The 57,482-nt window shown below is 71.5% G+C and carries 54 protein-coding genes (2 of these 54 only partly in view); 5 read left to right on the top strand and 49 right to left on the bottom strand.

The window, feature by feature from the left end; all coding sequences use genetic code 11:
• From coaBC to pyrR, 12 genes are all read right to left on the bottom strand, one after another.
• On the bottom strand, positions 1-132 hold the 5' end (the start) of the coding sequence (coaBC, locus tag ACIP67_RS12070) for a bifunctional phosphopantothenoylcysteine decarboxylase/phosphopantothenate--cysteine ligase CoaBC (protein ID WP_401690937.1). The gene continues 1,071 nt to the left of window position 1, outside the view; only the first 132 of its 1,203 coding nucleotides appear in the window; the start codon lies at positions 130-132; its stop codon lies off the left edge, out of view.
• 121 nt (positions 133-253) lie between these two features.
• Positions 254-526 carry a DNA-directed RNA polymerase subunit omega gene (gene rpoZ / locus ACIP67_RS12065; RefSeq protein ID WP_003977348.1) on the bottom strand — a complete coding sequence of 91 codons (273 nt, stop codon included), beginning with the start codon at positions 524-526 and terminating at the stop codon, positions 254-256.
• Between the two features lie 51 nt (positions 527-577).
• On the bottom strand, positions 578-1,171 hold the full coding sequence (gene gmk / locus ACIP67_RS12060; protein ID WP_401690935.1) for a guanylate kinase: 594 nt from the start codon (positions 1,169-1,171) through the stop codon (positions 578-580).
• 60 nt (positions 1,172-1,231) lie between these two features.
• Positions 1,232-1,555 (bottom strand): integration host factor, encoded by a 324-nt coding sequence (locus ACIP67_RS12055; RefSeq protein ID WP_130444535.1) that lies wholly within the window; start codon positions 1,553-1,555, stop codon positions 1,232-1,234.
• Positions 1,556-1,833: 278 nt separating this feature from the next.
• Entirely contained in the window at positions 1,834-2,676 is an 843-nt protein-coding gene (pyrF, locus tag ACIP67_RS12050; protein ID WP_401690934.1) for an orotidine-5'-phosphate decarboxylase, read from the bottom strand.
• Complete coding sequence (locus ACIP67_RS12045) at positions 2,673-3,779, bottom strand: quinone-dependent dihydroorotate dehydrogenase (protein WP_401691001.1); 1,107 nt, start codon at positions 3,777-3,779, stop codon at positions 2,673-2,675. Before ACIP67_RS12045 ends, pyrF begins: the two co-directional genes overlap by 4 nt.
• Before the next feature lie 87 nt (positions 3,780-3,866).
• Entirely contained in the window at positions 3,867-7,175 is a 3,309-nt protein-coding gene (gene carB, locus ACIP67_RS12040; RefSeq protein ID WP_401690932.1) for a carbamoyl-phosphate synthase large subunit, read from the bottom strand.
• Positions 7,168-8,310, bottom strand: a complete 1,143-nt coding sequence (gene carA, locus ACIP67_RS12035; RefSeq protein WP_401690930.1) for a glutamine-hydrolyzing carbamoyl-phosphate synthase small subunit — start codon at positions 8,308-8,310, stop codon at positions 7,168-7,170. Before carA ends, carB begins: the two co-directional genes overlap by 8 nt.
• Positions 8,307-8,939 carry a hypothetical protein gene (locus tag ACIP67_RS12030; RefSeq protein ID WP_401690928.1) on the bottom strand — a complete coding sequence of 211 codons (633 nt, stop codon included), beginning with the start codon at positions 8,937-8,939 and terminating at the stop codon, positions 8,307-8,309. The genes carA and ACIP67_RS12030 overlap by 4 nt, the downstream gene beginning before the upstream one ends.
• Entirely contained in the window at positions 8,936-10,222 is a 1,287-nt protein-coding gene (locus tag ACIP67_RS12025) for a dihydroorotase (protein WP_401690927.1), read from the bottom strand. Before ACIP67_RS12025 ends, ACIP67_RS12030 begins: the two co-directional genes overlap by 4 nt.
• 6 nt (positions 10,223-10,228) lie before the next feature.
• On the bottom strand, positions 10,229-11,218 hold the full coding sequence (locus tag ACIP67_RS12020; protein WP_401690925.1) for an aspartate carbamoyltransferase catalytic subunit: 990 nt from the start codon (positions 11,216-11,218) through the stop codon (positions 10,229-10,231).
• 82 nt (positions 11,219-11,300) lie between these two features.
• Complete coding sequence (gene pyrR, locus ACIP67_RS12015) at positions 11,301-11,894, bottom strand: bifunctional pyr operon transcriptional regulator/uracil phosphoribosyltransferase PyrR (RefSeq protein WP_401690924.1); 594 nt, start codon at positions 11,892-11,894, stop codon at positions 11,301-11,303.
• A gap of 251 nt (positions 11,895-12,145) precedes the next feature.
• Here pyrR and bldD point away from each other — a divergent pair, with 251 nt between their 5' ends.
• Entirely contained in the window at positions 12,146-12,646 is a 501-nt protein-coding gene (gene bldD, locus ACIP67_RS12010; protein ID WP_385067049.1) for a transcriptional regulator BldD, read from the top strand.
• A gap of 197 nt (positions 12,647-12,843) precedes the next feature.
• Here the strand turns inward: bldD and nusB are convergent, their stop codons facing one another.
• The 18 genes from nusB to ACIP67_RS11920 form a co-directional block, all read right to left on the bottom strand.
• Positions 12,844-13,278, bottom strand: a complete 435-nt coding sequence (gene nusB, locus ACIP67_RS12005) for a transcription antitermination factor NusB (protein ID WP_401690922.1) — start codon at positions 13,276-13,278, stop codon at positions 12,844-12,846.
• A gap of 2 nt (positions 13,279-13,280) precedes the next feature.
• Positions 13,281-13,847, bottom strand: a complete 567-nt coding sequence (gene efp, locus ACIP67_RS12000) for an elongation factor P (RefSeq protein WP_020117452.1) — start codon at positions 13,845-13,847, stop codon at positions 13,281-13,283.
• Between the two features lie 57 nt (positions 13,848-13,904).
• Positions 13,905-15,011, bottom strand: a complete 1,107-nt coding sequence (locus ACIP67_RS11995) for an aminopeptidase P family protein (RefSeq protein ID WP_401690921.1) — start codon at positions 15,009-15,011, stop codon at positions 13,905-13,907.
• Positions 15,012-15,087: 76 nt separating this feature from the next.
• Complete coding sequence (locus ACIP67_RS11990) at positions 15,088-15,999, bottom strand: Pro-rich N-terminal domain-containing protein (protein WP_401690919.1); 912 nt, start codon at positions 15,997-15,999, stop codon at positions 15,088-15,090.
• Positions 16,000-16,256: 257 nt separating this feature from the next.
• A complete protein-coding gene (gene aroB / locus ACIP67_RS11985) occupies positions 16,257-17,348 on the bottom strand; it encodes a 3-dehydroquinate synthase (RefSeq protein ID WP_401690917.1) in 1,092 nt (363 codons plus the stop codon).
• A complete protein-coding gene (locus ACIP67_RS11980; RefSeq protein ID WP_401690915.1) occupies positions 17,345-17,860 on the bottom strand; it encodes a shikimate kinase in 516 nt (171 codons plus the stop codon). The genes aroB and ACIP67_RS11980 overlap by 4 nt, the downstream gene beginning before the upstream one ends.
• Positions 17,857-19,041, bottom strand: coding sequence for a chorismate synthase (aroC, locus tag ACIP67_RS11975; RefSeq protein ID WP_401690913.1), 1,185 nt, complete (start codon positions 19,039-19,041; stop codon positions 17,857-17,859). Before aroC ends, ACIP67_RS11980 begins: the two co-directional genes overlap by 4 nt.
• A 289-nt stretch (positions 19,042-19,330) precedes the next feature.
• On the bottom strand, positions 19,331-20,182 hold the full coding sequence (locus ACIP67_RS11970; protein WP_401690912.1) for a shikimate dehydrogenase: 852 nt from the start codon (positions 20,180-20,182) through the stop codon (positions 19,331-19,333).
• Between the two features lie 4 nt (positions 20,183-20,186).
• Entirely contained in the window at positions 20,187-21,983 is a 1,797-nt protein-coding gene (gene mltG / locus ACIP67_RS11965) for an endolytic transglycosylase MltG (RefSeq protein ID WP_401690910.1), read from the bottom strand.
• A 123-nt stretch (positions 21,984-22,106) separates the two neighbouring features.
• The gene (gene ruvX, locus ACIP67_RS11960; protein WP_401690908.1) at positions 22,107-22,571 is read right to left on the bottom strand and encodes a Holliday junction resolvase RuvX; all 465 of its coding nucleotides are present in this window, start codon (positions 22,569-22,571) and stop codon (positions 22,107-22,109) included.
• A 35-nt stretch (positions 22,572-22,606) separates the two neighbouring features.
• Positions 22,607-25,279: an alanine--tRNA ligase gene (gene alaS / locus ACIP67_RS11955; RefSeq protein WP_401690907.1), complete on the bottom strand. Its 2,673-nt coding sequence runs from the start codon at positions 25,277-25,279 to the stop codon at positions 22,607-22,609.
• Positions 25,279-25,647 carry a hypothetical protein gene (locus ACIP67_RS11950; RefSeq protein ID WP_401690905.1) on the bottom strand — a complete coding sequence of 123 codons (369 nt, stop codon included), beginning with the start codon at positions 25,645-25,647 and terminating at the stop codon, positions 25,279-25,281. Before ACIP67_RS11950 ends, alaS begins: the two co-directional genes overlap by 1 nt.
• 6 nt (positions 25,648-25,653) lie before the next feature.
• A complete protein-coding gene (locus ACIP67_RS11945; RefSeq protein WP_401690903.1) occupies positions 25,654-26,100 on the bottom strand; it encodes a DUF948 domain-containing protein in 447 nt (148 codons plus the stop codon).
• Positions 26,101-26,312: 212 nt separating this feature from the next.
• Positions 26,313-26,927: a 30S ribosomal protein S4 gene (gene rpsD, locus ACIP67_RS11940; RefSeq protein ID WP_129796831.1), complete on the bottom strand. Its 615-nt coding sequence runs from the start codon at positions 26,925-26,927 to the stop codon at positions 26,313-26,315.
• Positions 26,928-27,226: 299 nt separating this feature from the next.
• A complete protein-coding gene (locus tag ACIP67_RS11935; RefSeq protein ID WP_401690901.1) occupies positions 27,227-28,582 on the bottom strand; it encodes a replication-associated recombination protein A in 1,356 nt (451 codons plus the stop codon).
• A 62-nt stretch (positions 28,583-28,644) separates the two neighbouring features.
• A complete protein-coding gene (locus ACIP67_RS11930) occupies positions 28,645-29,304 on the bottom strand; it encodes a vitamin K epoxide reductase family protein (RefSeq protein ID WP_401690899.1) in 660 nt (219 codons plus the stop codon).
• 186 nt (positions 29,305-29,490) lie between these two features.
• On the bottom strand, positions 29,491-30,753 hold the full coding sequence (hisS, locus tag ACIP67_RS11925) for a histidine--tRNA ligase (RefSeq protein WP_401690897.1): 1,263 nt from the start codon (positions 30,751-30,753) through the stop codon (positions 29,491-29,493).
• A 13-nt stretch (positions 30,754-30,766) separates the two neighbouring features.
• Positions 30,767-31,477, bottom strand: a complete 711-nt coding sequence (locus ACIP67_RS11920) for an MBL fold metallo-hydrolase (protein WP_401690895.1) — start codon at positions 31,475-31,477, stop codon at positions 30,767-30,769.
• A gap of 179 nt (positions 31,478-31,656) precedes the next feature.
• Here ACIP67_RS11920 and ACIP67_RS11915 point away from each other — a divergent pair, with 179 nt between their 5' ends.
• Both ACIP67_RS11915 and ACIP67_RS11910 read left to right on the top strand, forming a co-directional pair.
• Positions 31,657-32,472: a peptidylprolyl isomerase gene (locus tag ACIP67_RS11915; RefSeq protein ID WP_401690893.1), complete on the top strand. Its 816-nt coding sequence runs from the start codon at positions 31,657-31,659 to the stop codon at positions 32,470-32,472.
• A 143-nt stretch (positions 32,473-32,615) separates the two neighbouring features.
• Positions 32,616-33,845 carry a DUF349 domain-containing protein gene (locus ACIP67_RS11910; RefSeq protein ID WP_389519620.1) on the top strand — a complete coding sequence of 410 codons (1,230 nt, stop codon included), beginning with the start codon at positions 32,616-32,618 and terminating at the stop codon, positions 33,843-33,845.
• Positions 33,846-33,990: 145 nt separating this feature from the next.
• Here the strand turns inward: ACIP67_RS11910 and ACIP67_RS11905 are convergent, their stop codons facing one another.
• The 18 genes from ACIP67_RS11905 to pgsA all read right to left on the bottom strand — a co-directional run bounded on the left by ACIP67_RS11905 (position 33,991) and on the right by pgsA (position 52,853).
• Positions 33,991-35,133: a caspase family protein gene (locus ACIP67_RS11905; protein ID WP_401690891.1), complete on the bottom strand. Its 1,143-nt coding sequence runs from the start codon at positions 35,131-35,133 to the stop codon at positions 33,991-33,993.
• Positions 35,117-35,542, bottom strand: coding sequence for a hypothetical protein (locus ACIP67_RS11900; protein ID WP_401690890.1), 426 nt, complete (start codon positions 35,540-35,542; stop codon positions 35,117-35,119). Before ACIP67_RS11900 ends, ACIP67_RS11905 begins: the two co-directional genes overlap by 17 nt.
• Entirely contained in the window at positions 35,535-36,893 is a 1,359-nt protein-coding gene (locus tag ACIP67_RS11895; protein WP_401690888.1) for a protein kinase, read from the bottom strand. Before ACIP67_RS11895 ends, ACIP67_RS11900 begins: the two co-directional genes overlap by 8 nt.
• A 39-nt stretch (positions 36,894-36,932) precedes the next feature.
• A complete protein-coding gene (locus ACIP67_RS11890) occupies positions 36,933-39,464 on the bottom strand; it encodes a RelA/SpoT family protein (RefSeq protein ID WP_401690886.1) in 2,532 nt (843 codons plus the stop codon).
• A 230-nt stretch (positions 39,465-39,694) separates the two neighbouring features.
• Positions 39,695-40,234 (bottom strand): adenine phosphoribosyltransferase, encoded by a 540-nt coding sequence (locus tag ACIP67_RS11885; RefSeq protein ID WP_401690884.1) that lies wholly within the window; start codon positions 40,232-40,234, stop codon positions 39,695-39,697.
• Entirely contained in the window at positions 40,231-41,343 is a 1,113-nt protein-coding gene (gene secF, locus ACIP67_RS11880; protein WP_401690882.1) for a protein translocase subunit SecF, read from the bottom strand. The genes ACIP67_RS11885 and secF overlap by 4 nt, the downstream gene beginning before the upstream one ends.
• A gap of 3 nt (positions 41,344-41,346) precedes the next feature.
• On the bottom strand, positions 41,347-43,140 hold the full coding sequence (secD, locus tag ACIP67_RS11875) for a protein translocase subunit SecD (RefSeq protein WP_401690880.1): 1,794 nt from the start codon (positions 43,138-43,140) through the stop codon (positions 41,347-41,349).
• A gap of 137 nt (positions 43,141-43,277) precedes the next feature.
• The gene (yajC, locus tag ACIP67_RS11870) at positions 43,278-43,784 is read right to left on the bottom strand and encodes a preprotein translocase subunit YajC (RefSeq protein ID WP_401690878.1); all 507 of its coding nucleotides are present in this window, start codon (positions 43,782-43,784) and stop codon (positions 43,278-43,280) included.
• 243 nt (positions 43,785-44,027) lie between these two features.
• Positions 44,028-45,101, bottom strand: coding sequence for a Holliday junction branch migration DNA helicase RuvB (gene ruvB, locus ACIP67_RS11865; protein WP_401690876.1), 1,074 nt, complete (start codon positions 45,099-45,101; stop codon positions 44,028-44,030).
• Positions 45,102-45,154: 53 nt separating this feature from the next.
• On the bottom strand, positions 45,155-45,760 hold the full coding sequence (ruvA, locus tag ACIP67_RS11860) for a Holliday junction branch migration protein RuvA (RefSeq protein ID WP_401690874.1): 606 nt from the start codon (positions 45,758-45,760) through the stop codon (positions 45,155-45,157).
• Complete coding sequence (gene ruvC / locus ACIP67_RS11855; RefSeq protein WP_401690872.1) at positions 45,757-46,305, bottom strand: crossover junction endodeoxyribonuclease RuvC; 549 nt, start codon at positions 46,303-46,305, stop codon at positions 45,757-45,759. Before ruvC ends, ruvA begins: the two co-directional genes overlap by 4 nt.
• Before the next feature lie 145 nt (positions 46,306-46,450).
• Positions 46,451-47,203, bottom strand: coding sequence for a YebC/PmpR family DNA-binding transcriptional regulator (locus ACIP67_RS11850; protein WP_389519644.1), 753 nt, complete (start codon positions 47,201-47,203; stop codon positions 46,451-46,453).
• 74 nt (positions 47,204-47,277) lie between these two features.
• Positions 47,278-47,889, bottom strand: a complete 612-nt coding sequence (pdxT, locus tag ACIP67_RS11845; protein ID WP_401690870.1) for a pyridoxal 5'-phosphate synthase glutaminase subunit PdxT — start codon at positions 47,887-47,889, stop codon at positions 47,278-47,280.
• Positions 47,890-47,896: 7 nt separating this feature from the next.
• On the bottom strand, positions 47,897-48,802 hold the full coding sequence (pdxS, locus tag ACIP67_RS11840; RefSeq protein WP_401690869.1) for a pyridoxal 5'-phosphate synthase lyase subunit PdxS: 906 nt from the start codon (positions 48,800-48,802) through the stop codon (positions 47,897-47,899).
• A 226-nt stretch (positions 48,803-49,028) separates the two neighbouring features.
• Positions 49,029-49,571: a hypothetical protein gene (locus ACIP67_RS11835; protein WP_401690867.1), complete on the bottom strand. Its 543-nt coding sequence runs from the start codon at positions 49,569-49,571 to the stop codon at positions 49,029-49,031.
• 434 nt (positions 49,572-50,005) lie between these two features.
• Positions 50,006-51,193: a glycosyltransferase family 4 protein gene (locus tag ACIP67_RS11830; protein WP_401690866.1), complete on the bottom strand. Its 1,188-nt coding sequence runs from the start codon at positions 51,191-51,193 to the stop codon at positions 50,006-50,008.
• Entirely contained in the window at positions 51,190-52,125 is a 936-nt protein-coding gene (locus ACIP67_RS11825) for a phosphatidylinositol mannoside acyltransferase (RefSeq protein WP_401690864.1), read from the bottom strand. Before ACIP67_RS11825 ends, ACIP67_RS11830 begins: the two co-directional genes overlap by 4 nt.
• Positions 52,122-52,853 carry a phosphatidylinositol phosphate synthase gene (gene pgsA, locus ACIP67_RS11820; RefSeq protein ID WP_401690862.1) on the bottom strand — a complete coding sequence of 244 codons (732 nt, stop codon included), beginning with the start codon at positions 52,851-52,853 and terminating at the stop codon, positions 52,122-52,124. Before pgsA ends, ACIP67_RS11825 begins: the two co-directional genes overlap by 4 nt.
• 292 nt (positions 52,854-53,145) lie before the next feature.
• Between pgsA and ACIP67_RS11815 the strand changes: the two genes are divergently transcribed.
• Positions 53,146-55,341 (top strand): elongation factor G-like protein EF-G2, encoded by a 2,196-nt coding sequence (locus ACIP67_RS11815; protein WP_401690860.1) that lies wholly within the window; start codon positions 53,146-53,148, stop codon positions 55,339-55,341.
• Between the two features lie 215 nt (positions 55,342-55,556).
• Positions 55,557-57,209, top strand: a complete 1,653-nt coding sequence (locus ACIP67_RS11810; protein WP_401690858.1) for a hypothetical protein — start codon at positions 55,557-55,559, stop codon at positions 57,207-57,209.
• 200 nt (positions 57,210-57,409) lie between these two features.
• Here ACIP67_RS11810 and ACIP67_RS11805 read toward each other — a convergent pair whose 3' ends face one another.
• On the bottom strand, positions 57,410-57,482 hold the 3' portion of the coding sequence (locus ACIP67_RS11805) for an HIT family protein (protein WP_401690856.1). The gene runs 491 nt beyond the window's last position; the window shows 73 of its 564 coding nt (coding positions 492-564); its start codon lies off the right edge, out of view; it ends in the stop codon at positions 57,410-57,412.

Below are 57,482 nucleotides of genomic sequence, written 5' to 3'. Positions count from 1 at the left end.
GAAGTGCAGGGCGGAGGCGGTGGGGACGACCCGTACGTCATGGCCGGACTCCGTCAGCCTGCGCAGCAGCTCGCACGCCTTGTAGGCGGCGATGCCACCACTGACTCCCAGAACGACCTTCGGCTTGTCCACCGTCTCTCCCCGGACCTCGGATGGGGCACGCCGCGGCTCCGGCGTACCGGTTCATCACACACCACAGGCCCGACAGTCGCGCTGCCGGGCCTGTGGAACAACCAACTGCGAGCTGGAAGGACTACTGGGCCGGGCCCTCGATGGCCTCGGACGTCAGCAGCCCCGCGTTGATCTCGCGGAGGGCGATCGAGAGCGGCTTCTCGTGGACGTGGGTGTCGACGAGCGGACCGACGTACTCGAGGAGGCCCTCGCCGAGCTGCGAGTAGTACGCGTTGATCTGGCGGGCCCGCTTGGCCGCGTAGATCACGAGGCTGTACTTCGAGTCGGTGGCCTCGAGGAGCTCGTCGATCGGCGGGTTGATGATGCCCTCGGGCGCGGAGATGGAAGAGGACACGCTCTACCTTCCGATGGATGGAAAAGGATCAGTCTGAAGGATCAGGCTCGATCACACAACGTCTGTCAAGGCTAGCAGCTCACGCGCCACGTCCTCGACGGAGGTGTTGACCAGGGTCTCGTCGAACTCCGGCTCCGCCGCCAGCTCGACCTTCGCCGCCTCCAGACGGCGCTCGATCACCTCGGGCGGCTCGGTGCCCCGCCCGGTGAGCCTGCGCACCAGCTCCTCCCAGGAGGGCGGAGCCAGGAACACCAGCTGGGCCTCCGGCATGGACTCGCGGACCTGCCGGGCGCCCTGGAGGTCGATCTCCAGCAGGACGGGCTCGCCGGCCTCCAGACGCTCCAGCACGGCGGCTCGCGGAGTGCCGTAGCGGTTGCCGGCGAACTCGGCCCACTCCAGCAGCTCACCGTTGGCGATCAGCTTGTCCATCTCGTCGTCGGCGACGAAGAAGTAGTGGACACCGTGCTTCTCTCCGGGGCGGGGCTTGCGGGTCGTCGCCGACACCGAGAGCCAGACCTCGGGGTGTTCCTTGCGCATATGGGCGACGACCGTGCTCTTGCCGACCCCGGAGGGGCCGGAGAGCACGGTCAGCCGCGGACGTGCGTCCGGGGGTTCGGGGGTCGCCCCCCGGAGTGTTACAGCCATGCAGCGATTATTCCAGTTGTCCCGCGGTGCCCGGGACCCGCTGCCCGGAGCACCTCGGACTCACTTGGCGGTCTCGCCGAACTCACGCTCCAGAGACGCGATCTGGTTGGAGCCGAGGCCGCGCACCCGGCGGCTCTCGGAGATGCCGAGTCGCTCCATGATCTGCTTGGCGCGGACCTTGCCCACGCCCGGCAGGGACTCGAGCAGGGCGGAGACCTTCATCTTGCCGATGACGTCGTTCTCCTGGCCCTGCTTGATGACCTCGTGAAGGGAGGCGCCGGAGTGCTTCAGTCGATTCTTGACCTCGGCCCGCTCCCGGCGAGCCGCGGCGGCCTTTTCGAGCGCGGCTGCGCGCTGTTCGGGGGTAAGGGGCGGAAGAGCCACGCCTACGTCACCTCGGATGTCGAACTGTCGGATACGGACCGGTGAGGAACCTAGTCGCCCCACACCTGGGGAGCCACGAGCAACACGCTTGCCCGTTCACTCTCCGTCGGAGACTAGCGGCCAACTCCGCCAGAGTCAGCGAGAACAGAGGAAAAGTCCTGGTCAGCCTCCGTCAGGCCGGACATTGAGGACATAATGCCCCGGATTTGAGAATGTATCCAGACTCAGAACCGGCCCCGGCCGCCCGGCCGAATCCCCGGTCGGGCGGCCGTCGGCGATCAGACGGCCGCCAGGGCGGTCCTGACCTCGTCGGCGAACCGGTCCGCGGCGTCACGCAGAGCGACCGCGTCGGGACCGTGGCGCAACACTCCGCGGCTCACGTTCGGCACCACATTGCGCACCGCTGCCCCGAAGACCCGGGGCAGATCCGCCGCGGTCGCCCCCTGCGCCCCGATGCCGGGCGCGAGGAGCGGGCCGTTGACGGCGAGGTCGTACGAGGACAGGTCACCGACCGTGGCGCCGACGACCGCCCCGAAGGAGCCGAGCGGCTCCTCCCCCTCGTTCTCGGCGGCCAGGTGCCCCAGCATCGTCGCGCCGACACTGCGGCCGTCCGCGCGCACCGCGTGCTGGACCTCGCCGCCCTCGGGGTTCGACGTCAGCGCCAGCACGAACAGACCGGTGCCGCTCTCGCGCGCGAGGGCGACGGCGGGGCTCAGGGAGCCGTAGCCGAGGTAGGGCGAGACGGTGAGGGCGTCGGAGAACAGCGGGGCGCCCTCGCGCAGGTAGGCCTCGGCGTACCCGGCCATGGTCGAGCCGATGTCGCCGCGCTTGGCGTCCATCACGACCAGGGTCCCGGCCGAGCGCGCCTCCTGGACGACCCGCTCCAGGACGGCGACGCCGCGCGAGCCGAAGCGTTCGAAGAAGGCGCTCTGCGGCTTCATGACGGCGACCCGGTCGGCCAGCGCCTCGACGACGGTGCGGCCGAACCGCTCCAGCCCGGCGACGTCGTCACCGAGCCCCCACTCGGCGAGCAGGGACGCGTGCGGGTCGATCCCGACGCAGAGCGGTCCGCGCTCGTCCATGGCCCGGCGCAGGCGCGCGCCGAAGGGTTCCAGGGTCATCGCGTGCTCCTCACGTCGGCGCCGACCGCGTCGGCCAGCGTGGCGTACGGGCTCTGGCGCAGCCGTGCCGCGAGCCCCTGGTGGACGGCGCGGCCCCAGAAGGGCCCCTCATAGATGAAGGCGCTGTAGCCCTGGACGAGGGTGGCGCCGGCGAGGATGCGCTGCCAGGCGTCCTCGGCGTTCTCGACGCCGCCGACGCCCACCAGGGTGACGCGGTCGCCCACGCGCGCGTAGAGGCGGCGCAGCACCTCCAGGGAGCGCGTCTTGAGCGGGGCGCCGGACAGCCCGCCCGTCTCCTTCACCAGCGAGGGGTCGGACGTCAGACCGAGCCCGTCCCGCGCGATGGTGGTGTTCGTGGCGATGATCCCGTCCAGGCCGAGTTCGACGGCCAGGTCGGCGACCGCGTCCACGTCCTCGTCGGCGAGGTCCGGCGCGATCTTCACCAGCAGCGGGACCCGGCGGTTGACGACCGTGCGGTCGGCGGCCTCGCGGACGGCGCCGAGCAGGGGCCGCAGCGCCTCGGTCGCCTGGAGATTGCGCAGACCGGGTGTGTTCGGCGAGGAGACGTTCACGACCAGGTAGTCGGCGTACGGCGCGAGCCGCTCGGTCGACTTCACGTAGTCGGCGACGGCCTCGGCCTCCGGGACGGCCTTGGTCTTGCCGATGTTGACGCCGACGACGGTCTTGAAGACGGGCTCGCGGGACGCCAGGCGGGCGGCGACGGCCAGCGAGCCCTCGTTGTTGAAGCCCATGCGGTTGATCAGCGCCCGGTCGTCGACGAGGCGGAATAGCCGCTTCTTGGGGTTGCCCGGCTGCGCCTCCCCCGTCACCGTGCCGATCTCGACGTGGTCGAAGCCCAGCATGGACATCCCGTCGATCGCGACGGCGTTCTTGTCGAAGCCGGCGGCGAGCCCGAAGGGGCCGTGCATGCGCAGCCCGAAGGCCTCGGTGCGCAGTTCCCGGTGGCGCGGGGCCAGCACGGCGGCGGCGAAGACGCGCAGCACGGGGACGCGGACGGCCAGGCGGATCCAGCGGAAGGCCAGGTGATGGGCCTTCTCCGGGTCCATCCGCCGGAAGACCAGGTGGAAGAAGAGCTTGTACATCTGAGAAGTCCTAAGGGTCTTCACGAGGACACCGGTCCTCATGAAGAGGGGGACACCGTTTCCGGTGTCCCCCTCGTCGGCTGCTGGCTAGTCGCGGGCCGCGGTCAGGTGTTCCGCGTGTTCCTGGAGCGAGCGGACGCCCACGTCACCGTGGTTGAGGGCGTCGATGCCCTGGACGGCGGCGGCGAGCGCCTGGACCGTCGTCAGGCAGGGCACGGACCGTGCCACGGCCGCCGTGCGGATCTCGTAGCCGTCGAGGCGGCCGCCGGTGCCGTACGGGGTGTTGACGATGAGGTCGACCTCGCCGTCGTGGATCAGCTGGACGATGGTCTTCTCGCCGTTCGGGCCGGTGCCCTCGGACTGCTTGCGCACGACCGTGGCGTTGATGCCGTTGCGGCGCAGGACCTCGGCGGTGCCGGAGGTGGCGAGCAGCTCGAAGCCGTGGCCGACGAGCTCGCGCGCCGGGAAGATCATCGAGCGCTTGTCGCGGTTGGCGACCGAGATGAACGCGCGGCCCTTGGTGGGCAGCGGGCCGTAGGCGCCCGCCTGCGACTTGGCGTACGCCGTGCCGAAGACGGAGTCGATGCCCATGACCTCGCCGGTGGAGCGCATCTCCGGGCCGAGCACGGTGTCGACGCCGCGTCCGGAGGTGTCCCGGAAGCGGCTCCAGGGCATCACGGCCTCCTTCACCGAGATCGGCGCGTCCAGCGGCAGTTCGCCGCCGTCGCCGTTGGCCGGGAGCAGGCCCTCGCTCCGCAGCTCGGCGACGGTCGCGCCGAGCGAGATGCGGGCGGCGGCCTTCGCCAGCGGCACCGCCGTCGCCTTCGAGGTGAAGGGCACCGTGCGGGACGCGCGCGGGTTGGCCTCCAGGACGTAGAGGATGTCGCCGGCCATCGCGAACTGGATGTTGATCAGGCCGCGGACGCCGACGCCCTTGGCGATGGCCTCCGTGGAGGCGCGCAGCCGCTTGATGTCGAAGCCGCCGAGGGTGATCGGGGGCAGGGCGCACGCCGAGTCGCCGGAGTGGATGCCGGCCTCCTCGATGTGCTCCATGACACCGCCGAGGTACAGCTCCTCGCCGTCGTAGAGGGCGTCGACGTCGATCTCGATGGCGTCGTCGAGGAAGCGGTCGACGAGGACCGGCCGGGTGGGGCTGATCTCGGTCGACTCGGCGATGTAGGCGGACAGCCGGGTCTCGTCGTAGACGATCTCCATGCCGCGGCCGCCGAGGACGTACGACGGCCGGACGAGGACCGGGTAGCCGATCTCGTCGGCGATGGCCTTGGCCTCGGTGAAGGTGGTGGCCGTGCCGTGCTTCGGGGCGGGCAGGCCCGCCTCGGCGAGCACCCGCCCGAAGGCGCCCCGGTCCTCGGCCGCGTGGATCGCCTCGGGCGGGGTGCCGACGATCGGCACGCCGTTGTCCTTCAGCGCCTGCGCCAGGCCCAGCGGGGTCTGGCCGCCGAGCTGGACGACGACGCCCGCGATCGGGCCGGCCTGGGCCTCCGCGTGGACGATCTCCAGCACGTCCTCGAGCGTCAGCGGCTCGAAGTACAGGCGGTCGGAGGTGTCGTAGTCCGTGGAGACGGTCTCCGGGTTGCAGTTGACCATCACGGTCTCGTACCCGGCGTCGGACAGCGCGAAGGAGGCGTGGACGCACGAGTAGTCGAACTCGATGCCCTGGCCGATGCGGTTGGGGCCGGAGCCCAGGATGATGACGGCCGGCTTCTCGCGCGGCGCGACCTCGCTCTCCTCGTCGTAGGAGGAGTAGAAGTACGGCGTCTTCGCGGCGAACTCGGCGGCGCAGGTGTCGACCGTCTTGTAGACCGGCCGGATGCCCAGCGCGTGCCGCACCTCGCGCACGACGTCCTCGCGCAGCCCGCGGATCTCGGCGATCTGCTGGTCGGAGAAGCCGTGCCGCTTGGCCTCGGCGAGCAGCTCGGAGGTGAGCTCCGGCGCCTCCCCGAGGTCGTCCGCGATCTCCTTGATCAGGAACAGCTGGTCGACGAACCAGGGGTCGATCTTCGTGTACTCGAAGACCTCCTCGGGGGTGGCGCCCGCGCGGATCGCCTGCATGACGGTGTTGATCCGGCCGTCGGTGGGACGCACGGCCTCGCGCAGCAGCTCCTCCTTGTCACCGGTCTCGCCGACGAAGGTGAACTGGCTGCCCTTCTTCTCCAGCGAGCGCAGCGCCTTCTGGAAGGCCTCGGTGAAGTTGCGGCCGATGGCCATGGCCTCGCCGACCGACTTCATGGTCGTCGTCAGCGTGGAGTCGGCGCTCGGGAACTTCTCGAAGGCGAAGCGGGGGGCCTTCACGACCACGTAGTCGAGCGTCGGCTCGAAGGAGGCCGGGGTCTCCTGCGTGATGTCGTTCGGGATCTCGTCGAGGGTGTAGCCGACGGCGAGCTTGGCCGCGATCTTGGCGATGGGGAAGCCGGTCGCCTTGGAGGCCAGCGCCGAGGAGCGGGACACGCGCGGGTTCATCTCGATGACGATCACACGACCGTCCTCGGGGTTCACCGCGAACTGGATGTTGCAGCCGCCGGTGTCGACGCCGACCTCGCGGATGACGGCGATGCCGATGTCGCGCAGGATCTGGTACTCGCGGTCGGTCAGCGTCATCGAGGGCGCGACGGTGATCGAGTCGCCGGTGTGCACGCCCATGGGGTCGAAGTTCTCGATGGAGCAGACGACCACGACGTTGTCGTGCTTGTCGCGCATCAGCTCCAGCTCGTACTCCTTCCAGCCGAGGATGGACTCCTCCAGGAGCACCTCGGTGGTCGGGGAGAGCGTGAGGCCCTGGCCGGCGATGCGGCGCAGCTCCTCCTCGTCGTGGGCGAAGCCGGAGCCGGCGCCGCCCATGGTGAAGGAGGGGCGGACGACGACCGGGTAGCCGCCGAGGGTGTCGACGCCGGCGAGGACGTCGTCCATGGAGTGGCAGATGACCGAGCGGGCGGACTCGCCGTGCCCGATCTTCTTGCGGACCTCCTCGACGACCAGCTTGAACTGGTCGCGGTCCTCGCCCTTGTGGATGGCCTCGACGTTGGCGCCGATCAGTTCCACGCCGTACTTCTCCAGGACGCCGTTCTCGTCCAGCGAGATGGCGGTGTTCAGGGCCGTCTGGCCGCCCAGCGTGGGCAGCAGGGCGTCGGGGCGCTCCTTGGCGATGATCTTCTCGACGAACTCCGGGGTGATCGGCTCGACATAGGTGGCGTCGGCGATCTCCGGGTCGGTCATGATCGTCGCCGGGTTGGAGTTGACCAGGACGACCCGGAGCCCCTCGGCGCGCAGGACGCGGCACGCCTGGGTGCCGGAGTAGTCGAACTCGGCGGCCTGGCCGATGACGATCGGGCCGGAGCCGATGACCAGGACGGACTGGATATCGGTGCGCTTAGGCACGCTGGCCCTCCATCAGGGATACGAAGCGGTCGAACAGGTAGGCGGCGTCGTGCGGACCGGCGGCCGCTTCGGGGTGGTACTGGACGGAGAAGGCCGGCTGGTCGAGCAGCTGGAGCCCCTCCACGACGTCGTCGTTGAGGCAGACGTGGGAGACCTCGGCGCGGCCGAACTTCGTCTCGCTGACCCGGTCGAGCGGCGCGTCGACGGCGAAGCCGTGGTTGTGCGCGGTGACCTCGACCTTGCCGGTGGTGCGGTCCTGGACCGGCTGGTTGATGCCGCGGTGGCCGTACTTCAGCTTGTAGGTGCCGAAGCCGAGGGCGCGGCCGAGGATCTGGTTGCCGAAGCAGATGCCGAACAGGGGCGTCCGGCGCTCCAGCACCTCGCTCATCAGCGCGACCGGTCCCTCGGCGGTGGCCGGGTCGCCGGGGCCGTTGGAGAAGAACACGCCGTCGGGGTTGACGGCGTAGACCTCGTCGGCGGAGGCCGTCGCGGGCAGCACGTGCACCTCGATGCCGCGCTCGGCCATGCGGTGCGGGGTCATGCCCTTGATGCCGAGGTCGATCGCGGCGACCGTGAAGCGCTTCTCGCCGACCGCGGGGACGACGTACGCCTCCTGGGTGGCGACCTCCTCGTAGAGGCTGGCGCCCTTCATGTGCGGCTGGGCCTGCACCCGCGCCACGAGGTCCGCGTCGGGGGCGAGGGCCTGGCCGGAGAAGATCCCGGCCCGCATGGAGCCGCGCTCGCGCAGGTGGCGGGTGAGGGCGCGGGTGTCGATGCCGGAGATGCCGACCACGTCCTGCCGGACCAGTTCGTCGTCGAGCGACCGCTGGGAGCGCCAGTTCGAGGGCACGCGCGCGGGGTCGCGCACGACGTAGCCGGAGACCCAGATGCGCCGGGACTCGTCGTCCTCGTCGTTCCAGCCGGTGTTGCCGATCTGCGGGGCGGTCGCGACCACGATCTGCCGGTCGTACGACGGGTCGGTGAGGGTCTCCTGGTAGCCGGTCATGCCGGTGGAGAACACCGCTTCGCCGAAGGTCTCCCCCACGGCCCCGTAGGCGCGGCCGCGGAAGACACGGCCGTCCTCCAGGACGAGTACGGCGGGAGCCTTGGCGGTTCCCCTGGTGGAGGTCGTCATCGCGCGCCTTCCGTTTCCGTCTGAGTTTCCGTCTTTTTGATCATTGCGTTGATGGTGTCGACCCACTCGTTGTGCTCGGCGGCGGTGTCGGAGCGGAATCCGGAGTCGATCAGTTTGCCGCCGTGCGCCCAGGTCACCACGAGCAGTCCGCCCTCGGTGAGGACCTTGCCGGCGATGCCCTTGCCGAGCACGGCCTCGCGCAGCGCACCGGCCGGGACGAAGAAGTCGGTCGCGCCGGGGCGTACGACGTCCAGTCCCGCGTCCGTCAGGGTGAGCTCCACCCGGCTGCGGGTGCCCAGGCCGTGCGCCACGATGCGGTCGAGCCACTGCCCGGCGGTGGTGGAGCCGTGGTAGCGACCGCTCATGCTCAGTCTCGCCGGGCCGGGGTCGTCCGGCATTCCAGGCAGGGGCGGCTTGCCGCCTCCGTCGAGGGTGGTGGCGGGCGACGGGCGGGTGGGCAGGGCGGGGAGGTCGCCCTGGAGCGTGCCGCGCCACTTCCAGCCCTCGCGCATCAGCCAGTACACGAGCGCGACGAACAGGGCGAGGCCGACGACCCAGCCGATCCGGGCGGCCCAGTCGGTCACTTCGGCCGATTCCTTCTCGGCCGCGAGCAGGATTACAGGTGTCACGTGAGTTTCCCGTCGACGAGCGTGGCCTTGCCCCGGAGCCACGTGTGCGTCACACGGCCCGGCAGCTCACGCCCCTCGTACGGGGTGTTCCGGCTGCGCGAGGCGAAGCCCGCGGGGTCCACCGACCCACGGTATGCCGTGTCGACGAGCGTGAGGTTGGCGGGCTCACCAGCCGAGACGGGACGCCCGTGGCCCTTCGCCTGCCCGATCCGGGCCGGCGTGGCGGACATGCGGTCGGCGACCCCGGCCCAGTCGAGGAGCCCGGTCTCCACCATCGTCTCCTGGACCACCGACAGCGCGGTCTCCAGGCCGACCATGCCCATGGCGGCCGCGGCCCACTCGCAGTCCTTGTCCTCGTGCGGGTGCGGGGCGTGGTCGGTGGCGACGATGTCGATCGTGCCGTCGGCGAGCGCCTCGCGCAGGGCGTGCACGTCGCGCTCGGTGCGCAGCGGCGGGTTGACCTTGTAGACCGGGTTGTAGGTGCGCACCAGCTCGTCGGTGAGGAGCAGGTGGTGCGGGGTGACCTCGGCGGTGACCCGGATGCCGCGGGACTTCGCCCAGCGCACGATCTCGACCGAGCCCGCGGTGGACAGGTGGCAGATGTGGACGCGGGAGCCGACGTGCTCGGCGAGCAGGACGTCCCGGGCGATGATCGATTCCTCGGCCACCGCGGGCCAGCCGCCCAGGCCCAGCTCGGAGGAGACGACGCCCTCGTTCATCTGGGCGCCCTCGGTCAGCCGGGGCTCCTGCGCGTGCTGGGCGACGACGCCGTCGAAGGCCTTCACGTACTCCAGCGCCCGCCGCATGATCACCGCGTCGTGGACGCACTTGCCGTCGTCGGAGAAGACGGTGACGCCGGCCGCCGACTCGTGCATGGCGCCCAGTTCGGCGAGCTTGCTGCCCTCCAGGCCGACGGTGACGGCGCCGATGGGCTGCACGTCGCAGTAACCGTGCTCCCGGCCGAGCCGGTAGACCTGCTCGACGACACCGGCCGTGTCGGCCACGGGGAAGGTGTTGGCCATGGCGAACACGGCCGTGTAACCGCCGGAGGCGGCCGCCCGGGTGCCGGTCAGGACGGTCTCGGAGTCCTCGCGGCCCGGCTCGCGCAGATGGGTGTGCAGGTCGACCAGGCCGGGCAGCAGCACCTTGCCGTCGGCCTCGACGACCTGGGCGCCGTCGGCGGACAGCCCGGCACCGACGGCCTCGATGATCTCTCCGTCGATCAGGACGTCCTGCGGCTCGCCACCGAGCACCTTCGCACCACGGATCAGGATCTTGCTCATGGTCGCTTACTTCTCCTCGGTGGGACCGGTGGTACGGGTGGGGCGGACGGCGGGTTCGTTCCCGCCCAGGAGCAGGTAGAGGACGGCCATGCGGACGGCCACGCCGTTGGCGACCTGCTCGACGACGGTGCAGCGGTCGGAGTCGGCGACCTCGGCGGTGATCTCCATGCCGCGGACCATCGGCCCGGGGTGCATCACGATGGCGTGCTCGGGCATCCGCGCCATCCGGTCGCCGTCGAGGCCGTAGCGGCGCGAGTACTCGCGCTCGGTCGGGAAGAACGCGGCGTTCATCCGCTCGCGCTGCACGCGCAGCATCATCACCGCGTCGGACTTGGCCAGCGTGCTGTCGAGATCGTACGAGACCGCGCAGGGCCAGGTCTCGACGCCGACCGGCACCAGGGTGGGCGGGGCGACGAGGGTGACCTCGGCGCCGAGGGTGTGCAGCAGATCGACGTTGGAGCGGGCGACCCGGCTGTGCAGGACGTCCCCGACGATGGTGATGCGCCGGCCGGACAGGTCCTGGCCGATCCCGGCGTCCCGTCCGACGAGCCGGCGGCGCATGGTGAAGGCGTCGAGCAGGGCCTGGGTGGGGTGCTGGTGGGTGCCGTCGCCGGCGTTGATGACGGCGGCGTCGATCCAGCCGGAGTTGGCCAGGCGGTAGGGGGCTCCGGAGGCGCCGTGCCGGATGACGACGGCGTCGACGCCCATCGCCTCCAGCGTCTGGGCGGTGTCCTTCAGGGACTCGCCCTTGGAGACGCTGGACCCCTTGGCGGAGAAGTTGATCACGTCCGCGGACAGCCGCTTCTCGGCTGCCTCGAAGGAGATCCGGGTGCGCGTGGAGTCCTCGAAGAAGAGGTTGACGACCGTGCGGCCGCGCAGGGTCGGCAGTTTCTTGATGGGCCGGTCGGCGACCCGGGCCATCTCCTCCGCGGTGTCGAGGACGTGGACGGCGTCGTCGCGGGTGAGGTCGGCGGCCGAGATGAGATGACGCTGCATCTGTCAGGCTCCGTAAGACTTTCGGGAGTTTTCGGGCATGCGGGTGCACAGGGGCACGCACGCGTGGGCGTACGCCGGACCGCTAGTGCTGCGCGCCCGGGGTGGCCTGCTTCGTACCGAGCAGCACGGTGTCGCGACCGTCCTCCTCGGCGAGCTGGACCTTGACCGTCTCCCGCAGCGACGTGGGGAGGTTCTTGCCGACGTAGTCGGCGCGGATGGGCAGTTCGCGGTGGCCTCTGTCGACCAGGACCGCGAGCTGCACCGCGCGCGGGCGCCCGATGTCGTTCAGGGCGTCGAGGGCGGCGCGGATGGTGCGGCCGGAGAAGAGCACGTCGTCGACGAGGACGACCAGCTTGCCGTCGAGGCCGTCACCGGGGATCTCGGTGCGGGCCAGCGCACGCGGCGGGTGCAGGCGCAGGTCGTCGCGGTACATGGTGATGTCGAGGGAGCCGACCGGGACGGCCCGGTCGGTGATCTGCTCCAGCTTGCCGGCCAGCCTGCGGGCGAGGAAGACGCCCCTGGTGGGGATGCCGAGGAGCACCACGTCGTCGGCGCCCTTGGCGCGTTCGACGATCTCGTGGGCGATGCGGGTCAGCACCCGCGCGATGTCGGGGGCCTCGAGCACGGGCCGAGCGTCGGAGCGCTGCGACTCGGGCCGGGTGTCCTGCTTGTCCATAAGAAACGGACCTCCTTCTCCGCCTCACGGGACGGACCTTAAAGGACGTCGGAATTGCGCCATCTACGGTATCAGGCCGGATCGACACCCCTGATCACCCCCCTGGCGCAACCAGCCATCGATACCACGGAAGAGTCGGGGTGGACCATTCGGCTTGACGCAGAAGAATCACGCTGCGTAACCTCACAGTGAGTTACCAACCGCGCGGCAGGGAACAACGCCGGCCGCGTCGACCCAGTGCCGGGAGCCATATGTCCAGCGAATACGCCAAACAGCTCGGGGCCAAGCTCCGGGCGATCCGCACCCAGCAGGGCCTTTCCCTCCACGGTGTCGAGGAGAAGTCCCAGGGACGCTGGAAGGCGGTCGTGGTCGGTTCGTACGAGCGCGGCGACCGTGCCGTGACCGTACAGCGTCTTGCGGAACTGGCCGACTTCTACGGCGTCCCGGTCCAGGAACTGCTGCCGGGCACGACCCCGGGCGGCGCGGCCGAGCCCCCGCCGAAGCTCGTCCTGGACCTGGAGCGGCTGGCCCACGTGCCGGTCGAGAAGGCCGGTCCCCTCCAGCGGTACGCGGCGACGATCCAGTCGCAGCGCGGTGACTACAACGGCAAGGTGCTCTCGATCCGCCAGGACGACCTGCGCACGCTCGCCGTCATCTACGACCAGTCGCCGTCGGTCCTGACCGAGCAGCTGATCAGCTGGGGCGTCCTGGACGCGGACGCGCGTCGCGCGGTCACCCACGAGGAGAACTGAGCGCCGGGCGTCTCAGCAGAAACGTGCCGCCGGGGTGGCCGGAACTTTACGGTTCCGGCCACCCCGGCGTTGTGCGTGCAGCCGGGAGCTCTCCGTCCCGGGTACGCGGCCCGGCGTGGGGCTCCCGGCCGCACGGACGCCGGAAGGGCCCGCGGACGGGATGTCCGCGGGCCCTTTCGGTAGCGGGCCGTACCGCGCTACACCTCGTCGCGCCGCAGCGAGGGCTTGAGCTCCTTGAGCCGGCCGAGCAGGCCGTTGACGAACGAGGGCGACTCGTCCGTGGAGAACTCCTTCGCCAGCTGCACCATCTCGTCGAGGACGACGGCATCCGGAGTCTCGTCCACCCAGATCAGCTCGTGGGCGCCGAGCCGCAGGATGTTGCGGTCGACGACCGGCATCCGGTCCAGCGTCCAGCCCACCGAGTACTGGGCGATCAGCTCGTCGATGCGCTTCGCGTGCTCCGCGTAGCCCTCGACCAGTTGCATCGTGTACTCGCTCACCGGCGGCTGCCGGGTGTCGGCCCGGGAGAGCCGGATCCAGTCCGCGAGGACCGTCAGGACGTCGGCGCCGCGCTGGTCGCCCTCGAAGAGGATCTGGAAGGCGCGCTTGCGGGCCGTGTTGCGGGCGGCCACGGTTAGCTGTTCACCCGGCCGAGGTAGTCGCTGGTGCGGGTGTCGACCTTGATCTTCTCACCGGTGGTGATGAAGAGCGGGACCTGGATCTGGTGACCGGTCTCCAGCGTGGCGGGCTTGGTGCCACCGGTGGAGCGGTCGCCCTGGAGGCCGGGCTCGGTCTCCTGGACGACGAGCTCGACGGCGGCCGGGAGCTCGACGAAGAGCACCTCGCCCTCGTGCTGCGCGACGGTGGCCGTGAAGCCCTCGATCAGGAAGTTGGCGGCGTCGCCCACGGCCTTGCGGTCGACCATGAGCTGGTCGTAGGTCTCCATGTCCATGAAGACGAAGTACTCGCCGTCCATGTACGAGAACTGCATGTCGCGCTTGTCGACAGTGGCCGTCTCGACCTTGACGCCGGCGTTGAAGGTCTTGTCGACCACCTTGCCGGACAGCACGTTCTTGAGCTTGGTGCGCACGAATGCGGGGCCCTTGCCGGGCTTGACGTGCTGGAACTCGACGACGGACCAGAGCTGGCCGCCTTCGAGCTTGAGCACCAGGCCGTTCTTGAGGTCGTTCGTGGAAGCCACGGTTGCGGAATCTCCTGGACTGACGTGGACGACCCGGGGCGGGCGCACAGCTCGAGGCTAGAGCGCGAGCAGCTCCTTGGTCGTGATGGTGAGTAGCTCGGGTCCGCCGTCCGCCTCGGGGCGCACGACGAGCGTGTCATCGATCCGGACACCGCCCCGGCCCGGGAGGTGGACCCCCGGTTCGACGGTGACCGGCACGCAAGCGTCCAGTTTACCCATGGCCGCGGGGGCCAGCTGCGGGTCCTCGTCGATTTCGAGTCCGACACCGTGCCCGGTCATCACCGGCAGGCCTTCCGCGTACCCCGCGGCGTCCAGCACCTGGCGCGCGGCACGGTCCACGTCACGGTAGGCGACGCCGGGCGCGAGGCTCTCGCGGCCGGCCCGCTGGGCGGCGAAGACGAGGTCGTACAGCTCGACCTGCCAGTCCGCCGGGGAGGTGCCGATGACGAAGGTGCGGCCGATCTCGCAGCGGTAGCCCCGGTAGGTCGCGCCCAGGCAGACGGAGAGGAAGTCGCCCTCCTCCACCCGCCGGTCGGTGGGCCGGTGGCCGCGCCGGCCGGAGTGCGGGCCGGTGCCCACGGAGGTGGGGAACGCGGGCCCGTCGGCGCCGTGGTCGACGAGACGGCGTTCCAGTTCGAGGGCGAGGTGGCGTTCGGTGCGGCCGACGAGGATGGACTCGAGCAGTTCTCCGAGGGCCTGGTCGGCGATCTCGGCGCCGATGCGCAGGCAGGAGATCTCCTCCTCGTCCTTGACGACCCGGAGCTGTTCGACCGCGCCCCCGAGGTCGGCGAGGCGCAGCCGGGGGGCGACCGACCGGAGGGCGCGGTGGCGCGCCACCGTGAGGTGGTGCTCCTCGGCGGCGAGGGAGTCGGCACCCTGCTCCGCGCAGACGCCCGCGGCGGCCACCGCGGGGTCACCGCCGGCTCTGGGGAGGGTGTGCACCCTCAGTGCTTCGTCGGGCCGGCCGTCGCCCGGCCGGTCCTCGACCGGGCCCGAGCAGACGAGCAGGTCCTCGCGTTCGCCCAGCAGCAGGACGGCGCTGCGGGGCGCGGCGCCCGTGAGGTACCGGACGTTGGCGGGACGGGTGACGAGCGCTGCCGCGTTGCCGGACGCGTTGCAGCGCTCCCGAAGGCGGGTTCGGCGGGACGCGTAGACCTCTGACATGAGTCGAGCGTAGGAGCGGTGACCGGATTGTGCCGGTTGGGAGCCGCCGAGTGGGGTGCCGGGGGCGTGGTTCCGGTCACCACTTGGGCGGGCTGGCGATCGCCCGCGCCAGGACGTCGTCCAGGATCCGCGCCGTCGAGGGGACGTCCAGCTGGGAGTTGTCGATGATCGGCAGGCCGGAGCCGTACCAGCCGGCCATACGGCCGTGGATGCGAGCGACCTCCTCGTCGGTGAGGCGGCGGTTGCCGGAGCGTTCGGCGTTGCGCTCCAGGACGACCTCGAGGCCGGGCAGGAGCACGACCGGGAGCAGGCCGGGGCCCACGTGGCGCTTCCAGCCGCCGAGGCCGACGGCCGGGCGGTCGGGGAAGATCGCGTCGTCGAGGATGCAGGAGATGCCGTTGGCCAGGAAGTTGCGGGCGGCGAAGCCGCAGGTGCGGCGGGCCAGGCGGTACTGGGCCTCGGAGTTGTCGTTCCAGCCGCGCTGCGGGTCGGCGAAGCCGGAGCGGACCCATTCGCGCACGTCGTCGAGGCTGATGTGGGCGGTGGGCGCCCGGCGGTGGTCGGCCCAGAACTTGGCGACGCTCGTCTTCCCGGCGCCCGCGGGGCCGATCAGCAGCACCGCGAGGGTGGTGGCCGTCGGGTCGGGTCCGGTCGCGGCGGGGGGCGAGCTGGGCATGGGCACGGGGCCGCCGGGGGGCAGCGGGACGTGTCCGGTGGTGTCGGGGACCGGCGGGGCGGGGGCGTGCTGCGGGGCCGGCGGATGGGGCACGGGGGGCACCGGCGGCTGGGGTGCGGGCGGGACCGGGCCCGCGGGGGGCGCACCGGTGAAGTGCGGTGCCGGGTGCGGTGGAGGCACGGGGGCGTTCTGCTGGGGGGTGCCGCCGGGCCGGTGCGGTCCCGGGTGCTGTGCGGCCGGTGACCAGCCGTCGGCCGGTCCGTGCCCCGGCTGGTGGGGCGGCGGCAGCGGAGAACCCACTGCGTGCTGCATCCGGTGCCACTCCGTCTCGTTCTTCTCGGGCTCGGTTCGCCTCCGGAGCGCCACGGCCCCTTCGGCTCGCTCGCCGTGGGCGATGGACGCCGGCCGCGGGGGCGCTGACCCCCGCCGGCACTGAACGGTACCGCCCCCGGCCGCCGTTTGGTGAAACGGCCGGGGGCGGTCCGAAGTGCCCGGCGGGGAAAGCGGATCGGGCGGAGGGAAGGTCCGCGGACTCGGAGGGGTGCGAAGCCCGCGGACCCGGAGGTTTCCTAGTCGCCCACTTCGCCGTACGCGGCGAGCAGGACCGCCGGGTCCGGGCCCTCCAGGACGGTCGGCTTGGCCAGGCCGTCGAGGACGATGAAGCGCAGGAGGTCGCCGCGGGACTTCTTGTCGACCTTCATGGTCTCCAGCAGCTTGGGCCACTGGTCGTAGCGGTAGCTCAGGGGCAGCCCGACCGATTCCAGGACCGTGCGGTGGCGGTCGGCGGTGGCGTCGTCCAGCCGGCCGGCCAGGCGGCCGAGCTCGGCGGCGAAGTGCATGCCGACCGAGACGGCGGCGCCGTGGCGCCACTTGTACCGCTCGTTCTTCTCGATGGCGTGGGCCAGGGTGTGGCCGTAGTTGAGGATCTCCCGCAGGCCCGACTCCTTCAGGTCGGAGGAGACGACGTCCGCCTTGACCTGGATGGACCGCCGGATCAGCTCGGCGGTGTGCGGGCCGGCCGGGGTGCGGGCGGCCTCGGGGTCGGACTCGATGAGGTCGAGGATCACCGGGTCGGCGATGAAGCCGGCCTTGATGATCTCCGCGAGCCCGGAGACGTAGTCGTTGACCGGGAGGGAGTCCAGCGCGGCCAGGTCGCACAGCACACCGGCCGGGGGGTGGAAGGAACCGACGAGGTTCTTGCCCTCGGCGGTGTTGATGCCGGTCTTGCCGCCGACGGCGGCGTCGACCATGGCCAGCACCGTCGTCGGGACGGCGATCCAGCGCACCCCGCGCAGCCAGGTCGCGGCCACGAAGCCGGCCAGGTCGGTCGTCGAGCCGCCGCCGACGCCCACCACGACGTCGGTGCGCGTGAACCCGGACTGGCCGAGTGCCTTCCAGCAGTAGGCGGCGACCTCGGCGGTCTTCGCCTCCTCGGCGTTGGGCACCTGGATGGCGACGGCCTCGTAGCCCTGCTCGGCCAGGTCGGCGCGGAGCGCGTCACCGGTCTCGGCGAGCGCCTCCGGGTGGATGACCGCGACCCGCCGGGCGCGGTCCCCGATCAGCCCGCCGAGCTCACCGAGGAGCCGGCGGCCGATGAGCACCTCGTACGGATCGGAGCCGGCGCTGCCGCCGACGTGGATCCGGGTCACTTCCTCACTCATGCTTCCTTCAACTCCAAGGCGTCCAGGGCGGCTCGGGTGACCTCGTCGGGGGTGCGGCCGTCCGTCGGCACGACGGCCGTGGCGACCTCTTCGTAGAGGTGCCGCCGCGCCTCCATCAGCTCGCGCCACTGCCGGCGGGGGTTGACCGCGAGCAGCGGCCGGGCCGCGTTGAGGCCGGTGCGCCGCACGGCTTCCTCGACGTCCATCGACAGGTAGACCACCCGCAGCCCGGACAGCAGGGCGCGAGTGTCCGCGTCCAGGACCGAGCCGCCGCCGAGCGCCAGGACGCCGTCGTGCTCGGCGAGCGCCCGGTGCACGGCGGCCTTCTCGACGGCGCGGAAGGCGGGCTCGCCCTCCTCGACGAAGATGTCGGCGATGGTGCGGCCCTGCTCGGCGACGATGTCGTCGTCGGTGTCCCGGTAGGTGACCTGGAGCTGTTCGGCGAGTTGCTGCCCGACGGTGGACTTGCCGACGCCCATCGGCCCGACCAGGACGACCAGCGGCCCGCTCATCGGACGGGGAGGTGGTCGAGGTAGGAGCGCACGTTGCGGCGGGTCTCGGCGACGCTGTCGCCGCCGAACTTCTCCGCGACGGCGTCCGCGAGGACCAGCGCCACCATCGCCTCCGCGACGATCCCGGCCGCCGGCACCGCGCACACGTCCGAGCGCTGGTGATGGGCCTGCGTCGCCTCACCGGTGGCCACATCCACCGTCTGCAGGGCCCGCGGCACGGTCGCGATCGGCTTCATCGCCGCCCGCACCCGCAGCAGCTCACCGGTGGTCAGACCACCCTCGGTGCCGCCCGCACGGCCGGTGGCGCGGCGGATGCCCTCCGGCGTGTTCACGATCTCGTCGTGCGCCTTCGAACCCGGCACCCGGGCCAGCCCGAAACCGTCACCGATCTCCACGCCCTTGATCGCCTGGATGCCCATCAGGGCGCCCGCCAGCCGCGCGTCCAGCTTGCGGTCCCAGTGCACGTGCGAGCCCAGCCCCACCGGCACCCCGTACGCCAGGACCTCGACGACGCCGCCGAGGGTGTCGCCGTCCTTGTGGGCCTGGTCGATCTCGGCGACCATCGCCTTCGAGGCGTCCGCGTCCAGGCAGCGCACCGGGTCCGCGTCCAGCCGCTCGACATCGGCCGGGGTCGGGTAGACCCCGTACGGCGCCTTCGCGGCCGCCAGCTCCACCACATGGGAGACGATCTCGATACCGGCCGTCTCCTTCAGGTACGACCGGGCGACCGCGCCGAGCGCGACGCGGGCGGCCGTCTCGCGCGCGGAGGCGCGCTCCAGGATCGGGCGGGCCTCGTCGAAGCCGTACTTCTGCATGCCGGCCAGGTCGGCGTGGCCCGGCCGCGGGCGGGTCAGCGGCGCGTTGCGCGCGGAACCCGCCAGAACCTCCGGGTCGACCGGGTCGGCCGCCATGACCTGCTCCCACTTCGGCCACTCGGTGTTGCCCACCATGACGGCGACCGGGGAGCCGAGGGTGAGGCCGTGGCGGACGCCGCCGAGGAAGGTGACCTCGTCCTGCTCGAACTTCATCCGGGCACCGCGCCCATAGCCGAGCCGGCGCCTCGCCAGATGGTCCGCGACCATCTCCGTGGTGATCGGCACGCCGGCCGGAAGGCCCTCCAGCGTCGCCACGAGTGCGGGACCGTGGGACTCCCCCGCGGTCAGCCAGCGCAACCTGCTCAACGGTGCTCCTCAGTGCTCGCGCCTGGTACTGCCCTGCGTACGCGTGTCCTCGCGTACGGCAACGGCGTGACCGGGTGCGCGACCCAGGTCCGCCACCTCCGATCCTCCCACGTCCACGGCCCCGAACCGGCCGCCGGTCCATCAGGCGGACGCCGTGGGGTACGGAGCGGGGCTCGGCGCGAGACGGAGGGCCGCCCGCGTACGGATCCGTACGCGGGCGGCCCTCCGCCTCGTGGTCATCGCCGCAGTGGGCGGCGCCGCAGAGCCCTGCCCTGCGGACGGACGGCGCCTAGCGTGCGGCGAGCGCGTGTTCGCCCGCTTTCCGCATGGCGTCCACGGGGGCCGGTCCGCGCCCGGTCATCTGCTCCACCTGGAGCACCGCCTGGTGCACCAGCAGGTCGAGTCCGCTGACGACGGCGCCGCCGAACATGGACCAGCGGGCGGCCAGCTCGGTCGGCCAGGGCTCGTACAGCACGTCGAAGAGGGTGGCGGGCCGCTCCGGCACCGAGGCGGCGAGGGCGTCCGTCGTCCCGGCGGGCGTCGTCGCGACGACCAGCGGGAAGCGCAGCGCCTCGGCCGCGTCCGCCCAGTCCGCCGTACGGACCTCGACGTCGAGGCGTTCGCCCCACTCCCGCATCTCGGCGGCGCGGGCCTCGCTGCGTACGTACGCGACGACCTCGCCGGTGCAGACCCGGGCCAGGGCGGCCAGCGCCGAGGAGGCGGTGGCGCCGGCGCCGAGGATCGCCGCCGAGTCGACCTGCTCGACCCCGTGCTCGCGCAGCGCCGCCACCATGCCGGGGATGTCGGTGTTGTCGCCTACGCGACGGCCGTCCTCGGTGAACACGAGGGTGTTGACCGTCTCGACGGAGGCCGCCGTCTCGCTGATCTCGTCGAGCAGCGGGATCACCGCGCGCTTGAGCGGCATGGTCAGCGACAGCCCGGCCCACTCGGGGCCGAGTCCGTCGACGAAGGCGGGCAGGGCGGCCTCGTCGACGTCGAAGCGGTCGTACGTCCAGTCCGGGAGCTCCATCACCTGGTACGCGGCGCGGTGCAGCACCGGGGAGAGGGAGTGGGCGATGGGGCTGCCGAGCACCGCTGCCCGGTGGCGGTGGACGTGCTGCGTCCTGGCTGTGTCACTCATGGCCTCAGTTACCGGCACTCTCGTTGAACTTGCTCTTGAGCTCCTGGAACTGCGCGTAGGTCTTCGCGAATTCCGTGTTGTTCTCGCCGTCGGTCGCGACGAAGTAGATCCAGCCGTCGCCCGTCGGATTCAGCGTCGCCGTGAGGGCGTTGGCGCCCGGGTTTCCGATCGGTCCCGGCGGCAGGCCCTTCTGGGTGTAGGTGTTGTACGGGTCCTGGTTGCTGTTGATCTCGGACTCGCTGATGTGGATGTTGCTCTCGTTCTTCAGGTAGTTGAAGGACGAGTCGAACTGGAGCAACTGGTTGGTCTCGGTGTTCGTCGGCTTGAGCCGGTTGTAGACGACCTCCGCCATCTTGCGGTAGTCGTCGTCCGTCTTGCCCTCGGCCTGGACGAGGCTGGCGACCGTGATGACCTGGAGCGGGTTCTCCAGGTCGAGCGCCGCCGCCTTGGCCTCCAGGTCGTACTTGCCGTAGGCCTCGTTGGCCCGCTGGACCATCTCCTCCAGCACCGCCGCGGGCTTCATGCCCTTGGCCGCCGGATAGGTGCCCGGGTAGAGGAAGCCCTCCAGCGGGTCCTTGATGTCGCTGTCGCTGTTGGCCCAGCTGGGCAGACCGAGAGCGTTGAACTGCTTCTCGGCGACACCGCGGGTGGTGCCGGAGGAAAGGCCGAGTTTCGTGTCGATCGCCTTGTAGACCTGGTAGGTGCGCTGGCCGGGTGTGACGATCACATTGGCCTGGCTCTTCGGGTCCAGCATCATGTCGACGGCGCTCTGCGCGGACATCTCCTTCTCGAGGATGTACGCGCCGGCCTGGATCTGGGACCCGTCGGGATCGCTCGTGAACGCGGACACGAAGGCGTCGACGCTCTTGACGACGCCCGCCTCCTTCAGCAGACGGCCGATCTCCGCACCGCCCGCACCCTTGGGCACCTCGACGCTCACGGTCTGGCTGTTGCCGTCGCCCGCGTAATCCGGGGCCACGCCGTAACGATTCTGATAGAACTGGTAACCGAAATAGCTCACCCCGACGATTCCGCCGCCGAACACCAGTACGACGACGAGACAGGCGCATCCATTGCGGCGCTTCTTGCCCTTGGCGCTCTTGCCGCCGCGGCCGCGACGATCCCCGCGGCCCTCCGGCTCGTCGTCCTCGTCGTCGGCGCCGCCGGCGAAGAAGGCGTGTTCCCCCTGGTCGGGGCCCGGGTCCCAGTCGGGCCGCTGCTCCCCGGCCTCCGCTTCCGGTGCCGCCTCCGGTTCCGGCTCGGTCCGTCTCCGGCCGGGTGGTTCCGGTGGTGGGTAGGCGTCCGGGGTGCCGTAGAAGTCGGGCTGCTCGGCACCGTAGGCGGCGGCCTGCTGCCCGTACGGGTCACCGGGGTCTGCGGCGTAGGGGACGTGCGCGTGCGTGCCGGTGGCGTCCCAGCCGCCCTCCTGGTACCCCTGTCCGGGCCCTGGCGGCCCCGGGTGGCCCTGGTGCTCCGGGTGTCCCGGGTGACCCTGATGGGCGTACTGCTGGTAGTGCTGCTGGTCGTAGGACTGCTGGTACTGCTGTCCGTCGTAGGCCTGCTGATCGTATTGCTGCTGGTCGTACTGCTGCTGCCCGTACTCCTGCGGTCCGTTCGTCTGGCCGTGGTCCCACTGGCCGTACGCCGTCTGCTGCGGCTCCTGGGGGTAGTGCTGCGGCTGGCCGCCGTAGGCAGGCTGATGGCCGACGTGGGCCTGCTGCCCTTCCCATCCGCCGTCCCCGTACAACGGGTCCTCCGGATGCCACGGTTCGGAGCCTGGGCCCCGGCCATACTCAGTCATCGATCCCCTAGAGCCGCGAGGCGGCGGTTCGCGCGGCCTGCGGGACCCGCCACCGTTCCGCCTCTTCTTGTGCGGCAGCTGTTCGAACACCGCCGCATCGCGCGGAACGTTACCGTATCGCGATCAGACGACCACTTCGACGCCCTCGCCGGGTGCGCTGCCTGACACCCGTTCGGATTCCAGCGCCTGTTGGAGGATGATCACGGCGGCTGCCTGGTCGATGACGGACCGCCCCTTCTTGGATTTCACGCCCGAGGCGCGCAGTCCCTGGCTGGCCGTCACGGTCGTCATCCGCTCGTCGACGAGCCGGACCGGGACCGGTGCGATGCCCCGGGCCAGCTCCCGGGCGAAGCCGCGGACCTTGACGGCCGCCGGTCCCTCGCCCCCCTTGAGGGAGCGGGGGAGCCCGACGACGACCTCGATCGGCTCGTACTCCTCGACCAGCTGCCGCAGCCGGCGGTGCGCCGCCGGGAGGTCCCGGCCGGGGACCGTCTCGACCGGCGTGGCGAGGATCCCGTCGGGGTCGCACGAGGCGACCCCGATACGGGCGTCCCCGACGTCGAGCGCGAGGCGACGGCCGCGGCGCATGCCCCGGCCGTCCCCGCTCGTCCGTGCCCCGGCGTTCACTTGGCCGTGTCCGCCACGAGCCGTTCGACGGCGTCGACGGCCTCGCCGACGGCGGCCGGGTTCTGGCCACCGCCCTGGGCGACGTCCGGCTTGCCGCCACCGCCGCCGCCGAGGGTCTTGGCGGCCGTACGGACCAGCTCGCCGGCCTTGAGGCCGCGCTCACGGGCGGCCTCGTTCGTGGCGATGACCGTCAGCGGCTTGCCGTTCGCCACCGCGAACAGGGCCACGACGACGGCCCGGCCGCCCTGGATGCGGCCGCGGACGTCGAGCACCAGCTTGCGCAGGTCGTCGGCGGTGGTGCCGTCCGGGACCTGTCCGGTGACCAGGGCGACGCCCCGCACGTCCTGGGCGGACGCGGCGAGACCGGCGGCGGCCTGGAGCACCTTCTCGGCGCGGAACTTCTCGATCTCCTTCTCGGCGTCCTTCAGCTTGCCGAGCATGGCGGAGACCTTCTCCGGGAGCTCCTCCGGACGGCCCTTGATCAGCTCCTGGAGCTGGGCGACGACCGTGTGCTCGCGGGCGAGGAAGTGGTAGGCGTCGACACCGACGAGGGCCTCGATACGGCGCACGCCCGAGCCGATGGACGACTCGCCCAGCAGCTTCACCAGGCCCAGCTGGGAGGTGTTGTGCACGTGCGTGCCGCCGCACAGCTCCTTGGAGAAGTCGCCGATGGTCACCACGCGGACGCGATCGCCGTACTTCTCGCCGAACTCGGCGATGGCGCCCTGCTTCTTGGCCTCGTCGATGCCCATGACGTCGGCGCGGACGTCCAGGTCGCGGGCGAGCACCTCGTTGATCTTCTGCTCGACGTCGGTCATCACGGCCGTCGGAACGGCGGACGGCGAGCCGAAGTCGAAGCGGAAGCGACCCGGCTGGTTCTCGGAACCGGCCTGGGCGGCCGTCGGGCCGAGCGCGTCGCGCAGGGCCTGGTGGGTGAGGTGGGTGGCCGAGTGGGCGCGGGCGATGGCCGTGCGGCGGCGGGAGTCGATCGAGGCGTGGGCGGTGGCGCCGACGGTGACCTCGCCGACCTGGACGACGCCCTTGTGGACGTAGACGCCCGGGACCGGCTTCTGGCAGTCGCGGATCTCGATGACGGCACCCGTGTCGACCTTGATGCGGCCGGTGTCGCCGATCTGGCCGCCGCCCTCGGCGTAGAACGGGGTGCGGTCGAGGACGATCTCGACCTCGTCGCCCTCGGTGGCGGCCGGGGAGGAGACGCCGTCGACGAGGATGCCGACGATGGTGGACTCGCCGTCGGTGTCGGTGTAGCCGATGAAGTCGGTCGCACCGGCCTTGTCGGCGATCTCGCGGTAGGCGCCGGTCCCGGCGTGGCCGGTCTTCTTGGCCTGGGCGTCGGCCTTGGCCCGCTCCCGCTGCTCCTTCATCAGGCGGCGGAAACCGTCCTCGTCCACGGAGAGGCCCTGTTCGGCGGCCATCTCCAGGGTGAGGTCGATCGGGAAGCCCCAGGTGTCGTGGAGCAGGAACGCCTTGTCGCCGGCGAGGACCGTGCCACCGGACTGCTTGGTCTCGGTGACGGCGGTGTCGAGGATGTTGGTGCCGGCCTTCAGCGTCTTGAGGAAGGCGTTCTCCTCGGCGAGGGCGACCTTCTCGATGCGCTCGCGGTCGGTGACCAGCTCCGGGTACTGCTGCCCCATCATCTCGATCACCGTGTCGATCAGGTCCTTGACGACCGGACCGGTGGCGCCGAGGAGGCGCATGTTGCGGATGGCGCGGCGCATGATGCGGCGCAGCACGTAGCCGCGGCCCTCGTTGCCCGGGGTGACGCCGTCGCCGATGAGCATCACGGAGGTGCGCATGTGGTCGGTGACCACGCGCAGGGAGACGTCCGAACCGTGGGCGTCGCCGTAGGCCACACCGGTCAGCTCGGTGGCCTTGTTGATGACGGCCATGGAGGTGTCGATCTCGTACATGTTCTGCACGCCCTGCAAAATCATGGCGAGGCGCTCCAGGCCGAGGCCCGTGTCGATGTTCTTGCTGGGCAGTTCGCCGAGGATCTCGAAGTTGTCCTTGCCGATGCCCTCGCCGCGCTCGTACTGCATGAAGACGAGGTTCCAGATCTCCACGTACCGCTCGTCGTTGACGGCGGGGCCGCCCTCGACGCCGAACTCGGGGCCACGGTCGTAGTTGATCTCGGAGCAGGGGCCGCACGGGCCGGGGACGCCCATGGACCAGTAGTTGTCCTTCATGCCGAGGCGCTGGATGCGCTCCTTGGGCACGCCGACGACCTCGTGCCAGATGCGCTCGGCCTCGTCGTCGTCCTTGTAGACGGTGATCCACAGGCGCTCGGGGTCGAGACCGTAACCGCCCTTGTCCTGGGGGCTGGTGAGCAGCTCCCAGGCGTGCTTGATGGCGCCTTCCTTGAAGTAGTCGCCGAAGGAGAAGTTGCCGCACATCTGGAAGAACGTGCCGTGGCGCGTGGTCTTGCCGACCTCTTCGATGTCGGGCGTGCGCACGCACTTCTGCACGCTGGTGGCGCGCGCGAAGGGCGGCTTGACCTCGCCCAGGAAGTAGGGCTTGAAGGGCACCATGCCGGCCGGGACGAGGAGCAGAGTCGGGTCGTCCGCGATGAGCGACGCCGAAGGCACGACGGTGTGCCCGCGCTCCTCGAAGAAGCTCAGCCAGCGGCGGCGGATCTCAGCCGACTCCATCAGTGGTCCTCATTCCGGTTGTACGGGTGCTTCGCCCGCGGGTACGCCGTGTTCTCGGTGTACCGGGCGTTCTTCGGTGTGGTGCGGTTCTCGATGGCGGCGTACCGCCGGGGTGCGGAGAGCTCGGGGTTCTCGTGGATCCCGAGGACCTCCTCCAGCTCGGCCTCCCGCTGGGCCATGTTGTCGCGGACGTCGAGCGCGAAGCCCACCGCGCGGTCCTTGAGGCGCGCTCCCGTCTCGAGGGCCTTGTTGGCCGCGGTCGCGGCGAGGCTCTCGGGGGTCAGCTGCTTCAGCTTGCGGTTGACCTTGGTGGTGGCCCACACACCGGCGGCGACGCCCGTGGTGAACCAGAAGGTACGGCGGAACATGCTGCGTCAGTCCCTCTTTCCACGGGAGGTCCGCTTCGCCCGCCGCGAGGCCGGGACGGTCCGCCCCACGATCACGGTACGCCGGGGCTCCTGCGCGGGCACGTCGTCCTTGCGCCCGCCGAGGGCCCGGCGTACGCCGTAGCCGAAGGCGGCGATCTTCACCAGGGGGCCGCCGAAGGTGGAGGCGACCGTGGTGGACAGCGCGGAGGCGTTGGAGGTGACCTCCTGGACGTCCGAGGCGATCGCGTCGACCCGGTCGATCTGGGTCTGCGCCGAGCGCACCGTGGCGGAGGCGTCGGCCAGCAGCGGAACCGCCTGCTCGGTCACGTCCGCGACCAGCTTGGTGGTCGCCCTGAGCGTCTGGGCCAGCCTCGCCAGTGCGACGGCGAGGAAGGAGACCAGGATCGCCCAGAACACGGCCACCAGGATGCCGGCCACTTCTCCACCGGACACTGCGCACCCGCTCCCTGATACGTGCCTCTGCATCGAAAAAGTCGTGCACCGAGCCTATCGCGCCGGGGGCGGCGCTCCGAACCGGATTTACCGGTGCCGACCGCCGGGTCGCGCGGACGCGGGCCCGGAACGCGGGAACCCGCCGCCCCGGCCGCCCGGGAGGGGCGGCGGGACGGCGGGTCCGGGCGCAGGGTCCTGCGTCCGCCGGGGGATCAGCGGGCGTAGTACTCGACGACGAGCTGCTCGTCGCAGATGACCGGGATCTCCTTGCGGTTCGGCTCGCGGTCCAGGCGGAACGCCAGGGCCTTGAGGTTCACCTGGAGGTAGCGCGGGGTCTCGCCGTCGGGGGCGAAGCCGCCCTCACGGGCGATCGAGAAGAGGGTCTTCTCGCGGCTGCGCTCGCGGACCATCACGACGTCGTCGGGACGGACGCGGAACGAGGGCTTGTCGACCTTCTGGCCGTTGACCTCGATGTGGCCGTGGACGACCATCTGGCGGGCCTGGTAGATCGTGCGGGCGATGCCCGAACGCAGGACCAGGGCGTCGAGGCGGCGCTCCAGCTCGATGATCAGGGCCTCACCGGTCTTGCCCTGGACCTTGGAGGCACGCTCGTAGGCGCGGACGAGCTGGCGCTCGGACACGTCGTACTGCGCGCGCAGGCGCTGCTTCTCCAGCAGACGGACCTTGTAGTCCGAGTTCTGCTTGCGGCCGCGGCCGTGCTCACCCGGCGGGTAGGGGCGGGCCTCGAAGTACTTGACGGCCTTCGGGGTCAGCGCGATGCCGAGGGCACGCGACTTCTTGACCTTGGGGCGGGACTGGTTCGCCACTGTCTCTCATTTCCTAGTGTCGGCTCGTCAGGGTTGAGGGAGGTCGCATCCGCAGCCGGGGAAACCCGTCGGGTCCACTGGTGGACCTGCCGGGCAGCCGCTCCCCTGGTCTGGGCACATACGTGCAGCACGCGAGTGGCCCACCGACCGTCCCGGGACTCCGGGTGGTGGTGGGCTGCCCGCGACACCGTTCGACGGTGCGCGACGCTCCTTGGGTCGGTTCCCGAGGGACCGACTCCGGCCGAATGTCCCGTTCTGACTGCACGGGACGCGGCACTTCAGGCGATTCTACAGGGTGCTCACGTGCGCTTGCGACCGAGGTGCTTTCGGGTCCAGTCGACCGCGTCCGCGTACCGGGCCTCGGCGCCGTGCCGGGTGGGCGTGTAGTACTCGCGCCCGGTGACGGCGTCCGGGGCGTACTGCTGGGCGGCGATCCCCTCGGGCAGGTCGTGCGGGTACACGTACCCCTGCGCGTGCCCCAGCTTGGCCGCACCCTTGTAGTGCCCGTCCCGCAGGTGCGGCGGCACGGGCCCGGCCAGGCCCTTGCGGACGTCGTCCAGGGCGGCGCCGATCGCGGTCGTCGCGGCGTTGGACTTGGGGGCCAGGGCGAGGGCGATGGTGGCGTGGCTGAGGGTGAGGGCGGCCTCGGGGAAGCCGATCATGGCGACGGCCTGGGCGGCGGCGACCGCGATCGGCAGAGCGTTCGGGTCGGCGAGGCCGATGTCCTCGCTGGCGGAGATCATCAGGCGGCGGGCGATGAAGCGGGGGTCCTCACCGGCCTCGATCATGCGGGCCAGGTAGTGCAGGGCGGCGTCGACGTCGGAGCCGCGGATGGACTTGATGAGGGCGCTGGCGACGTCGTAGTGCTGGTCGCCGTCGCGGTCGTACTTCACCGCCGCCCGGTCGACCGTCTCCTCCAGGGTGGCGAGGGCGATCTCCGTCTCGTCCTTGTCGAGCGCGGCCCCGGCGGCGGCCTCCAGGGCGGTCAGGGCCCGGCGGGCGTCGCCGCCGGCGATCCGCAGGAGGTGGCCCTCGGTGTCCTCGGGGAGGGTGACGGCGCCCTTGAGGCCCCGGTCGTCGGCGAGGGTGCGCCGGACGAGGCCGCGCAGGTCGTCGTCGGTGAGGGGTTCGAGCGTGAGCAGCAGGGAGCGGGAGAGGAGGGGAGAGATCACCGAGAAGTAGGGGTTCTCGGTGGTGGCCGCGATCAGGGTCACCCAGCGGTTCTCGACGGCCGGGAGGAGGGAGTCCTGCTGGGCCTTGCTGAAGCGGTGGATCTCGTCGAGGAAGAGGACGGTCTCCTTGCCGAAGCCGCCGACGGCGCGGCGGGCGCCGTCGATGACCGCGCGGACCTCCTTGACGCCGGCGGTGATCGCGGACAGCTCGACGAAGCGCTTGTCGGTGGCCTTGGAGACGACGTGGGCGAGGGTCGTCTTGCCGGTGCCGGGCGGACCCCACAGGATCACCGAGGACGGGCCGGCCGGGCCCCTGGCGCCCTCGCCGACCAGGCGGCGCAGGGGGGAGCCCGGCTTCAACAGGTGCTGCTGGCCCACGACCTCGTCGAGGGTGCGCGGGCGCATCCGGACCGCCAGGGGACTGCCGGCGGGGTCCTTCTCCTGGCGTTCTTCTGCTGCGGCGGTGAACAGGTCGGGCTCCACGCTGAAACCCTAAATCACCGCACCGACAGTCCGGCCGGGGCGGGCGCCGGCCCGGAGGCGGGTCAGCTGGTCCAGAACTCCCACCAGCGGGTCAGGATCAGCATGCCGATGATGCCGATGTGCAGCACGGGCAGGACCCAGGTGAACTCGCCGAAGAAGCCCTTCAGCCAGCCCGGGGCGGGCAGGAAGCCGTTGCGGACGTTGAACGAGGTCACGTACCAGAACATGGTGATCGTCGCGACCCAGGCCAGGCAGCACCACAGGCACAGCGCGTTGATCCGGTACAGGGACTGGAACTGCAGCCAGGCGCAGAAGACGACGCCGAAGAGCGTGCCGAAGTTGAAGGTGAGCCAGTACCAGCGCGGGAAGCGGGCGCGGGCCAGCAGGCTCATGCCGACGCAGATGACGATGCCGTAGGCCACGAGGCCGAGCATCGGGTTGGGGAAGCCGAAGGCGGCGGCCTGCTTGCTCTCCATGACGCTGCCGCAGGAGACCACGGGGTTCAGGCTGCACCCGGGGGTGAACGTCGTGCCCGCGACCTTGGCCTCGAGCAGCTTGAACTTGTCGATCGTGATGACCCACGCCGCGAGCAGACCGGCCGCTCCGGTGATCACCAGCAGCAGCGCGAACGCCCGGCTGCCGCCCGCCGTCCCCGGTGCGGCCGCCCCGGCACCTTCCGGATCGGGCTCGGTGGAGACGTCTCGAACTGTCGTCTTGCTCATCACGCCGATTCCGTCACTGGAGAGTTGGACCTTCTTCGGGCAGGGCCATTGTGCCGCACCCGCGCGCGTGCGCACCGTTCGCTCCGCATAAGGGTGAGCGGACACGACGGGCAGGTGTTCCGTTTCCCTGTACGGCGAAGGCGCCGGGCGCCCTGTACGGCACCCGGCGCCCCCCGCGCGCGTAGGTCAGCCGAGCCGTGCTTCCAGCTCCGCGACGATCTCGTTGACGCCGACCGCCGTCTGCTCACCGGACTCCATGTCCTTGAGCTGGACGACCCCCTCGGCGAGGTCGCGTTCACCGGCGACGATCGTGTAGCGGGCGCCGCTGCGGTTGGCGTTCTTCATGGCGCCCTTGAGGCCCTTGGCGCCGTAGGAGAAGTCGGCGGCGACGCCCAGCTTGCGCAGTTCGGTGACCTTGGCGAAGAGGACGCGGCGGGCCTCCTCGCCGAGCGGGACGGCGAACACGCTGGTGGACGAGGGCAGTTCGAGTTCGATGCCCTCCGCCTCCAGCGCCAGGACCGTGCGGTCGACGCCGAGGGCCCAGCCGACCGACGGCAGGGCGGGGCCGCCGATCATCTCGGACAGGCCGTCGTAGCGGCCGCCGCCGCCCACCGCGGACTGCGAGCCGAGACCGTCGTGGACGAACTCGAAGGTCGTGCGTGTGTAGTAGTCCAGGCCGCGGACCAGCTTGGGGTCGTCCTCGAAGGCGACGCCCGCCGCGGTGATCAGGTCGCGGACCTCCTCGTGGTACGCCTTGCAGGCGTCGCAGAGGTAGTCGCGCAGGAGGGGGGCGCCGTCGAGCTGCTTCTGCACGTCCTGGCGCTTGTCGTCGAGGACCCGCAGGGGGTTGATCTCGGCGCGGCGCAGGGTGTCCTCGTCGAGGTCGAGGCCGCGCAGGAAGTCCTGCAGGGCGGCCCGGTAGACCGGACGGCACTCCTTGTCGCCGAGGCTGTTGAGGAGGATGCGGAAGTCGCGCAGACCGAGCGAGCGGTACGCCTGGTCGGCCAGGATGATCAGCTCGGCGTCCAGCGCCGGGTCCTCGGCGCCGATCGCCTCGGCGCCGACCTGGGAGAAGTGGCGGTAGCGGCCCTTCTGGGGACGCTCGTAGCGGTAGTACGAGCCCGAGTACCAGAGCTTGACCGGCAGGTTGCCCGCCTTGTGGAGGTTGGCCTCCAGGGCGGCGCGCAGCACGGACGCCGTGCCCTCGGGGCGCAGCGCCAGCCGGTCGCCGCCCTTCGTCTCGAAGGCGTACATCTCCTTGGTCACGATGTCGGTGGACTCGCCGACACCGCGTGCGAACAGCTCGACGCTCTCGAAGCCGGGTGTCTCGACGTAGCCGTAGCCGGAGGTGCGCAGCGGGGCGGCGATCGCCTCGCGCACGGCGAGGTAGGTGGCGCTGTCCGGGGGGATCAGGTCGTACGTGCCCTTGGGGGCCTTGAAGGTGCTCACGGGAGGTCTCTCGTCACATTCCTCGTCGGGGAGCCTCGGAGGCTCCCTGGCCGCCGGCCGCCACCTGCCGCAGGTACGGGTTGGTGGCGCGCTCCTGGCCGATGGTCGTCTGGGGGCCGTGGCCGGACAGCACCACGGTCGAGTCGTCGAGCGGCAGGCACACGCGGGCCAGCGAGTCGAGCATCTCGGCCATGTCGCCGCCGGGCAGGTCGGTGCGTCCGATGGAGCCGGCGAACAGCAGGTCGCCCGAGAAGAAGACGGACGGGACGTCCGCGGCCTCGGGCATCCGGAAGGTCACCGACCCCTTGGTATGGCCCGGCGCGTGCGCGACGGAGAACTCCAGACCGGCCAGGTCCAGCCGCGCGCCGTCGGTCAGCTCCCGGACGTCGTCCGGCTCCCCCACCGTCAGCTCGCCCATCAGCGGCATCCCGAGGGACCGGCCGAGCGCCTTCTCGGGGTCGCTCATCATGTAGCGGTCCTCGGGGTGGATCCAGGCCGGCACGTCGTGCGCGCCGCAGACCGGGACGACCGAGGCGACATGGTCGATGTGGCCGTGGGTGAGGACGACGGCGACGGGCTTGAGCCGATGCTTCCTGATCGCTTCCTCGACTCCGGGGGCCGCCTGGTGGCCCGGGTCGATGATCACGCACTCCTCACCGGCGGCGGGGGCGACGAGATAACAGTTCGTCCCCCAGGCCCCGGCGGGGAACCCGGCAATGAGCACGATCGTCCTTCGTTGTGTCGGTACGGGAGGGCTTGCGAGCGGCTACGCCCGTCGTCAGAGCCTACCGGCGCTGCCGTTTCCTCAGCGAACCCATATACGGTACGGGGCACACGCGCGCGGTCGGCTCACCGGGCGCTCGCGTACCGGCCGTCGTACGAGACGCATGAGGAGAGAACCCGGTGGTCACCCAGGAACAGCGCAAGCGTCAGCTAGCCCGGGAGAAGTTCTTGCGGCAGCAGCAGCGCCGCACGGCCGCGCGGCGCAAGGCGCGCGTGCGCAACTCGGTGATCGCGTCGGTGCTCGGCGTGGTCCTGGTGGGCAGCCTGGCGCTGTACACCTCGGGCGTCATGAAGGACGACGACAAGGCGAGCGCGAGCGCGGAGGCGTCCGCGTCCGCCACTCCCAGCGCGGTCGAGGACCCGTGCGAGAAGGCCGCCGCGGGCTCCGTCAAGACGGCGACCTGGGAGAAGGAGCCGGCGATCACGATCGACAAGTCGGCGAAGTACACGATGACGCTGGCGACGACGTGCGGGGACATAGACATCGCGCTGAAGGCGTCGGCGGCCCCGCACACCGTGAACTCCTTCAGCTTCCTCGCGGGCAAGGGCTACTTCGACCACACCACGTGCCACCGGCTCACCACCAGCGGCATCTACGTGCTGCAGTGCGGCGACCCGACGGGCAGCGGCAGCGGCGGACCGGGCTACACCATCCCGGACGAGAACCTGAAGGACACGAGCCTGAAGGACGACATCTACCCGGCGGGCACGGTCGCGATGGCCAACACCGGTGAGGCGGACACCGGCGGCAGCCAGTTCTTCCTCGTCTACCAGGACAGTTCGCTCCCGCCGAGCTACACCCCGTTCGGTACGGTGTCGGCCGCGGGGATGAAGGTACTGCAGAAGATCGCCGCCGCGGGCGAGAACACGGGCGCCGGTGACGGCGCCCCGAACGCGACGGTCGTGATCGACAAGGCGACGGTCACCAAGTCCTGACGGCAAGGGCGGTCAACTGCGCAATTTCGGTCGCGCTGGATGCGGACAGGCGACCCGCCGTTCGCCTATGTTGGCCGTGACGAAACTGTGGACGATGCCCGGGGCTCCGAAACTCCCCGCAGGCATCATGTGGAGGAGGCGCTGTGAGCAGCGACCCGTGGGGCCGCGTCGACGAGACGGGGACCGTGTACGTGCGGACGGCCGATGGCGAGCAGGTCGTCGGTTCCTGGCAGGCCGGCTCCCCCGAGGAGGCGCTGGCCTACTTCGAGCGCAAGTACGAGGGCCTGGTGGTCGAGATCGGCCTCCTCGAGAAGCGGGTCCGGACCACGGACCTGTCCGCCAAGGACGCCCAGGTCGCCATCGACCACATCCGTGAGCAGGTGGACGCGCACCACGTGGTCGGCGACCTGGACGCGTTGCGGGCCCGGCTGGACAAGCTGGTGGCGACCGTCGAGGCACGCCGCGAGGAGCGCAAGCAGCAGCGGGCCAAGCAGTCCGACGAGGCCCGCAAGGCCAAGGAGGACCTGGTCACGGAGGCGGAGCAGCTGGCGCAGTCCGACCAGTGGCGGGCGGCCGGTGAGCGGCTGCGGTCCCTGGTGGACACCTGGAAGGGCCTGCCGCGGCTGGACCGCAAGTCGGACGACGAGCTGTGGCACCGGTTCTCGCACGCGCGCTCGGCGTTCTCCAAGCGGCGCAAGGCGCACTTCGCGCAGCTGGACGCACAGCGCGAGGAGGCCCGCCGGGCCAAGGAGCGGCTGGTGGCCGAGGCCGAGGCGCTGTCGGGCTCGGTGGACTGGGGTCCGACGGCGGCGCGCTACCGCGAGCTGATGACGGAGTGGAAGGCCGCGGGCCGGGCGCAGCGCGAGCACGAGGACGACCTGTGGAACCGCTTCCGCGGCGCGCAGGACGTCTTCTTCGCGGCCCGCAGCTCGGTCTTCGCGGAGCGGGACGCGGAGCAGGCGGAGAACCTGAAGCTGAAGGAGGAGCTGGCCGAGGAGGCCGAGAAGATCCTCCCGGTCACGGATCTGAAGGCGGCGCGGGCCGCGTTCCGCTCGGTCAACGAGCGCTGGGAGGCCATCGGCCATGTGCCGCGGGACGCCCGGCCGAAGGTCGAGGGCCGGATGCACACCGTGGAGCGGGCGATCCAGGAGGCCGAGGAGGCCGAGTGGCGCCGGACCAACCCGGAGGCGCGGGCGCGTGCCGCGGGTCTGACCGGTCAGCTCCAGGCGGCGGTGGACAAGCTGACGTCCCAGATCGAGCAGGCGCGTGCCCAGGGCAACACCGCCAAGGCGGACAAGCTGGAGCGGGAGCTCCAGGGCCGTCAGGCGCTGCTGGACCAGGCGCTGAAGGGCCTGCACGAGTTCGGCGGCTGAGCCGGAACCCGTCGATGCCGTAGCGGCCCGGCCGTGGGAGACCACGGCCGGGCCGTCGCACGTTCCGGTGAGCCGGTGCCTTCCGGGGACCTCGCACGTTCCGGTGACGTTCCGGTGCCCCGCGCCTTCGGCGGCCCGGCGCCCGTCAGGCCGGCCCCGGCGCGCCCCGCTCGCTGATGTCCAGGGCGTGCTTGAGCACCTCGCAGGCCTGGAGGTGGTTGCCGGACTCCTGAAGCAGGTCGGCCAGCCGCCGGCAGACGAGGACGGCCTCGGGACCGTACACCTTGTGGACCTGGTGGAAGGCGAGTTCCAGCACCTCGATGGCCTCCTTGACCTGGCCGGTCTCGGAGAGCAGCTCGGAGAGTTCGAGCTGGACGGCGAGCAGGTCGCCCTCGCTGCCCGCGGTCTGCTGTTCCTGGAGGGCGAGGCGCAGGACGGGCAGGGCGTCGCGGGTGTTGCCCTCGGCGCGCAGGAGCCGGGCGACGGCCAGGCCGGTGGAGACCATGGCGGTGCGGACGTCGGCGGGCAGGACGGGGCCCGCGGGGGCGCGCAGACCGGCGCGGGCCTTGTTGCGGGCCAGGGGGAGGCGTCCGACGCCGTTCTCCTGGGAGTGCTGGGGCAGCGGGCGGTTCTTGGCGCGCAGCCGGTCCAGCAGGACGCGGTAGAGCGTGTCGAGGTCGAGCAGCTCCGGGCCGTTGTCGACGCCGTGGCGCAGCACGCCCAGCAGCTCGCCGGTGAAGGCGGTGTAGCGCTCGCCGTCGGGTGCCAGGGCGATCCGGTCGCGGGGTGAGGCGGTGAGGACGTAGGCGCCGTCCACGGCGGCCTCGGCGGCGAGGACGTCGCCTCCGGCCAGGGCGCGGGCGGCGCGGCCGCTGAAGCAGCAGTCGAGGACCACGACCTTGCGGCGGGCCCGGGCGGACCGCAGGGCGGAGCGCAGGTGCTGGTAGGCGACGGCCGTGTAGCCGAGGTGTTCGCGGGAGTCGCCGAGTGCGAGGTAGAGGTCGGCGGAGTCGGCGTCGCGCAGGCCGTGTCCCGCGAAGTAGACGAGGAGGGTGTCGGTGGCCTCCTCGCCGGCCTGGTGGACGGGGTCGAGGATCGCGTGGGCGCTCAATGGGTCGGTGACGACCGTGCAGTGCTGTACGGGCAGCCCCCAGACGGTGGCGTCGCACAGTTCGGCGGCGAGGTCGACGACGCCCGTCTCGACGGCGGGCAGCTGGGGCAGGTGGCGGTAGGAGGCGGTGCCGATGAGGACGGCCCGCGAGCGCGCCGGGTCAGGCAGTGCCGTCATCGCCTCCGCTTCCTTCGGTGCGCGGTCCGGGCAGGGTGGCGGGCGCGGTGTCGCCGTCGAGGAGGACGACGAGACGGCGTACGGTCTCCTCGTCGCGGGCCGCGCGGGCGGTGAGGAGGACCTCCACGTCGCCGCGGCGCAGGGTGACGGCCGGGGCGCGGCGCCGGGAGGTCTGCCACTGCAGGACGGAGACGACGAGCGAGGCCGCCGACAGTCCGCCGGAGACGGCGAACTGGAGGACGTCGAAGCCGGTGCCCATGCCGCCGGGTGGGTGCGGGGCCGCGCCGGCGGGCCGGACGGGCAGGCCGACGCTGTCGTCCTCCCGCAGCCAGCGCAGCAGGGAACGCAGGTCGTCCTCGGTCCCCGTGGTGTCCAGGGCGGCCGAGATGCCCGCGCCGGAGTCAGTCATCGTGTCCGTCCGTTCGTCGTGCCACACGTCGGTTGACGCTGGAGAACAGCTCCAGCGCGGGGCGCCCGGCGTCGAGCCTGGCCAGGCACACGGCATGCCAGTACTGGCTGGTCAGGGTGGTCGGATGGTCGGGTCCGAGCGTGGTGAGGCAGACCGGGACCACGACGGACAGCATCTGCGCGGCCTCCTCCAGCCGGCCGCGCAGCACCAGGTTGACCGCCTCGCGCTGCCGGGCCAGCGCGCTCTGCGGGGTCATGGTGCCGAGCACGATCCGGCGGGTGGTGTCGCTGAGGGTGGCGGGCCGGAAGGGGTCGGTGGCCGTCCCGCGCCGGTCGGGCAGGGCGGCCGCCTCGTCCCAGAGGTACTCGGGCATCTCCTCCGCGCGGGACACCGACTCGGGAACGTCGGGAATCGCCCACGCGCCGCGTACGGCGCCGTCGCGCGCCCGGTCCGTCACCAGGTCGACCAGCCGCTCGGTACCGCCGTAGGACAGGGGCAGCAGGGTCTCGCGGATGGACTCGGGGTCCTGGCGGCGCAGGGCGGGGTCCTGCCGGCAGAGGTCGTCGACGAGCCGGCACAGGTCCGGCGGGCAGTCCGGGCGGCGGCCCGAGAGCGGCGGGACACCGTCGCCGAGGGCGCGGTGGATGATGGCGCCGTAGTCGACGGTCGGGCCGAACGGCAGCTCGCCCGTGATCATCAGGTACAGGCAGGTGCCCAGGCCGTACCAGTCCGCCGCCCGCTCCGGCAGGGCGCCCCGCATGGCCTCGGGGGCCATGAACTGGGGGGTGCCGACGATGGCTCCGGTGCGGGTGATCGCGGCCTCGCCGGCCAGCCGCGCCAGTCCGAAGTCCTGGAGGACGACACGCCCGTTCCGGGTGAGGCCGACGTTCGTGGGCTTGACGTCGCGGTGCAGCACGCCGGCCGTGTGGGCGGCCTCCAGGGCCTCGGCGATGCCCAGGGCCACCGTGCACACCACGGTCGTCGGCAGCGGCCCCGCGGACGACGCCAGGTCGGCCAGGGTGGTGCCGTCGAGCACCTGCATCACCAGGTAGGGGGTGCCGTCGTGCACACCGCTGTCGTACAGCGTGACGACGCCGGGGTGGTCGATCCTGGCCAGGGCGCGGGCCTCGCGCTGGAAGCGGTCCCAGGCCTCGCTGTCGCCGGTCAGCCCCTCGACGGTGGTGAGCATCTTCAGGGCGACGCGCCGGTCGAGCCGGGTGTCCTCCGCCTCGTGGACGACGCCCATGCCGCCGCGGCCGAGGAAACGGACCGGCCGGTAGCGGCCGGCGACCAGGACCGGCACCGACGGCGGTGCCCCGCCCGGTAACCCCTCGCGCCCCGGCCCGCCCATCCCGCTCCCCCGTCTCCGCCGCTCAGGTCATCCCGTAGGTTACGGTCTCCGCGCCGACGTCACCCGGTAGACGTCGTACACGCCCTCCACCCCGCGGACGGCCTTCAGGACGTGACCGAGGTGCTTGGGGTCGCCCATCTCGAAGGTGAAGCGGGAGGTGGCGACCCGGTCCCGGGAGGTCTGGACGGCGGCCGAGAGGATGTTGACGTGCTGGTCGGACAGGACGCGGGTGACGTCCGACAGCAGTCGGGACCGGTCCAGCGCCTCGACCTGGATGGCGACCAGGAAGACCGAGGACTGCGTCGGCGCCCACTCGACGCCGAGGATGCGCTCCGGCTCACGGGACAGTGACTCCACGTTGACGCAGTCGCTGCGGTGAACCGATACGCCACTACCGCGTGTGACGAAACCGATGATCGGATCGCCGGGGACGGGCGTACAACAGCGGGCCAGTTTCACCCAGACGTCGTCGACGCCCTTGACCACGACACCGGGGTCGTTGCTGGTGCGCCGCTTGCGGCCGCGGCCGCGGGACGGCGGGACCGACTCGTCGATCTCCTCGGTCGCGGCCTCCTCGCCGCCGAGGGCCTGCACCAGCTTCTGCACGACGTTCTGCGCGGCCACATGGCCCTCGCCGATCGCCGCGTACAGCGAGGAGATGTCCGGGTAGCGCATCTCGTGCGCCAGGGTGACCAGCGAGTCGCCGGTGAGGATGCGCTGGATCGGCAGGTTCTGCTTGCGCATCGCGCGGGCGATGGCGTCCTTGCCCTGCTCGATCGCCTCGTCGCGGCGCTCCTTGGAGAACCACGCCCGGATCTTGTTGCGGGCGCGCGGCGACTTGACGAAACCGAGCCAGTCGCGGGACGGGCCCGCGCCGGGGGCCTTGGAGGTGAAGACCTCCACCAGGTCGCCGTTGTCCAGGGTCGACTCCAGCGGTACGAGCCTGCCGTTGACCCGGGCTCCTATGGTGCGGTGGCCGACCTCCGTGTGGACGGCGTAGGCGAAGTCCACCGGGGTGGCTCCGGCCGGGAGCGCGATGACGTCGCCCTTGGGCGTGAAGACGAAGACCTCGTTGCGGGAGAGGTCGAAGCGCAGGGACTCCAGGAACTCGCCCGGGTCCTCGGTCTCCTTCTGCCAGTCGAGCAGCTGGCGCAGCCACGCCATGTCGTTGAGGTGGTCGTCCTTGCCCTTGCCGGACGACTTCGGCGCGTCGGTGCGGACCTTGGAGGCGCCGGCGACGGCCTCCTGCTTGTACTTCCAGTGCGCGGCGATGCCGTACTCGGCGCGGCGGTGCATGTCGAACGTGCGGATCTGGAGCTCTACCGGCTTGCCGTTGGGGCCGATGACCGTCGTGTGCAGCGACTGGTACATGTTGAACTTGGGCATCGCGATGTAGTCCTTGAACCGGCCGGGGACCGGGTTCCACCGCGCGTGCACCGTGCCGAGGGCCGCGTAGCAGTCGCGGACGGTGTCCACGAGGACGCGGATGCCCACCAGGTCGTAGATCTCCGCGAAGTCACGGCCGCGGACGATCATCTTCTGGTAGACGCTGTAGTAGTGCTTCGGCCGGCCCGTGACGGTCGCCTTGATGCGGGCGGCCCGCAGGTCGGCCTGGACCTCGTCGGTCACTATGGCGAGGTACTCGTCGCGCTTGGGGGCGCGCTCGGCGACGAGGCGGACGATCTCGTCGTACATCTTGGGGTAGAGGATCGCGAAGGCGAGGTCCTCCAGTTCCCACTTGATGGTGTTCATGCCCAGGCGGTGGGCGAGCGGCGCGTAGATCTCGAGGGTCTCGCGCGCCTTCTTCTCCTGCTTCTCGCGCTTCAGGTAGCGCATGGTGCGCATGTTGTGCAGGCGGTCGGCGAGTTTGATGACCAGGACGCGCGGGTCCTTGGCCATGGCGACGACCATCTTGCGCACGGTCTCGGCCTGCGCGGCCTCGCCGAACTTGACCTTGTCCAGCTTGGTGACGCCGTCGACGAGGAGGGCGACCTGGTCGCCGAAGTCGCGGCGCAGGTCGTCCAGGCCGTACTCGGTGTCCTCGACGGTGTCGTGGAGCAGGCCCGCCATGAGGGTGGCCGGGTCCATGCCGAGTTCGGCGAGGATCGTGGTCACCGCGAGCGGGTGGGTGATGTACGGGTCGCCGCTCTTGCGCTTCTGGCCGCGGTGCCAGCGCTCGGCGACCTGGTAGGCGCGCTCGATCTGGCGCAGCGTCGACGTCTCGATCTTGGGGTCGTTGCTGCGCACTATCCGCAGCAGCGGCTCCAGGACCGGGTTGTACGGGTTGGCGCGCTGGACGCCGAGGCGGGCGAGACGGGCGCGGACGCGGTTGGAGGAGCCGGAGCGGGCGGGCGGCTGCGCGGCGGCCGGGCGGGCGGCGGGGGTGCTAGCGGAGCGCTCGGGCGGGGCCTGCTTGGGGCGGGCCTGCTCGGCCGGCTTGTCGACGGGGGCGGAGCGGTCGTGCTCGACCGGCCCACGGGTGTCGGCGTGCGTCCCCGACGCGGGCTTGGCCGCGGGCGCCGAGGCGGACTCGGGCTTGGCGGCGGTCAGGTGCTGGGCCTCGTCTGGCAAGAGGACTCCTCGTGCGCGATCCGGGTCCCCGGTCAGGCTCCGGAGCACCCATCGTAGCGATGCCGGGCTCCCGGATCGCCTTCAGGCCGATGTGAAGGCCGTGTACCCGGGAAACACCGGGGGCGGGCACCGGATTCCTCCGGGCCCGCCCCTGATCCGTACGACAGCCGTACGAGGGTGCCGGGACTCGTCCTCACCGTCGGCCCGGCGCGGGGCGACGGCGCCCGGTCCTAGACCGTGAGCAGCGCCTCCAGCGGCGCTCCCCGCAGCGCCGCCTCCAGGCGGGGCCGGCCGGCCAGGAACCCGAGTTCCATCAGGACGGCGACGCCCGCGACCTCGGCGCCCGCGCGGTGGATCAGCTGGATCGACGCCTCGGCGGTGCCGCCGGTGGCGAGGACGTCGTCGACGATCAGGATGCGGTCGTCGGCGGTGAGGTCCTCGGCGTGGATCTCGATCTCGGCAGAGCCGTACTCCAGGTCGTAGGCCTGGGCGAGGGTGGCTCCGGGGAGCTTGCCCGCCTTGCGCACGGGGACGAAGCCGAGGCCGGCGCGGACGGCGACGGGGGCGCCGAGGATGAAGCCCCGGGCCTCCAGGCCGACGATCTTGGTGGCGCCGGTGCGCTCGGCGACGTCGGCGAACGCGTCGGTGAGGGCGGTGAACGCCGCCGGGTCCGCGAGCAGCGGGGTGATGTCCTTGAACATCACCCCCGGCTCCGGGTAGTCGGCCACGTCACGGATACGGCTGAGCAGCAGCTCCTGGATGCCGGTCATCGGCGCTTCCCCGAGGGTCGGCCGCGGCCCCGGCCGCGGGAGGCGGGCTGGGTGCGCGGGCCGACGACGGCGGCCGCGTCCTCCGGCAGGTCCTCGCGCGGGTCGGTGCCGCGGGACTCGGTGTACTCCTCGTCGGCGGCGGCCTGGGCGCGCTTGGCCAGGACGCGCTTCTTCAGCGCCTTGAACTGCGGCTCGCGCTCCTTGAGGTCGGCGACGAGCGGCGTGGCGATGAAGATCGAGGAGTACGCACCGGCCGCGAGGCCGACGAACAGCGACAGCGAGATGTCGTTGAGCGTGCCCGCGCCGAGGACGCCGCCGCCGATGAACAGCAGGCCGGCGACCGGGAGCAGCGCGACGACCGTGGTGTTGATCGAACGCACCAGGGTGCTGTTGATCGAGCGGTTGGCGATCTCGCTGTAGGTGAAGCGGGTCTGCTTGGTGAGGTCCTTCGTCTGCTCCTTGAGGGAGTCGAAGACGACGACCGTGTCGTACAGCGAGTAGCCGAGGATGGTCAGCAGACCGATCACCGTGCCCGGCGTGACCTCGAAGCCGACGAGGGCGTAGATGCCGACGGTGATGGTGATGTCGTGGACCAGGGCGACGAGCGCGGCGATGGCCATGCGCCACTCGAAGGCGATCGCCAGGTAGATCACGACGAGGACCATGAAGATCGCCAGACCCTGCCAGGCCTTGTTCGCGATCTGGTCGCCCCAGCTGGGACCGACCAGGTCGGCGGCGATGGTCTCCGGGTCGACGTCGAAGTCCTCGGCGAGGGCGTTCTTGACCTTGTCGGACTGCTGGGTGTCCATGCCGGCGATCTGGATGCGCAGCGAGCCGTCGCCGAGCTTCTGCACGAGCGCCTCGTGACCGGCCGCCTCCTCCGCGGCGGTCTCGGCCTGCGAGACCGAGACGGAGCTGTTCTTCGCGGTGGTGAAGACGGCGCCGCCCTGGAAGTCGATGCCCATGTTCAGGCCGCGGACGCCCAGGCCGAGGATGGCCGTGATGGTGATCAGGATCGAGATGCCGTACCAGATCTTGCGGTGCCCGATGAAGTCGTAGCTGATCTCGCCACGGTGCAGTCGGGCGCCGAGGTTACCGAGTTTCGACATCGCTCACGCCTCCTTCGGCTCGGCGGGGCCGGCGGCGGGACCGGCGGGACGACGGGTGCGGCGCAGCGGCGGCTTGGCGCCCAGGCTCTTCGGGTCGAGGCCGGACCACTTGTGGCCGCTCGCGAAGAACGTGCGGCGGGCGATCAGCGTCATCAGCGGCTTGGTGAAGAGGAAGACCACGACCACGTCGAGGACGGTGGTCAGGCCCAGCGTGAACGCGAAGCCCTGGACCTTGCCGACGGAGACGATGAAGAGCACCGCGGCGGCGAGGAAGGACACGAAGTCGGAGACCAGGATGGTGCGCCGGGCGCGCGGCCAGCCCCGCTCGACCGCGGGACGCAGCGAGCGGCCCTCGCGGATCTCGTCCCGGACACGTTCGAAGTAGACGATGAACGAGTCCGCGGTGATGCCGATGGCGACGATGGCACCGCAGACGGCCGGCAGGTTCAGCGCGAAGCCGATGGCCGGGCCGAGCAGCGACATGAGCACGTAGGTGAGGGCCGCGGAGACCAGCAGCGAGGCGATCGCGATGAGGGACAGGCCGCGGTAGTAGGCCACCAGGTAGATGACCACCAGGGCGAGGCCGATGGCGCCGGCGAGCAGACCGGCGTGCAGCTGGTCACCGCCGAGCGCGGCGGTCACCGTGGTCACGCTCTGCTCCTGGAAGGAGAGCGGCAGCGCACCGTAGGACAGCATGTTGGCGAGGTTCTGGGCCTCGTCCTGCGTGAAGCTGCCGGAGATCTGGGCCTGGCCGCCGGTGATGGAGGAGCTGACGTACGGGCTGGAGACGACCTCGCCGTCGAGGACGATGCCGAACTCGTTCTGCGGGGCGCTGTTCTGGGCGAGCTCCGCGGTGATGTCGGCGAACTTCTTGGAGCCCGCGGAGTTGAAGTCCATCGTGACCTGCCAGCCGGCGGCGGTCTGGGTGTCGTAGACCGCCTGGGCCTTGTCGACCTCGGTGCCGTCGACGGCGGCCGGGCCGAGCAGGTACTTGTACCAGACGCCCTGGATCTGGCCGCAGCCCACGGTGGAGTCGGCGGGCTTGGCGCCCTCGCCGGCGGCGGCGCGGGCCGAGGCCTTGGAGCAGTCCAGGTCCGTGTACTCGGCTTCGAGCGCGGCGGTGTCGGTGTCCGAGGCGCTCGCGGAGGCCGACGGGCTCGCGGAGGCGGAGGCGCTCGCGGAGGCGGAGGCCGACGGCGTGGAGTCGGCCTTCAGCGCGTCGGTGACGGCGCGGCCCTGCGAGGTGGCGGAGGCCGACGGGGACGCGGAGGAGGAGGCCTTCTCGTCGGCGGAGGCACTCGCGGAGGCGCTCGCGGAGGCGCTCGCGGACGCGCTCGGCGAGGCGGTGGACGAGCCGCTGGCGGACGGGCTCGGCGAGGCGCTCGCGGCGGTGCCGCTGGCCTCGCTGGCCAGGACCGGACGGAAGTACAGCTTGGCGGTGGTGCCGACCTGTTCCCGGGCTTCCTTGGAGTTGGTGCCCTTGGGGATGTTGACGATGATGTTGCTGTCGCCCTGGGTCTGCACCTCCGCCTCGGAGACGCCCAGACCGTTGACACGGCGGTTCATGATCTCCACCGCGGTGTCCATGTTGGCCTTGTTGATCGCGGACCCCTGGTCGGCTTTCGCCTCCAGCGTGATGCTCGTGCCGCCGGCAAGGTCGATGCCCAGACGCGGAGTGGTGTGTCCGGAGAGGAACATGCCTCCGGTGAGCGCCACGATCGCGATCAGGATCAGGGCCAGCGAGCGCCCCGGCTTGCTCTGGGCACTCGCGCTCCGGCCCTTTTTAGGTGCTGCCACCTTCTCGTACTCCCTCTCGGGCCGCCTCGCGCCGGGTCAGCGCGGCGGCGGCCATGACATGGTGTCGGGATCCCCTGGTGCGAGATGCGCGCGCCCCGGGGCACGCGGGGCGCACCCGCGTGCCCCGGGGGGCGTGGCTACTTCTTCGCGTCGGAGTCGCCGTCGGTCTTCTTCGGCTCCGCGTCGGTCTCCGCGCCGGTGTCCGTGTCGGTGTCCGCGTCGGCGGCCCGCTCCTCGGTTGCGTCCTTCTTGCCGAGGTCGACGGGCGTGTCGTCGGAGGCGGCGGCAGCGTCGGCGGTCTCGTCGGACCCGGTGAGGGAGGAGGCGTCGTCCGGGACGACGTCGGACTTCAGGTCGTGCTCGATGCCGTGGACGATGCGGTTGTACTCGTCGTCGGACAGGACGGCACCGATGGCGTTCTTCGCGAAGAGCAGTTCCACCCCCGGGCCCGCGTCGAGGAGGACGGTCTCGTCGTTGACCTCCTTGACGGTCGCGTAGATGCCCCCGATGGTGCGGACACCGCTGCCGGGCTGCATGGCGTTCCGCATGTCCGCGGCCTGCTGCTGCTTCTTCTTGGCCGAGCGGGTCATCAGGAACATGGCCCCGATGAGCACGATGAACGGGAGGAGGGTCACGAGACTCACGGGTCGGTACTTCCTTCGCACGACCGCGATGGTGAGCGGCCTACTGGTTGGGGGTGTGTGCGCCGCCGACAACGGCGGCATCGGCGGAGTCTAAGCGAGTCCGCGCACAGGGAACAACGTTCAGCATGGCACCTGGGTTCCTCCGGCCGCCAATGCCCTGGCCGTCTCCCTGGCGCGTTACCGTCGGGTGCCGGCCCGGCTTCCGGGTGCCCCGTACGTGCCGTCACCCGCCGTCACCTGGTGTCACGCCCCGAACAGGTTCTGCTGTCCGTTCCCCCCGGTCGTGGTGCGGGGCGGGGTGAGGCCGAGGTGGGTCCAGGCGGCGGGGGTGGCGACGCGGCCGCGCGGGGTGCGGGCGAGCAGGCCCTCCCGGACCAGGAAGGGTTCGGCGACCTCCTCGACGGTCTCGCGCTCCTCCCCCACCGCGACGGCCAGCGTGGACAGGCCGACCGGTCCGCCGCCGAACAGTTTCAGCAGGGCCTGGAGGACCGCGCGGTCGAGGCGGTCGAGGCCGCGGGCGTCGACCTCGTAGACGGCGAGGGCCGCCGCGGCGATCTCGCGTGTGATGACGCCGTCCGCCTTGACCTGCGCGTAGTCGCGGACGCGGCGCAGCAGGCGGTTGGCGATGCGGGGCGTGCCACGGGAGCGGCCGGCGATCTCGGCGGCGCCGTCGGTGTCGATCTCGACGTCGAGGAGGGTCGCCGAGCGGTGGACGACGCGGCGGAGTTCGGCCGGTTCGTAGAACTCCATGTGGGCGGTGAAGCCGAAGCGGTCGCGCAGCGGGGGCGGCAGCAGGCCCGCGCGGGTGGTGGCGCCGACCAGGGTGAACGGGGGCAGCTCCAGCGGGATGGCGGTGGCGCCGGGGCCCTTGCCGACGATGACGTCGACGCGGAAGTCCTCCATCGCCATGTAGAGCATCTCCTCGGCGGGCCGGGACATGCGGTGGATCTCGTCGAGGAAGAGGACCTCGCCCTCCTGGAGGGAGGAGAGGATCGCGGCGAGGTCGCCGGCGTGCTGGATGGCGGGGCCGGACGTGATGCGGATCGGGGCGCCCATCTCCGCGGCGATGATCATCGAGAGGGTGGTCTTGCCGAGGCCGGGGGCGCCGGAGAGCAGCACGTGGTCGGCGGTGGCGCCGCGCGCGCGGGCCGCGCGCAGCACGAGGTCGAGCTGTTCGCGGACCTTCTCCTGGCCGATGAACTCGCCCAGGTCCTTGGGGCGCAGGGCGGCCTCGACGGCCTGGTCCTCGCGGTCGGCGACAGAGCCCACCAGCCGGTCGGCGGCGGCACCGGTGTCGGTCGTGTCGTCCCAGTTCATGAAGTGTGCCTCGGGGGTGTCGGAATCGTTCGGCGCGGGCGGGTCGGCCGGGCTCAGCGGGCCCTGTTGAGGGTCTGGAGGGCCGCCCTCAGCAACTGGCCCACCTGGGGCGTGCCCTCGGTCGCCTCCGCCTGGGGTGCGACGGCGGACACCGCCTCGTCGGCCTCGCGGGTCGCGTATCCGAGGCCGATCAGGGCGGCGTGCAGCTGGTCCCGCCAGCCCTGGGTGACCGGGGCGCCGACCGCGGGGGCGCCGATCGGCTCGCCCAGGCGGTCCTTCAGCTCCAGCAGCAGCTTCTGGGCGCCCTTCTTGCCGATGCCGGGGACCGCGGTGAGGGCCTTCTCGTCGGCGGTGGCGACCGCTCGGCGCAGGGCGTCCGGGGTGTGCACGGCGAGCATGGCCTGGGCGAGGCGGGGGCCGACGCCGCTGGCGGTCTGGAGCAGTTCGAAGACCTGCCGCTCGTCGTCGTCGGCGAAGCCGTACAGCGTGAGCGAGTCCTCGCGCACGACGAGGGAGGTGGCGAGCCTGGCGGGCTGACCGAGCCGGAGCGTGGAGAGGGTGTCGGGCGTGCACTGCACGGCCATGCCGATCCCGCCCACCTCGACCACGGCGGCGTCGGGAGCGAGTGCGGCGACGGTGCCGCTCACGAAGGCGATCATGCCGTACGGCCTTTCGAGGGGGTGGGTGCGGTGGCGGTGTGCAGGGCGACGGCCTGCTGGAGGCGGTTCTGCGCGGGGGCGCGCCAGATGTGGCAGATGGCGAGGGCCAGGGCGTCGGCGGCGTCGGCGGGCCTGGGCGGCGCGCTGAGCCGCAGCAGGCGGGTGACCATGGCGCCGACCTGTGCCTTGTCGGCGCGGCCGCTGCCGGTGACGGCGGCCTTGACCTCGCTGGGCGTGTGCAGGGCGACGGGGATGCCGCGGCGGGCGGCGCAGAGCATGGCGACGGCGCTGGCCTGGGCGGTGCCCATGACCGTCCGGACGTTGTGCTGGCTGAAGACCCGCTCCACGGCGACGTACTCGGGCCGGTGCTCGTCGAGCCAGCGCTCGATGCCCTGTTCGACGGCGACGAGGCGCTGCCCCAGCTCCGCGTCCGCCGGCGTGCGGACGACGCCCACGCCGAGCATGGTGAGCGGACGGCCCGCGACCCCCTCGACCACACCGACACCGCACCGTGTCAGACCGGGGTCCACCCCGAGTACCCGCACGCCCGCCCCTCCCGTCGACAGCCTGTTCGTGCAGGCTATCGGGTGCCACCGACAAGGACGGCCGGCGACGCCCGGCACGGCGACGGGCCGACGGGTGCGTCCCGTCGGCCCGTCGGCCCGTCGACCGGTGCGGCCCGCGGTGGGGTTACGCGTCGACCTTCTCCATGACCTCGTCGCTGACGTCGAAGTTGGCGAAGACGTTCTGCACGTCGTCGCTGTCCTCCAGCGCGTCGATCAGCTTGAAGATCTTCTTGGCGCCCTCCTCGTCCAGCTCGACCTGCATGGTCGGGACGAAGTTGGCCTCGGCGGAGTCGTAGTCGATGCCGGCGTCCTGGAGGGCGGTGCGGACCGCGACCAGGTCGGTGGCCTCGCTGAGCACCTCGAAGTTCTCACCGAGGTCGTTGACCTCCTCGGCACCCGCGTCCAGGACCGCCCCGAGGACGTCGTCCTCGCTCAGCTCGCCCTTGGGGACGATGACGACGCCCTTGCGGTTGAACAGGTACGACACGGATCCCGGGTCGGCCATGGAGCCGCCGTTGCGGGTCATGGCGACGCGGACGTCGGAGGCGGCGCGGTTACGGTTGTCGGTGAGGCACTCGATGAGCACCGCGACGCCGTTCGGCCCGTAGCCCTCGTACATGATCGTCTCGTAGTCGGCGCCGCCGGCCTCGAGACCGCCACCGCGCTTGATCGCGGAGTCGATGTTCTTGTTGGGGACCGACTGCTTCTTGGCCTTCTGGACGGCGTCGTAGAGCGTCGGGTTGCCCTCGAGGTCGACGCCGCCCATGCGCGCCGCGACCTCGATGTTCTTGATCAGCTTCGCGAAGAGCTTGCCGCGCTTGGCGTCGATCACGGCCTTCTTGTGCTTCGTCGTAGCCCATTTAGAGTGGCCGGACATCTGCCTGTCTCCTTCGCGTAACCCATCTGGTACGTACGCCCCCGGCCCTGAAGCCCGGGGGACCCCCGGAGATCCTACAAGGACTCCGTCGCCCGCTTCGCGCGCACCATCTCGACGAACAGGGAGTGAACGCGGTGGTCGCCGGTCAGCTCCGGGTGGAACGACGTGGCGAGCACGTCGCCCTGGCGCACGGCGACGATGTGGCCGTCGTGCTCGGCGAGCACCTCGGTCCCGGCGCCGACCGACTCCACCCAGGGTGCGCGGATGAAGACGCCCTCGACCGGGTCGCCCTCGACGCCCTTGACGTCGACGGACGCCTCAAAGGACTCGTTCTGCCGTCCGAAGGCGTTGCGGCGCACGATCATGTCGATGCCGCCGATGGTCTCCTGGCCCGAGCGCGGGTCGAGGATCTTGTCGGCCAGCATGATCATGCCCGCGCAGGTGCCGTAGACGGGCATGCCGTCGCGCACGCGCGCGCGGAGCGGTTCCATCACGCCGAACAGGACGGCCAGCTTGGAGATGGTGGTGGACTCGCCGCCGGGGATGACGAGGCCGTCGACTCCGGCGAGTTCCTCGGGGCGCCGCACCGGCCTGGCCACGGCGTCGGCCGCGGCCAGGGCGATGAGATGCTCCCGTACGTCGCCCTGGAGGGCCAGGACGCCGATGACAGGGGCTTCGTGGGACATGAGCCGGTTACCAGCCGCGGTTGGCGTAGCGCTCGGCCTCGGGGAGGGTGTCGCAGTTGATGCCGACCATGGCCTCGCCGAGGTTGCGGGACGCGTCCGCGATGATCTTCGGGTCGTCGTAGAAGGTGGTCGCCTTGACGATGGCGGCGGCGCGCTTGGCCGGGTCGCCCGACTTGAAGATGCCGGAGCCGACGAAGACGCCCTCGGCGCCGAGCTGGCGCATCAGGGCGGCGTCGGCCGGGGTGGCGACGCCACCGGCGGAGAACAGCACCACCGGGAGCTTGCCCAGCTCGGCGACCTCCTTGACCAGCTCGTACGGGGCGCGCAGCTCCTTGGCGGCGGCGTACAGCTCGTGGTTGTCGTAGCCGCGCAGCCTGGCGATCTCGTTCTTGATCTGGCGCAGGTGACGGACGGCCTCGACGACGTTGCCGGTACCGGCCTCGCCCTTGGAGCGGATCATCGCGGCGCCCTCGGCGATACGGCGCAGGGCCTCACCGAGGTTGGTGGCGCCGCAGACGAACGGGGTCGTGAACGCCCACTTGTCGGAGTGGTTGACCTCGTCGGCCGGGGTGAGGACCTCGGACTCGTCGATGTAGTCGACGCCGAGGGACTGCAGGACCTGGGCCTCGACGAAGTGGCCGATGCGGGACTTGGCCATGACCGGGATCGAGACGGCGTCGATGATGCCCTCGATCATGTCCGGGTCGGACATGCGGGCCACACCGCCGTCCTTGCGGATGTCGGCCGGGACCCGCTCCAGGGCCATGACGGCCACGGCTCCCGCGTCCTCGGCGATCTTCGCCTGCTCCGGCGTGACGACGTCCATGATCACGCCGCCCTTGAGCTGCTCGGCCATGCCGCGCTTCACGCGCGCGGTGCCGGTCTCGGGAGCCTGGTTGTCGGTGATGGACACGGGATGACCTCACTGGAATGGAGACGGGTTCGCTTCGAGCACCGAGGAAACGCGATTGGACCAGTCCACAGCAAGGGCCAATGAGAAGGCGGTGGATCCTTTTGGGTCCGTGACCCGCCGAAGGGACGCCGTCTCGCGCGGGTCCTGCTCACGCCGGGCGGGTCCGGCTCACGCTCCGCGGGTCCGGCTCACGCCCCGCGGTCCGGCTCACGCCCCGCGGTCCGGCTCACGCCGCGCGGTCGGTCAAGGTCGTCGGCGGTTCGTCGTCCATCTCGAAGGCCATCGGGAACGGGGCGTGGCCGGCCAGCCGGAACCAGCGCACCTTGCGGTGCTCGCGCAGTCTGCGGGCCGCGCCCACGGCGTCGTTGTGGAAGCGGCGGGCCATGGGGACCCGGCGGACGGCCTCCGTCAGCTCCAGGGCCGCGGCCTCTCCGCCGGGCACCTCGCGGACGACCTCCACCTGCCGCGGGTCGGCGAAGACGGCGCGCAGCGCCTGGCTGAGTTCGCTCTCGGCGACCTCCCGCTGCTCCTCCTCGGCCTGCCGGGCGGCGTGCGCCGCCTCGTACAGCACGATCGACGCGGCCGGGTCGAGCACCCCGGAGGTGGCCAGTTCCTGGGCGACGGAGGCCCGGCGCAGCAGTTGCGCGTCCAGCGCGGCGCGGGCGGCGTCGATGCGGGCGTGCAGCCGGTCCAGCCGCCCCGCGGTCCAGCTCAGGTACAGGCCGATCGCGACGAGGACGACGAGGATCCAGATGAGGGTTGCGGTCACGGGCCGCAAGGCTACCGGGGACGTCCGGCGGGTCGGCCGGGTCCCACGGCGAGGCCGCCGGCCCGCGGGGCGAGGCCCGGGACCCCGGCTCCGGGCCGGCCCTCGGCTGCCGCCCGGACCCTGGCTCCGGGCCCGCCTCCGGCTTCCGCCCGGATTCCGGCACCCGCCCGGGCGGCGTCACCGCCGGGCCGGCGCCAGGAACAGCCACCGTCACAACGGCACCACGCCAGGGACAACCACCGTCACAACGGCACCACGCCAGGAACAACCACCGTCACAACGGCACCACGCCAGGAACAACCACCGTCACAACGGCACCACGCCAGGAACAACCACCGTCACAACGGCACCACGCCAGGAACAACCACCGTCACAACGGCACCACGCCAACCGGCCCGAGCCCTGTCACCGGCCCCGGACCGCCCGGCCGCCCCTCAGTCCCGCGCCAGCCCCAGCCGCGCCCGCAGTCCGCCGCTGCCGCTGCTCCCGCCGCCCGGGGTGCGTTCGTCGGCGGCGACCGCGGCCGCGCCCGCCGTCACCGTCTCGTAGACGGAGAGGATGTCGGCGCCGACGGTGGACCAGTCGAAGCGCCGTACGTGGGCACTGCCGCGCTCCCGCAGCTCCGCCAGGCGGGCGGGGTCCCCGAGGAGCCGTACGGCGGCGTCGGCGAGTGCGTCGGCGTCCTCGTTGGCGAAGAGTTCGCCCGCCGCTCCCTGGTCCAGCACCTGGGCGAAGGCGTCCAGGTCGGAGGCGAGGACGGGGGCGCCGGCGGACAGGGCCTCGACCAGGATGATGCCGAAGCTCTCGCCGCCGGTGTTGGGGGCGACGTACAGGTCGACGCTGCGCAGGAAGCGGGCCTTGTCCTCGTCGCTGATCATGCCGAGGAACTCCACGCGCGAGCGCAGTTCCTCCGGCAGGCCGGCCACCGCCTCCTCCTCGTCGCCGCGCCCGGCGATGAGGAGGCGGGCCTCCGGCCGCTCCGCGAAGATCGTCGGCAGCGCCCGCATCAGGACGGGCAGGCCCTTGCGCGGCTCGTCGATGCGGCCCATGAAGCCGATGGTCTGCCCCTGCCACTCGGGTCTGGGCTCGGCCTCGGCGAAGAAGTCGACGTCGACGCCGTTGGGGATCACGACCGCGTCCCCGCCGAGGTGCTCCACCAGCGTCCGCCGGGCGTACTCGCTCACCGCGATACGGGCGCTGATCTTCTCCAGGGCGGCCTGGAGGATGGAGTACGCGGCGATCATCGCGCGCGAGCGCGGGTTGGACGTGTGGAAGGTCGCCACGATGGGGCCCTGCGCCGCCCAGCAGGCCAGCAGGCCCAGCGAGGGCGACGTCGGCTCGTGGATGTGGATGACGTCGAACGCGCCGTCGTGCAGCCAGCGCCGTACCCGGGCGGCGCTCAGGAAGCCGAAGTTCAGGCGGGCCACCGAGCCGTTGTACGGCACCGGCACCGCGCGGCCGGCCGGGACGACGTACGGCGGCACCGGGGTGTCGTCGTCGGCCGGGGCCAGGACGGAGACCTCGTGGCCGAGCCGGATGAAGTACTCGGCAAGGTCGCGGATGTGGAACTGGACGCCGCCCGGCACGTCCCAGGAGTACGGGCAGACGATGCCGATCCTCACGCGGCCCCTCCGGAAGGACGAGAGGGAGGAGCGGGACGCGCCGGGTCGAGGTCCGCGAGCCAAAGCCGCTGCAGCATGTGCCAGTCCTCCGGGTGGTCGGCGATGCCCGTGGCGAAGGCGTTCGCCAGCGCCTGTGTCATGACAGACGTCTTCTCGGCCCGGTTGCCTGCCTCGGGCACCTCGATCGGGGGATGGATACGGCCCCGCATGACGGGCGAGTCGTCGTACCAGAGCGTGACGGGGAGCAGCAGCGCGCCGGTCTGCTGGGCGAGCAGAGCCGGTCCCGCGGGCATGCGGGCGGTGTCGCCGAAGAAGTCGACCTCGACGCCGGACGCGGACAGGTCCCGGTCGGCGACCAGGCAGACCAGGCCTCCGTCGCGCAGCCGCCGGGCGAGGGTGCCGAAGGCGGTGCCGCCGCTGTGCGGCAGGACCTCCATGCCGAGGCCCTCGCGGTAGGCGACGAAGCGGTCGTAGAGGGTCTCCGGCTTCAGCCGCTCGGCGACCGTCGTGAACGGAATCTTCAGCTCGGTGGTGACCCAGGCACCGGCGAGGTCCCAGTTGGCCAGGTGAGGCAGCGCGAGGACGACGCCCCGGCCGGCGGCGAGTCCGTCGGTCAGGTGGTGCAGGTCCTTGACGGCGAAGCCGTCCCTGATGTGCTCGGCGCTGAAGGACGGGAGCCGGAAGGACTCCATCCAGTACCGCAGGTAGGAGCGCATGCCCGCGCGGGAGAGCTCGGCCAGGCGCTCGGGGCCCGCGTCGGGCGCCACGCGCGCGTAGTTGCTCTCCAGGCGCAGCACGCCCTTGCCGCGCTGCTTCCAGGCGAGGTCGGCGATGGTGCGGCCGAGGCGGACCGCCACGGGCTCGGGGAGCCGCTTGACGGTGCTCCAGCCGAGGCCGTACAGGGCGTCGCTGACCTGGTCCCGGGGGTTCACTTGGCCGCCTCGTGCCCCTCGGTCTCCGGCCGGGCGGAGGCCCCGGACCCGGCGTCCGCCGCCCCGGACCCGGCGTCCGCCGCCCCGGCCTCCGCCGCCGCCTCGGCCTCCGCCGACTCGCGCCGTACGGTGACGACCCGCTGGATCAGCGTGACCAGGCTGCCGACGGCGACGATCCACAGGGCGACCGGCAGCAGGTACTGGATGCCGGGCACGCCGAACGCGTGCAGACCCGCCAGACCGGCCGCGACCAGCGAGACCACCAGCCGCTCGGCCCGCTCCACGAGCCCGTTGACGGCGACCGGCAGGCCGATCGACTCGCCGCGCGCCTTGGTGTAGGACACGACCTGGCCGCTGGCCAGGCAGAAGATCGAGACGGCGCACAGGACGTTGTCGTCGCCGCCGCCCGCGTACCAGAGCGCGAACCCGCCGAAGATCGCGCCGTCGGCCACCCGGTCGAGCGTGGAGTCCAGGAAGGCGCCCCAGCGGCTGGACCGGCCGAGCTGGCGGGCCATGTTGCCGTCGACGAGGTCGGAGAAGACGAAGAGGGTGATCACCACCGTGCCCCAGAAGAACTCGCCCCTGGGGTAGAAGACCAGCGCGCCCGCGACCACGCCGGCGGTGCCGATCAGCGTGACCGTGTCGGGGCTCACGCCCCGGCGGATGAGAAACGCGGCGAACGGCGTGAGGACACGCGTGAAGAATGCACGCGCGTACTTGTTCAGCATGGCCTTCCCGACGGTCGGTGTGGCCGCGGCCCCTGGTGGCCACCGGCTGGCCCATCGTAGCCACGGGCGGGCAGGGGCGGCCGCCGGGCACCCGGCCCCCGTGTCACGGGCCGGCGGCGGCCCGGTCGCGCGCGCCCGCCGCGGGTGCGTGGCGCCGGCGCGTCCTTCGTATGGACGAGCCGTGACGGGAGTGGAAAGCTCGAAGGACCGCGGGCGTCGCCGGAGCCGCCACCGCACGCGGCGCCGCCGTGTCCGCGCCCCCGATGACCTCACCGTGTACGGGAGGCAAGAAATGGGCGACAAGACACACACCCACCCCGGAGCCGCCGGCAGGGCTACGGCGGCCGGCCACCCCGCGTCCGTACGGAATGTGGTACTGGTCGGCCACAGCGGATCGGGCAAGACGACTCTGGTGGAGGCTCTCGCGCTGACGTCGGGAGCGGTGAACCGGGCGGGCCGCGTGGAGGACGGCGGCACCGTGTCCGACTACGACGAGATCGAGCACCGCCAGCAGCGCTCGGTGCAGCTCTCCCTGGTGCCGGTCGTCTGGGACGGCATCAAGATCAACGTCATCGACACCCCCGGATACGCCGACTTCGTCGGCGAGCTCAGGGCCGGTCTGCGCGCCGCGGACGCGGCCCTCTTCGTCGTCTCCGCCTCGGACGGCGTGGACGGCTCGACCCGGATGGTGTGGGACGAGTGCGCCGCCGTCGGCATGCCGCGCGCCATCGTCGTGACGCACCTGGAGGCGGCGCGCGCGGACTTCGAGGAGATGACCCGGATCTGCGCGGAGGCCTTCGGCGGCGACGATCCCGACGCCGTGCTGCCGCTGTACCTGCCGCTGCACGGCCCGCAGGCGCCGGACGGGCACGCGCCCGTGACGGGGCTGATCGGCCTGCTGTCGCAGAAGCTGTTCGACTACTCCACCGGGGAGCGCAAGGAGTCCGAGCCCGGTGAGGACCAGCTGCCGCTGATCGAGGAGGCCCGCAACCGGCTGATCGAGGGGATCATCGCCGAGAGCGAGGACGAGACGCTCATGGACCGCTACCTGGGCGGCGAGCAGATCGGTGTCGGGGCGCTGATCGAGGATCTGGAGCGGGCCGTCGCGCGCGGGACGTTCTTCCCCGTGCTGGCCGCCGCCCCCGCGGCCGAGGGCGCCCGCCAGGGCCTCGGCACGGTCGAGCTGCTGGACCTGGTCACCCGCGGCTTCCCGACCCCCCTGGAGCGCGAGGCGCCGAGCGTCACGACCGTCGACGGCAAGCCGCGTGAGCCGGCGCCGTGCGATCCGGGCGGGCCGCTGGTCGCGGAGGTCGTGAAGACGTCGTCCGACCCCTACGTCGGCCGCGTCTCGCTCGTCCGCGTCTTCTCCGGCACCTTGCGCCCCGACGACACCGTCCACGTCTCCGGCCACGGGCTGACCGACCGCGGCCACGAGGACCACGACGTCGACGAACGCGTCGGCGCCCTGTCCGCGCCCTTCGGCAAACAGCAGCGCGCCCTGACCCACTGCGTCGCGGGCGACCTCGCGTGCGTGGCCAAGCTGAGCCGCGCGGAGACCGGCGACACCCTCTCCGCCAAGGACGACCCGCTCCTGATGGAGCCCTGGCGGATGCCCGACCCGCTGCTGCCGCTGGCCATCCGGGCCCACAGCAAGGCGGACGAGGACAAGCTCTCGCAGGGGCTGGCGCGGCTGGTCGCCGAGGACCCGACGATGCGCCTGGAGCAGAACCAGGACACCCACCAGGTGGTGCTGTGGTGCCTGGGCGAGGCCCACGCGGACGTCGCCCTGGAACGGCTGCGCAGTCGCTACGGCGTCCAGGTCGACGTCGTGGCGCACCAGGTCCCCCTGCGGGAGACGTTCGCCGAGAGGTCCGCCGGCCGCGGCCGGCACGTCAAGCAGTCCGGCGGGCACGGTCAGTACGCCATCTGCGAGATCGAGGTCGAGCCGCTGCCGGGCGGCTCGGGCATCGAGTTCGTGGACAAGGTCGTCGGCGGCGCGGTGCCGCGCCAGTTCATCCCCTCCGTCGAGAAGGGCGTCCGGACCCAGGCGGCCAAGGGGGTGGCGGCCGGGCATCCCCTGGTCGACGTGCGGATCACGCTCCTCGACGGCAAGGCGCACTCGGTGGACTCCTCGGACGCCGCGTTCCAGACGGCCGGCGCGCTCGCGCTGCGAGAGGCCGCGGCCGACGCCCGGATCCATCTGCTGGAGCCGGTGGCCGAGGTGTCCGTCCTGGTCGGCGACGAGTACGTGGGCGCCGTGATGAGCGACCTGTCCGGCCGGCGCGGGCGGGTGCTGGGCACCGAGCAGACGAGCGGCGGGCGCACGCTGGTGCGCGCCGAGGTGCCCGAGATCGAGATCGGCCGGTACGCGGTCGACCTGCGCTCGCTCTCGCACGGCACGGCCCGCTTCGACCGCTCCTACGCCCGGCACGAGCCGATGCCGGTCCAGGTGGCCGAGCGGGTGCGCCAACAGGCGCAGGAGGGTTAGGGGTTGGGAAGAGGCCGTTCTCGAGTGGCCTCAAGTGACCCGCACGGAACGCTTTCCTCCGATTCCTCCGATTCCTCCGATTCGGCGGGCGGCTTCGGCCGTCCGCCGACGGATGCCGGTGGCTGGAGATACGCTGATGACCTGATCAACAGGTGTGCGGAGTACGGAAGTCGGGAAGGCCGCAGGAGCGAGAGTGGCGGCGAGTGGGGGCGGGAATGACCGTTGAGGACTTCTTCGGGCCACAGGTGCCGAGGACGGGCGGCTCAGGGGGTGCCCCGACATACGCCCTGGCTTCGGCAGCCTATCGGGACACCCCGATGGAGGAGATCAAGAAGGCCGACAACGAGTGGCACCAGACCACGGTCAAGGAGGGCCGCCCGTGGGCGAAGATCTTCCGGCCCAACTTCGGTGAGGCGTACTCCCAGGCCGTGATCGACCGCATGCTGGGCGTCGGTCGCGATCCGCTCATCCAGTCCTTCGGCAGCGAACCGCAGGTGGTCGTCGAGCACTGCCTGGCGGCCACCCGCATCCGTCGGCAGCGCGACCAGAAGCTGACCGGGCTCATGCTGCTGTGCGGGGTGCTCTTCCTGCCGGGTCTGCTGGTCTGGCTGCTCGTCTTCCAGCTGCGGGCCACCATGGGCAAGGCGGACAACAAGCGGGTCTCCGGGCTCGCCACCGGCCTGCTGGTCGCCGTCGGCGCCCTCGCCGTGATCTTCCTGCTGCGGATGCCGTTCACCGGCATCGGGGGGTGGTATGCGCGTGGGTGCATCGTGGCCCCCGTGGCCGGCTGGTTCCTGGCCAAGCGGCTCTGCGAGAGCACCGCGAAGGATCTGCGCGAGAGCTGGGGCGGGCTGCTGTCCGGCGGCAGCGTCGGCGCGAAGGTCCCCGAGGCGGTACCCACCAGTCCTGACCAGGCCGCTGCCGAGCAGCTGCGCCAGTCCCTGGCCCGGCTCAGCGCCGAGCAACAGTCCAACTCGATCTTCTACGCAGGCCCCAAGGGCATCCTCGGCATGGGCACCCGCTGGGGCGCCTGGCACCTCGCCGAGGAGCTGGTCCCGATCGACCCGGTCAAGGGCGTCCACGAGTTCCGCAGCTGGACGGTCGTGCGGGCCATCCACGACGAGCTGAGCCTGTTGAACCGGCAGGGCCTGAAGACCGGGGGCTTCCCCGCCCCGTCGGTACGGCACTGGGTCGTCACGCACGTGGGCGCGGGCGCCAAGTCGGTGTCCAGGCCCGAGGGCACCGACGTCGAGGCCTACCAGGTCAAGCCGAGGGCCGTCGAGGACATCTGCAACAACCAGCAGTTCGACAGCGGCGACCGGCACTACCTGGGTGTCCAGTGGCCCCACCTGTGGAACGGCAATCTGATCCTCACCTTGATGATCACGGTGACCGTGCTGAAGGAGACCCTGCGCATCGAGGTCACCGGGCACGCCCTGGGCCCGGTCAACGGACTGTTCAGCACCAAGCCCGCGGCGCCCAGCAAGCAGGTGGCCAAGACCGTGCGCTTCTGGGAGACCCGGACGGTCAAGCTTCCGCTCGTCACCCCCGACGAGGTGGTGCGGCTGGCCGCCCGCGCCACGATCAGCTGGTACCCGCCGCTGCTGAAGTGGCTCGGCGGCTCGATCGGCCTGCCCGAGCCCTTCGGTCTGCGCCACGCCTGGGCCGACCAGCCCTGGAGCCACCGCTTCATGGCGGACGACGCGCTGCGCTCCGCCACGCCGGTGCTGCGTGCGGTGCACAGGGCCGCGCTCAGGGTACTCAAGGAGCACGACGTGGACACCGACAAGTTCAGCTCACGCGCGTCGGCGCTCAGCGGGGCGGTGCAGGAGGCGTCCCCGAAGAAGGCCGACACCTACGACGCGTAGCCTCCCGTGGTCGGGCCGGACGCAGACGGACGCAGACGGACACGGACGGCCGGTCTCGGTCAGGGGTGTGCACGGTGGGGCCCGAGGGCCTTTCGGTTCCTGTGGACGTCGCGTTCCACGCCGGCCCGGAAGGCCCTCACCGGTTCAGGATCCCTCGGCCGCGTCCCGGCCCACCGGTCCCGAGCCTTCCGGGACAACACCTAGGAAGCCGCCGGCCACGCCTCCGCCAGCATCTTCCGGGTGTCCGCCAGCAGCTGCGGCAGCACCCGGGTG

This window comes from Streptomyces sp. NPDC088812 (genome assembly GCF_044750285.1).
Classification (GTDB): Bacteria; Actinomycetota; Actinomycetes; order Streptomycetales; family Streptomycetaceae; genus Streptomyces.
Note: the sequence above shows the minus strand (reverse complement) of the source record. Positions and strands in the feature narration are given on the sequence as shown.

Coding starts and splice junctions, on each gene's coding strand:
- gmk (WP_401690935.1), bottom strand. CDS start 1,171: ATGGCTGTAACACTCCGGGGGGCGACCCCCGAACCCCCGGACGCACGT.
- pyrF (WP_401690934.1), bottom strand. CDS start 2,676: ATGACCCTGGAACCCTTCGGCGCGCGCCTGCGCCGGGCCATGGACGAG.
- ACIP67_RS12045 (WP_401691001.1), bottom strand. CDS start 3,779: ATGTACAAGCTCTTCTTCCACCTGGTCTTCCGGCGGATGGACCCGGAG.
- carA (WP_401690930.1), bottom strand. CDS start 8,310: ATGACGACCTCCACCAGGGGAACCGCCAAGGCTCCCGCCGTACTCGTC.
- ACIP67_RS12025 (WP_401690927.1), bottom strand. CDS start 10,222: ATGAGCAAGATCCTGATCCGTGGTGCGAAGGTGCTCGGTGGCGAGCCG.
- ACIP67_RS12020 (WP_401690925.1), bottom strand. CDS start 11,218: ATGCAGCGTCATCTCATCTCGGCCGCCGACCTCACCCGCGACGACGCC.
- pyrR (WP_401690924.1), bottom strand. CDS start 11,894: ATGGACAAGCAGGACACCCGGCCCGAGTCGCAGCGCTCCGACGCTCGG.
- bldD (WP_385067049.1), top strand. CDS start 12,146: ATGTCCAGCGAATACGCCAAACAGCTCGGGGCCAAGCTCCGGGCGATC.
- ACIP67_RS11995 (WP_401690921.1), bottom strand. CDS start 15,011: ATGTCAGAGGTCTACGCGTCCCGCCGAACCCGCCTTCGGGAGCGCTGC.
- ACIP67_RS11990 (WP_401690919.1), bottom strand. CDS start 15,999: ATGCAGCACGCAGTGGGTTCTCCGCTGCCGCCGCCCCACCAGCCGGGG.
- aroB (WP_401690917.1), bottom strand. CDS start 17,348: ATGAGTGAGGAAGTGACCCGGATCCACGTCGGCGGCAGCGCCGGCTCC.
- ACIP67_RS11980 (WP_401690915.1), bottom strand. CDS start 17,860: ATGAGCGGGCCGCTGGTCGTCCTGGTCGGGCCGATGGGCGTCGGCAAG.
- ACIP67_RS11970 (WP_401690912.1), bottom strand. CDS start 20,182: ATGAGTGACACAGCCAGGACGCAGCACGTCCACCGCCACCGGGCAGCG.
- mltG (WP_401690910.1), bottom strand. CDS start 21,983: ATGACTGAGTATGGCCGGGGCCCAGGCTCCGAACCGTGGCATCCGGAG.
- ruvX (WP_401690908.1), bottom strand. CDS start 22,571: ATGCGCCGCGGCCGTCGCCTCGCGCTCGACGTCGGGGACGCCCGTATC.
- alaS (WP_401690907.1), bottom strand. CDS start 25,279: ATGGAGTCGGCTGAGATCCGCCGCCGCTGGCTGAGCTTCTTCGAGGAG.
- ACIP67_RS11950 (WP_401690905.1), bottom strand. CDS start 25,647: ATGTTCCGCCGTACCTTCTGGTTCACCACGGGCGTCGCCGCCGGTGTG.
- ACIP67_RS11930 (WP_401690899.1), bottom strand. CDS start 29,304: ATGAGCAAGACGACAGTTCGAGACGTCTCCACCGAGCCCGATCCGGAA.
- ACIP67_RS11905 (WP_401690891.1), bottom strand. CDS start 35,133: ATGACGGCACTGCCTGACCCGGCGCGCTCGCGGGCCGTCCTCATCGGC.
- ACIP67_RS11900 (WP_401690890.1), bottom strand. CDS start 35,542: ATGACTGACTCCGGCGCGGGCATCTCGGCCGCCCTGGACACCACGGGG.
- ACIP67_RS11895 (WP_401690888.1), bottom strand. CDS start 36,893: ATGGGCGGGCCGGGGCGCGAGGGGTTACCGGGCGGGGCACCGCCGTCG.
- ACIP67_RS11885 (WP_401690884.1), bottom strand. CDS start 40,234: ATGACCGGCATCCAGGAGCTGCTGCTCAGCCGTATCCGTGACGTGGCC.
- secF (WP_401690882.1), bottom strand. CDS start 41,343: ATGTCGAAACTCGGTAACCTCGGCGCCCGACTGCACCGTGGCGAGATC.
- ruvB (WP_401690876.1), bottom strand. CDS start 45,101: ATGAACTGGGACGACACGACCGACACCGGTGCCGCCGCCGACCGGCTG.
- ruvA (WP_401690874.1), bottom strand. CDS start 45,760: ATGATCGCCTTCGTGAGCGGCACCGTCGCCGCACTCGCTCCCGACGCC.
- ACIP67_RS11850 (WP_389519644.1), bottom strand. CDS start 47,203: ATGTCCGGCCACTCTAAATGGGCTACGACGAAGCACAAGAAGGCCGTG.
- pdxT (WP_401690870.1), bottom strand. CDS start 47,889: ATGTCCCACGAAGCCCCTGTCATCGGCGTCCTGGCCCTCCAGGGCGAC.
- pgsA (WP_401690862.1), bottom strand. CDS start 52,853: ATGCTGAACAAGTACGCGCGTGCATTCTTCACGCGTGTCCTCACGCCG.
- ACIP67_RS11815 (WP_401690860.1), top strand. CDS start 53,146: ATGGGCGACAAGACACACACCCACCCCGGAGCCGCCGGCAGGGCTACG.
- ACIP67_RS11810 (WP_401690858.1), top strand. CDS start 55,557: ATGACCGTTGAGGACTTCTTCGGGCCACAGGTGCCGAGGACGGGCGGC.